Below are 57671 nucleotides of genomic sequence, written 5' to 3'. Positions count from 1 at the left end.
GCCAGGCTCGCCGTGCGGGCCTCGCGGGCCGTCAGCCGGGCCGGCACATGGCCCTGCGCGAGGACGACCCCGTCGAGGTGGTTGAGCCGGGTGCCGTCCTCGAGCCGCACGCCCTGCGGGCCGCCCGGGACCCCGTGCGTGTCGGCCATCGCGACCGCCCGCGACCGGTGCAGGCGCACCGTGACGTGGCCGGGCGCGCGGGCCACCACCCGCTGGAAGGAGTCGTGCAGATAGCGGCCGTAGAAGGCCCGCGAGGGGTACGAGTCCGGGCCGAGCCGGCGCGCCTCCTCCAGGGTCGCCTCGTCGTACCCGTCGGCGCCCCCGCTCTCGGCGCGCCCGCCGTCCTCGGTGAGCACGGCGAGCGCCGCGAGTTCCCGCGCCCACTCGTACAGGCTGGGGCCGGGCTCGACGGGGCCCTCGATCCGTGCGCTGTCGTCGGTGTACACGGTCACCTGCGAGGCGACCGTGTTCATCAGCAGGTGCCGGGACTGCTCGGTCCGCCACACCGCGCCGGCGCCCGGCGCCGCCGGGTCGACGACATGGAGGGTCAGGGTCCGGTGGCTGGGCGCGGTCCGCTCGTTGGCGCAGATCCGCTCCAGTACCGACAGGCCGCGCGGTCCGGCGCCGACGATGCAGTACTCGGCGTGCGTGTCGTTCATGCGCTCTCCCCGGTGGTCGTCGTGGTGCCCGCGGCGAGCAGCCTGGCCAGCTCGAGCCGCTTGATCTTGGTGGTGGCGGTCTGCGGCAGTTCGCCGAGCCGCCACTGGACCGGCTCCGCCATCGGCGGCAGCGTGGCCGCCGCCGCCTTCCAGGCCGCCGGGTCCAGCGGGCGGTCGTCCTTGGTGCACACCACCGGGACGGCCCGGCCGTCGCCGCCGGGGATGATGATGACCTCGGCCAGCTCCGGCAGCTTCCCGAAGAGCGTGTCCTCGGCGGCGAGCGTGGAGCCGAAGCCCTCGATGAGGTCGACCTCACGGTCGAGCAGGTGCACGCAGCCCCACTTGGTGCGGTAGCCGACGTCCCCCATCCGCCACCAGCCGTCCGCGGACACCTGCTGGTCGTACCGCTCCTGCTCGCCGAGGTAGGTGACGATCCGGCCGTCGCTGCGCACCTCGATGTAGCCCGGGTTCTCCGGCGAGGGCTCCTTGCCGTCCCGGCCGACCACCCGCACGTCCGTCATGCCCGGGAAGGGGCGGCCGACGCAGCGTCCGTCGTCGTCGAGCTTGCGGCGCCGGGTGAAGGCGCGGACCACGGCGGGTCCGACCTCGCTCTGGCCGTACAGCTGGCCGAAGAGGGGCGCGCGCCGCTTCGTGGCGCGCAGCAGGGTGTGCACGGTCCGCGGGTGGATCGCGTCGAAGGTGGAGGAGAACAGCTTCACGTTGGACAGCGGTCCGCGCGGGTCGTTCGCCAACTCCTCCCACTCCATGAACGAGTTGGGGTGCGCCTCCAGGATGCCGGGCTTCAGCCGGGCGAACAGGTCGGCGGCCTGCTTGGCGTCCGGATCGGCGAGCACGATGATCGGGAAGCCCCGCAGGAGGGAGATCGCGAGCGCGGTGAAGAGCCGCGAGTGGACGAACGACACGTGCATCGCGATCGTCTCGCGGTCGCGGATCAGCGGCGCGACGGCGGAGAACTGCGGCCGGTAACGGGCCTGCAGGGTACGGCCGGTGTGCACGGCCAGCTTCGGGGTGCCCGTCGTGCCCGAGGTGTGCGTGATCAGTGTCGGGTGCTCGGGCGGCATCGTCACGGCGGGCACCCGCGCCACGCCGGCGAGAGCGGCGAGCTCCGTGGCGCCCTCATGGCTGCCGGAGGCCAGCAGCACCTTGCCGGCGAGGTCGAAGACCTCGGGCGGCAGCTCCTTCTCCAGCTTCGCCGCGTCGGTCAGCAGGAACGGCCGGTCGGTGCGCCGCACCAGCTCCGCGGCGGTCGCGCCGTCCAGCTTCGGCGACAGGAGCACCGGGACGGCCCCGACACGGGCGATGGCGCAGGACAGCAGCGTGATGTCGAAGCCGTCGGACTTGTAGACGACGACCCGCTCCCCGGGGCGTACCCGCGCCGCCCAGAGCCGGGACGCGAAGTCGTCGATCAGGTCGGCGATCTCCGCGACCGTCGTCCGCCGCCCGAGCTCGGGCGCGATGTCGAGGTCGTGGTCGAGGATCACCACGTTCGCCGGATGCCGGGACGCCGCTCGCTCGAACAGCGTGCCCAGCCGGATTCCACGGTTTCCAATGCGCTGCAGCAGCATGTCCCCAGGCTTTCGTCAGTAGAAATGCCGAGTCCGGCAGAGATCAGCAGTGATCGGCAGGGGTCGGCAAGGCGAATTCGGGCCGCTCCCGCAGGAATGCGCGGGTGAAGAAGGGCGGACGGAGAATGGACGGAAACATTTCGCTGTTCTCGGAAGGGAATACTGCTGAGCGCCCGGGGAGGCGGTCAACGAAGCCAATCAGGGTACGTCAAGTCCGGTGCCCAACTCCTGTGCGAAGTGCAGGGCCACGATGTTCATCCGCTGTGCGTGGTAGAAGCGTTGTGCGCCGTGGTTGACCGTGCCGGTGTCGAGTTCCATCCGTACGCACCCGGCCCGGCGGCCGCGCGCCCGCAGCTCGTCGAGAAGGCGCGCGCCGACCCCGGCCGAGCGGGCGGAGGGATCGGTGACGAGATCGTCGACGAAGAGCAACCGGCCCCGGCTGGTGGCCAGTACGCGGTGCGAGGCCACGCCCAGGCAGCGCCCGGTGGCGTCATGGGCGGCGGTGAAGACCAGGCCCTGCCGGTGGGCCGCCGTCGCGAACCGCAGGAACCCGTCCTCGTCCAGGCCGGGGCGCAGGGCCCGGATCAGGGGACCCACGCCGGTGTCGAACTCCGGGTCGCCCGGGGCGAGATCGGTCAATGTCAATTCCATGAACGTCAGCGTAGGCCCGTAATGCCGCACGATCCGCCCGAGTTGACACACCATGGGGCGCGCGGGAGAAATCACGGAACGGCCCTGCCAGTATCCGGGTATGCGCGCTGCCTACATCGAAGAGCTCGGACCGCCGGAAGCGATTCATTACGGGGAACTGGCCGAACCACACCCCGGGCCCACGGATGTTCTCGTCGACGTCCTGGCCACCACGGTCAATCCGGTCGACACTTTCGTACGGTCCGGAGTCTTCAGCACGCCGTTGCCCTTTCCCTTCGTGATCGGCCGCGATCTGGTCGGCCGGGTCGTGGAGAGCGGAGCGGGCGCCACCGGGTTCACCACCGGAGACCTGGTGTGGAGCAACAGCCTGGGCCACGAGGGGCGCCAGGGCGCCGCGGCCGAGAGGGCCGTCGTGGCGGCCGACCGCCTCTACCGGCTCCCGGCCGGAGTCGACCCCGAGCTCGCCGTCGCCGTGGTGCACCCGGCGGCCACCGCGTACCTCGGACTCTTCACGCACGGCCGCGTACGGGCCGGGGAGACGGTGGTGGTCGCGGGCGCGGCCGGCAACGTCGGCAGCGCGATGGTCGCCCTCGCCGCGTGGGCCGGAGCGCGGGTGATCGCCACCGCGCGGCAGCGGGACACGGAGTACGTCGCCTCGCTCGGCGCCTCGGAGGTCTTCGACTACACCGACCCGGCCGCGCACGAACTGATCCGCAAGGCGGCCCCGGACGGCGTCGACGCCTACCTCGACGCCTCCGGCACCAACGACCTCGCGCACAGCGTGGACCTGCTGGCCCGCCGGGGCCGGATCGTGCTCCTCGCGGGCGCCCGCAGCCGTCCCGTCCTGCCGGCCGGACAGCTCTACATGAAGGACGGCTCGATCGCGGGATTCGTCATCTCGCACGCCACCACGGCCGAACTGGCCGAGGCCGCCGAGGCGATCAACCACCTCCTCGCCGCCGGACTGCTGTGCCCCCGCGAGGTCGAGGTGCGCCCGCTCAGCGAGGCCGCCGAGGTCCACCGCCGCATCGAGACGCACGGCCCGCACGGCACCCGCCTGGTGCTCCGCACACCGGGGGCGTGAGCAGGGGCCCCTTCCCCCGTGACGGGCCGCTCCGGCCGACCGCCTTCCGCCCATCCCCCCGGGCGGAAGGTGGTCCCACAACACCGCTTCCCCTGCCCGGCGGTGATCTCCCCACCCTGCTCACACGGCGGGAACGAAGTGGCCGAGGTCACCGTTGACCCTCTCCCAGGGCCGAATTAGTTTCGGCCAGCGGTACGGGTTTCCTCCGGGGCTCCCGGTTTCTCTCAACAACGGGGGTTGGGACATGTCCAAGCATGGCGCGGACGGCGGCGGGGGCACCGACGCGCTCGCGGTTCTGGAGCTGCTGGCCCAACAGGCCCCACCCAGCCGCTACGAGACAGTGCTCCACGAGGCCCGCGGCGCCGGCACCCCGCCGGACGAACTGGCCCGGCTCGAACGGGCCGTCCACCTCGCCACCGGCCTCTCCTCCTCCTTCGACCGCAGCGAGCAGCGCGAGGCCGGGCTCGCCGCCCTCGTCGACACCGCCCGCGACCTGACGCTCCCCTACGACCTCGACAGCCTGCTGCGGGTCATCACCCGCCGCGCCAAACGGCTCCTGTCGCTCGACATGGCGTACGTCAGCCTCCGCGACACCAACGGGTCCTCGTGCGTCCACACCACCGAGGGATCCCACACCGGGCTCGTCAACGGCCTGCGCGTCCTCGACGGCCACGGCCTCGGCGGCGAGGCCCACGGCCACGGCGAACCGGCCTGGACCTCCGACTACCTGGAGGACGACCGCTTCCCGCACGCGCGGGCGGTCGACGAGGTCGTCCGGGCCGAGGGACTGCACGCCGTCATGGCGATTCCGATGCGCAGCGGGGACACCACCGTCGGCGCCCTGTACGGGGCGGATCGCAGGGTCCGCCACTACACCCCCGACGAGATCGGGCTGCTGTCCTCACTGGCCGACCTCGCCGCCGTCGCCATCGAGAAGGCCCGTCTCCTCGACCAGACCCGCGCCGAGGTCACCGAACTGGAGCTGGACAGCTCCCGCGCCAGGTCCAGCCTGACCCGGATGCGGCACGTCAGTGAGGCGCACAGCCGGATCATGAACCTCGTCCTGGCGGGCGGGGACCTGTGCAACGTGGCCAAGGCGGCCGGCGACGCGCTCGACGGCACCGTCATGATCCGCGATCCGGGCGGCCGCAGGCTCGTCTCCGGCGGTGAGATCCCGGGCCTCGACGAGGAGTCCGTGGCGAAGGCGTCGTTGGACGCCCATGCCGGCCGCCGGCCCGTCGTGACCGGCGACAACACCTGGGTCGCGCCCGTCATCGCGGGCTCCGAGGACCTCGGCGTCCTGGTGATGCGGGCGGACACGGGACTGACCGGGGAGGACGAGCGGCTCCTCGAACTGGCCGCGCAGTCCGTCGCGTTCCTGCTCCTGATGCAGCGCTCCACCGCGGTCGCCGAGGGGCCCGTCCGCGACGAGCTGCTCGACGACCTGCTCGCCGACCCGCAGCACGCTCCTCCGCAACAGCTAGTGCAGCGCGCCGGCCGACTCGGCATCGACCTGCGCAAGCCGCATGTGCTGGTGGTGGCCCGGCCGGAGGGCGGGGAGCAGGGGCGGGCCGTGGTGTGGGCGTCCTCGTACGCGTACCGGATGGCCGGTCTGAAGACGGTGCAGGGCGGCTGCCTCGTGCTGCTGCTGCCGGGGCTCGACGCCTCGGCCGCCGCCCGCGCGGTCTCCGGCGAACTGGCCCCGCTGCTCGGCCACCCGGTCTCGGTCGCCGCCGCGGGCCCGGGCTGGAGCCCGGACGGGGTGGGCCGGATGTATCTGGAGGCCATGCGCTGCCTGGACGCGATGAGCGCGCTGGGGGGTTCGGGGTCCGCGGCGTCCGTGCAGGACCTCGGCTTCCTGGGGCTGCTGCTCTCCGACGACCACGACGTGGACGGGTTCATCGAGTCGGCGATCGGTCCCGTACTGGAGTACGACGCCGAACGGTTCACCGATCTGACGCGCACGCTGGAGGCGTACTTCGCGTCGGGCGGCAGCCCGACGAACGCGGCGGAGGCGCTGCACGTCCATCCGAACACGGTCTCGCGCCGACTGGAGCGCATCGGCGAACTCCTCGGCACGGAGTGGCAGAAGCCCGGCCAGGTCCTGGAGGTCCAGCTGGCCCTCCGCCTTCAGCGCACCCGAGACGTCCTGGCGCAGCAGCGCGGCGCGGACCCGGCCCGCCCGGCCCCGGACGCGCCCCGCCCGCCGTCGTGACGTGGCGACGGCGGACGGGGCACCGGGGCCGCGGCGCGGGGGTCGCCGCGGCGCGGTGACGCGCGGGGTGCGGGGAGGCACCGGCGTCCGACGCCGCGGCGGGCGGGTTCCTGACCGGTCGGGGCGGGTTCCGGCCCCGTGGCCTGCCTGGGCGGGTTCCGTCTCATGACCGGCCGGGGCGGGGGCGCGGTGGCCGCCCCGCCCCGGCCGGTGTCAGCCGGCGGAGTCGTACGCGGCGTCCCAGTCCGTCGCCAGGACCGTCGCCGCGTGGGCCGCCGAGGCCAGGGTGATGTGACGGTGCCAGCCGCGGAACGAGCGGCCCACGAAGTCCCGCAGCCCCGCGCCCTCGCCGACCCGGGTGAAGTCGCGCTCCACCCGCCCGGCCAGCTTCGTCAGCCGCAGCAGCGAGCCGACCGTCGAGCCGTTCAGGTCGGTGATCCACAGCCGGGCAGGGGGCCGCCGAGGGTCGTCCCACTCGCCGAGCAGCAGCAGCGGACGCATCCGTTCCCCCGCGGGCGCGGGCAGCGCCACCCGTACCACCGTCGCCAGCGACGTACGCGAGGTCCGCCCGCCGCTCGCCGTGTCCAGCCAGCTCACCGGGCGGCGCAGGCCCTTGAGCGACTCCAGGATCTGCTGGGCCGGCAGCGGTCCGGCGCCGAAACCGGGCAGCGCCCGGTCCGCGACCGCCAGCCGGCACGTCGCGCCGATCCGGGCGACGACCGGCACACCCGCGCCGGCCAGCCGGTTCAGCGCCGCACGCCCCGCGCCGCCCCGGATGTCGAGCAGCACCGGCTTGCGGGTGACGTCCTGCCAGCGGGCGGTGTCGAGCGCCGCCGCGACCGCGCACTCCTCCAGCGTCTCCTCGCCCGCGCCCTCCGGAACCTCCGCCCGGTCGCGCCGGGTCCGGTCCTTCACCCACGGATCGGGCAGGAAGAGACGCCAGTTGACCGGGACGCTCAGCTCCTCGGCGGCGAACCACACGCCGAACGCCTGCTGGCCCCGGAAAACCTGCCCGCGCTCGGGGTCGAACCTGCGGTCCACGCCCACCGAGTGCTCGCCGGCCTTCGGTATCGGCATCGACCGCACCACCCATGCCTGCGGGCAGCTGTTCTGCTCCAGGAACCCGGCGAGCGCGGCCCGCATCGGCCGCCAGTCCCAGGTGGAGCTGGAGATGAAGTGGTGCAGGCTCTGCTCGGCGGCCGGCCCGCCGATCTGCGCCGCGATGTTACGGATCGACTTGCGGCCCTGCGCGGTCAGCAGCCCCCGGAGGTACTGCTCCGCCTTCAGCCGCTGGTCCCGTCGCGGGAACCCCGAGAAGAGCGTGGCACAGAGCTCGTCGTAGACATCGTCGGCCACCGCGTTCCGGTACGCCGCGGAGTGCGCCACGTTCCCGGTGCGGTGCGGGATTCCCAGTGGATCGAGAAGAGTCCTGCTCTTGGTTGCGACGGATGTACTCACGACACTCCTGCCTACGGTTTTGCAGCTCCCTCCAGCTGCACCTCCACGGTCTCGCCTGGGCGTCCGTCGGCACGAGGTGTACCCGGCACCCCACTGGGCCGCCGGATGGTGGTCGGACCACCGTCGCCCGCTCGGGGAGCGCCGCAGCGGGTGTCCGGCCCTGGTCGGACGGGGGGTGGGGTGTGGCCGGACCACCGTGGGCCGCGCGACGGGGCGCGAGGGCGGGTGGCGGTGCGGCATACCGGGAGGGGGGATCTGACAGACTCTGCGGCCCGGCTTTGACCGCCCTGTCGGCCGGGCCGACCATCGCAGAACGAGGCGGCACGGGCCGGCCCCTGGTTAATGCCCCAGGCCAGGGTCCGCGCCTGTCCGCCTCGCTCACGTCGCGGGTCTCCGGCCCGCTCCGGCTCCCGGGGGCCGGCGCCCGGGCCGACGGTCCGCCGGCCCCGGTGCCGCTACGCGCGGGTCTTCGCGCCGCTCCCGGCGTCGCGCGCCGCCACCCGGGCCGCATGGGTCGGCCCCTCGGGCACACCGGCCGGGCGCAGGCTCTCCATCTCCTTGCGGAGCACCGGGACGACCTCCTCGCCGAGCAGGTCGAGCTGTTCCAGGACCGTCTTCAGCGGCAGACCGCCGCTGTCCACCAGGAACAACTGCCGCTGGTAGTCGCCCACGTACTCGCGGAACGACATCGTGCGGTCGATGACCTCCTGCGGAGACCCGACGGTCAGCGGCGTCTCGCGCGTGTACTCCTCCAGGGACGGACCGTGGCCGTAGACGGGGGCGTTGTCGAAGTAGGGCCGGAACTCCCGTACGGCCGCCTGGGAGTTCTTGCGCATGAAGACATGGCCGCCGAGGCCGACGACGGCCTGCTCGGGAGTGCCGTGCCCGTAGTGGGCGAACCTCTTCCGGTAGAGGCGGACCATCCTGGCCGTGTGCTCCTTGGGCCAGAAGATGTGGTTGGCGAAGAAGCCGTCGCCGTAGTACGCGGCCTGTTCGGCGATCTCGGGGGAGCGGATGGAGCCGTGCCAGACGAAGGGCGGTACGCCGTCGAGCGGACGGGGCGTCGAGGTGAAGCCCTGGAGGGCCGTGCGGAAGCGGCCCTCCCAGTTCACCACGTCCTCGCGCCACAGCCGGTGCAGCAGCGCGTAGTTCTCGACGGCCAGCGGGATGCCCTGGCGGATGTCCTGGCCGAACCACGGGTAGACCGGACCGGTGTTGCCGCGTCCCATCATCAGGTCGACGCGGCCGTCGGCGAGGTGCTGGAGCATCGCGAAGTCCTCGGCGATCTTCACCGGGTCGTTGGTGGTGATCAGCGTCGTGGACGTGGAGAGGATCAGCCTCTCCGTACGGGCCGCGATGTGCCCGAGGAGGGTCGTCGGGGAGGACGGCACGAACGGCGGGTTGTGGTGCTCGCCGGTCGCGAAGACGTCCAGCCCGACCTCCTCCGCCTTGCGGGCGATGGCGACCATGGCCTTGATCCGCTCGTACTCGCCCGGCGTGGTGCCGTCGGTGGGATCGGTGGTCCTGTCCCCGACGGTGAAGATTCCGAACTGCATGACACAACACTCCAAGCCGCCCCAGGAAGGTTCGTCCCCTCCATAGTGCACGACCCCGAGAAGAAACGGAAACTTATCCGGAAAGCTGGGGGCATGGTGACGAAGTCGGTCGCGGCCACTGGACGAGCCGCCCGGGGACACCCACGCTCACAGCCATGACTCCCGTACGAGACGCGCACCCGCCCGTCGTCACCGCCTGGTCGGACATCGGCTGTCCCTGGGCCTCGCTCGCCCTGCACACCCTGCGGGCCACCGCCGCCGAGCGCGGGCAGGACCTGCTGATCGACCACCGCGCCTTCCCGCTGGAGCTGTTCAACCGCCAGCCCACGCCCAAGCACATCGTCGACGCCGAGGTCGTCATGCTCGGCGCGCACCGCCCCGAGCTGGGCTGGCGACTGTGGGACGCGCCCGCGTGGGAGTACCCGTCGAGCGTCCTGCCCGCCCTCGAAGCCGTCCAGGCGGCGAAGGCGCCGGAGGCGGGCGGGCTGCGCGGCTCCGACCAGCTCGACGCCGGGCTGCGGACGGCCTTCTACACCGAGCACCGCTGCATAGCGATCCACTCCGTGATCCTCGACATCGCCGAGTCCTGCCCGGACGTCGACGCCCGGGCCCTGGAGGCCGCCCTCGCGCGAGGCGCGGGCCGGCGCGAGGTGTACGAGCAGTGGCACGAGGCCCGGGGCCCGGAGATCCAGGGCAGCCCGCACTTCTTCGCGGACGGTGGATACGCGGCCCACAACCCGGGCGCCACGTACGTCTTCACCGGCGATCTGTACAACGGCGGCTTCCCGCGCCTCGACCACTACGACGCGGGCTGGGCGGCGACGCTCCTGGACACCCTGGCCGCCGGGAGGGCGTCCGACGGCGCGGCGGCGGAGACCGCCTAACCTGACCGCATGGACGTGCGCGGGCAGCTACCGGTGGTCGCCGCCGTGGCGGCCGGCGGCGCCCTCGGCGCGGCGGCCCGCTACGGCGCGTCGCTCGTCCGGCCCACCCCGGCCGACGCGTTCCCCTGGACCACGTTCCTCGTGAACGTGTCCGGCTGCGCGCTGATCGGCGTGCTGACGGTGCTGGTCACCGAGGTCGCCACCCCGCCCCACCGGCTCGTACGCCCCTTTCTCGGTACGGGCGTCCTCGGCGGCTTCACCACCTTCTCCACGTACTCCCTCGACACACAGCGGCTGCTGAGCGCGGGGGAGACGGCCCGCGGCGTGGCATACATGGGAGCGACGGTGGTCGCCGCGCTGGCCGCCGTGTGGGCCGCGACCCTCGCGACCCGTCGCGCTCTGGCGAGGAGGACACGATGACGAGACTGGCGGGCAGGGCCCTGCGCGTGACGATCCTCCTCGGCGAGAGCGACACCTGGCACCACCGGCCGCTGTACGCCGAGATCGTGCACCGCGCCCACGAGGCGGGCCTCGCCGGTGCCTCCGTCTTCCGGGGCATCGAGGGCTTCGGCGCCTCCTCGCTCGTGCACACCACCCGCCTGCTCTCGCTGAGCGAGGACCTGCCGGTCGCCGTCGTGATCGTGGACACCGAGGACCGGGTCCGGGACTTCCTGCCCCAGCTCGACGCGTTGGTGACGGAGGGACTGGTGATCCTCGACGACTGCGAGGTGATCCGGTACGTGGGCCGGGAGGACCGGACATGAACGGGGCGCCTCCCTCACCCACCGCCCGGGGCCGCGCGAACCGACCGCTCACGCCGGCGGGCGACCACGGGTGAACTGGCTTCTCGTCCTCGCGGGCGCCGCGGTCGGCGCGCCCCTGCGCTACCTCGCCGACCGCGCCGTCCAGTCGCGCCACGACTCGGTCTTCCCCTGGGGCACGTTCACCGTCAATGTCGTCGGCTCGTTCGTGCTCGGCCTGCTCACCGGCGTCTCCTCCGCCCACGCGCAGCTGCTGCTCGGCACCGGACTCTGCGGCGCCCTGACGACGTACTCCACCTTCTCCTACGAGACGGCGAGGCTGTACGAGACCGGGGCGAAGGGGTACGCGGCGGCGAACGCGGCCGGGAGCCTGGCCGCCGGACTCGGGGCCGTCTGGCTGGGAGTGGAGGCGGCACGGGCCTGGTGAGGCGCCCGACCGCGGTGGCAAGGTGCTCCCACGGCGATCCTCCGAAGGGCGGTACCTGCGCATGAGCTGGGCGGACTTCCAGTACGAGATCTACCTCAACGGGCTGACCGGAGCCGTACCGAGACTCCCCACCGATCTGACCCGGCTGGAGGAACTCACCGCCCAGCGGCTCGGCCCGGGGCCCGTCGGCTACGTCGCCGGCAGCGCGGGCGACGGATCCACGGCCCGGGCCAACAGGGCGGCTCTCGAACGGCGCCGGCTGGTCCCGCGGATGCTCCGTGACGTGCGCGAACGCGATCTCTCCGTCGAGCTGTTGGGCCGCGCGCTGCCCGCTCCGGTGGCCCTCGCGCCGGTCGGCGTGCTGTCGATCCTGCACCCCGGCGCCGAGCCGGCGGCCGCGCGCGCGGCGGCGGCGCGCGGCATCCCGTACATCCTCTCCTCCGCGTCCAGTACGCCGATGGAGCAGGTGGCGGAGGCGATTGGGGAGGGGGAGCGCTGGTTCCAGCTGTACTGGCCGAAGGACGTCGAGGTCGCGCGTTCCTTCCTGGGCCGGGCGAAGGCGGCCGGTTACACGGCGCTCGTCGTCACGCTCGACACACCGATGCTCTCCTGGCGTCCGCGCGATCTCGACCAGGCGTACCTGCCGTTCCTGCACGGGGTCGGGACGGCGAACTACTTCTCCGACCCGGCCTTCCGCGCGGGTCTGGCGAAGCCGGTGGAGGAGGACCCGAACGCGGCCGTGATGCACTTCGTGTCGATGTTCTCCGACCCGGGCAAGACCTGGCCGGACCTGGCGTTCCTGCGCGAGAACTGGGACGGCCCGATCGTCCTCAAGGGCATCCTCCACCCCGACGACGCCCGCGCCGCCGTCGACGCGGGGATGGACGGCGTGGTGGTCTCCAACCACGGAGGCCGCCAGGTGGCCGGCTCGATCGCCGCGGCCGACGCCCTCCCGGCCGTGGCGGACGCGGTCGGCGACCGTCTGACGGTCCTCTTCGACAGCGGCGTCCGCACGGGCGACGACATCGCCAAGGCCCTGGCGCTCGGCGCGGACGGCGTCCTCGTGGGCCGCCCGTACGCCTACGGCCTGGCGCTCGACGGCCAGGCGGGCGTGGATCACGTCATCCGCTGCCTGCTCGCCGAACTCGACCTCACCCTGGCCCTGTCGGGCCACTCGACCCCGGCGACCCTGACCCGCGACGACCTGGCGGACGCTCCGACGGAGTGACCGCGCGAGGTCCGCGAACGCGTCGCCGCACAGCGGAAAGACCCTCCCGAAGGAGGGTCTGTGAAGGGACCACCACCATCCCGGGTGGTGGTGGCCCCTTTCCGGTCGGTCGCCCGGCACACGGGGATTCAGGTGTGCCGGGCGGCCCTGCCTTCCGCGACGGAGGCTTCGGCAGGGCCGGCTGTCGTCCTAGCGGCGGTGGTGGTGGTTGCCCCAGGACTTGGTGTCGACGACCCGGCCGCGGTCGTCGCGGAGGGTGGCCTTGTCGCGGTTGTTGTCCCAGACGTAGTTGCGGCGGTCCTGGAACAGGTCGGTGCGGGTGTCGCGGCCCTCGCCGGTGTGGATGCGGACGGTGGCGCGCCCGTTGAGACGGTAGTCGCCGAAGCGGTAGCGGTTGCCGTCGTTGTCCTTGAGGGTCCAGCCCCTGAGGTTGATCGCGTGGCGGGTGTTGTTGGTGATCTCGACCCATTCGGCGTTCAGCGACCGGTTGGAGCGGTTGTCGCGTCCGGGGCTGTCCGCCTGGACCCGGCTGATCTCCACCTTCGGCTGGCGGTGGCGGTCGCCGTCGTGGGCGGCGGCCGGAAGGGCGACGGCGGAGACGACGGCGCCGGCCGCGAGGGCGGTGGCGGCGATGCGGCGGGCGGTCGAAGAAGCAGACAAGTGATGTCTCCTCAAGAACGGTGCCCCACCAGCCGATACAGCTGGTGAGAGCGGTGCGGGTCTCGGTCCGGTGTGGGCCGAGGACCCAAACTCTGCAGCCGTGTCGGCCGGGCCGGGAGGCCTGCGGAGCGGCGTTACCGGAAGCGGACATTTCCGTAACTGTCGGGTTCATCAGGCACGCATATGCGACAGACGTGGCCCTGACATTCACTGACAGCTACACCCACCCGTTCAAGGATCAACAGCAAGCCCTTTCGAGCTCCGGCGCACCACCGGCCGCACCGCCCGGCGCATTACGCCGAGCGCCTGACCCGGCCGGGTAACAGCTGTTCCGCACGTTTCTTCGCGCGGGTGGACGTGGCTCGCACGCCAGGTCGACGAAGTCGGGCGCACGAGAGCCGGCGCCCCACATATGCCGATGGCTTTTTGCGTGCACGACTCTGTCGCGCCCGGGGCGGCGGTGGCAGGGTGTGGCCACGCGGTCCTCGCAGACCACCCCCGGCGAGGGCTCGCGCACCCGGCCCCGCCTGCCGCCCGGCGGAGGGGACCGCGCCGCCCCTTCCCGGCTCCCCACGGGAAGGGTCCAGGCGCGCGCCCGGCGGGACCGGGACGCGTGGAGCGAACCGAACCCGTCGTGGGCCGGCACATCCCGTGCCCGGCGGACCCCGGGCGGGTCGGTGCCCACCGTCCGGTCTGCGTCGACCGGGCAGGAGGGGCGCAGGGGAGAGCGTGAGGCTCTGGCGGGGGACGGGTTCGCGGCGGACTGCCGGGCCCGGGTCGCCTTCGAGGTCCCGGCGAACGGTGTGCCGGGCACGGTGCCGCTCGGATCCGGCTGTCCGACGGCTTCCCGAACCGGTCAGTGACCAGCAAAAAGACCCTCCCGAAGGAGGGTCTGTGCTAGTGCGCCCCCGGCAGGACTCGAACCTGCGGCCAAGCGCTTAGAAGGCGCCTGCTCTATCCACTGAGCTACGGGGGCCGGGTGGTGGCCGTGCGGCCGGGAGCCCCTGGTGGGTGGGGCTCGGCCTGCCGGGTCAAGGATAGGGCTCCGATCCCCTTGGCCCGGTTGCTTCACCTGCGTGGCACGATGTGGAGGTTCGGTGAAGCGGAACGATAATCGCAGGCAGGCGCGATTCCCGCAGCGCTTTTCGCGCCACTTGGCCCGGGTGTTGTGCACTCGTTATGCCTGAGGCTCCTGTCATCAGCTGTTCGGTCGGCGCGTAGGACCGTTATACGCTTCAAAAAGGCTCCAAAATTGGGCATTCTTCGCATGTGGTGACCTTGGACGAACGGCCTCATCTGATCGACGCACTCTCCGCCCTGCGCGACTGTGTCGCGGCCGTGCGTCTCCCACTCCCCCTCCCCGGCGCCCCACGCGCCCGGCAGAACCGGGTCGAGCTGCTCGCACAGCTCGACGACTATCTGGTGCCCCGCCTGAAAGATCCGGACGCGCCCCTCCTCGCCGTCGTCGGTGGTTCCACCGGGGCCGGCAAGTCCACCCTCGTCAACTCCCTTGTCGGGCGGCGGGTCAGCGAGGCCGGCGTGCTCCGTCCCACCACGCGTACCCCCGTCCTCGTCTGCCACCCCGACGACCACCACTGGTTCGCCGGGCTGCGCATCCTCTCCCAGCTCACCCGCGTCTGGCTGCCCCACCAGGACGACGACAGCGTGGCCGAGGAGCCGCCGGAGGACAACGCGCTGCGGGTCGAGACGTCCTCCTCCCTCGTCCGCGGACTGGCGCTGCTCGACGCGCCCGACATCGACTCGCTCGTCGTCGAGAACCGGCTGCTCGCCTCCGAGTTGATCTGCGCCGCCGACATCTGGGTGATGGTCACGACCGCCTCCCGGTACGCGGACGCCATCCCCTGGCATCTGCTCCGTACCGCCAAGGAGTACGACGCCACGCTCATCACCGTCCTGGACCGCGTCCCGCACCAGATCATCGGCGAGGTCTCCCGGCAGTACGAGGCCCTCCTCGACAAGGCCGGACTCGGCGACGTACCCCGGTTCACCATCCCCGAGCTGCCGGAGTCCACGGGCGGCGGACACGGGCTGCTGCCCGACACCGCCGTCGCCCCGCTGCGCGCCTGGCTCGCCCACAGCGCCCAGGACCCCGCCGCCCGCCAGCAGGCGGTCGGCCGCACCGCCTCCGGTGTCGTCGCCTCCCTCGACTCCCGCATCCCCGAGCTCGCCGCGGCGGTCGCCGCCCAGTACGCCGCCGCCGGCCGCCTGGGCGGCGCGGTCGAGGCGGCCTACCAGGAGCAGACCGAGCGCCTCCGCAAGCAGTTGGGCCGCGGCACCGTCCTGGCCGGCGACGCCCGTACCCGCTGGCGCGCCTACCCCCGCGACAGCTCCGCCGACGAGCTCCTCGACGCCCTCGTCGAATCCCTCGCCGCCCTGTTCCAGTGCGCGGTCGCCGCCGCGGACGAACGCGTACGGGACACCTGGCGCCGCGAACCCGCGGCGGCGGGCCTCGGCGGCGGCGCCGCGGCCCCCGACCGGGAGGCCGGCGAACGCATCGAGATGACCGTACGGCGCTGGCGGCGCGAGCTCGAAGAGCTGGCCGAGGACGAGCTCCGCACCACGGAGCGGCCCTCCACGGCCCGCACCGCCGCCCCCGACGCCGACACGGTCGCCGCCCTGCTCGCCGCCGCCCTCCTCGGCGGACGCCGCACCCGGAGCGCCGGGGAGCGCCTCGCCGAACTCCTCGGCGCCCAGGCCGCGCTGCGCCTGCGCGACAAGGGAGGCGACCTCGTCATGACGTACCTCGAACGAGCCCTCCACACCGAGCGCGACCGGCGCCTCGCGCCCCTCGACGCCCTCGGTGTGACCCCCGAGCCGCAGGCGGAGCTGATCGCCGCGCTCTCCGTACTGCAGAAGGAGAAGTGACGACCGGTGAGCAGCAGCACGGACAGCACGGGTGGAAAGGGCGGCACGGGCGGTACCCGCGGCACGACGGGCCTCACCGTGGACGACCGCTGGGACGACGGCCTGATCGCGCGCCGGGTCTGGGAGACGAAGGCGGGTGAGGAGGCCGGGCCCGAGACCGGGCCGGCCGACGAGGACCTGCCGCCCCTGATCGGGAGCTACGGCGGCACCCTGCGCACCCGCCTCGACGCCCTCAACGAACTCGTCGGCCTCTCCCGCACCCGCCTGGAGACCGACACCCTCGCCGAGGCCGGGCTCGCCGAGGCCGGACGCGTCCTCGACGAGGCCGCCGCCCGCCAGCGGCTCTCCGCCCGCCACACCGTGGTGGCCATCGCCGGCCCCACCGGAAGCGGCAAGTCCACCCTCTTCAACGCCCTCGCGGGCGTCCCCGTCTCCGAGACCGGACTGCGCCGTCCCACCACCTCCGCGCCCATCGCGCTCAGCTGGTCCGAGGGGTCGGCCGGGCTGCTGGACCGGCTCGCCGTGCCCGGCCGGCTGCGCCGCCGCCCCCTCGCGGGCGGCGCCGCCGACGAGGAGCTGCAGGGGCTCGTCCTGATCGACCTGCCCGACCACGACTCGGCCGTCACCGCCCACCGCGACCAGGTCGACCGGGTCCTCGGCCTGGTCGACGCCGTGATCTGGGTCGTGGACCCGGAGAAGTACGCCGACGCCGTCCTCCACGAGCGCTATCTCCGCCCGCTCGCGGGCCACGCGGAGGTCACCTTCGTCGTCCTCAACCAGATCGACCGGCTGGGCGGCGAAGCGGCCGACATCGTCCTGGACGACCTGCGCCGTCTCCTCGACGAGGACGGCATGGCCCTCGGCGAGCACGGCGAGCCCGGCGCCACCGTCCTCGCGCTCTCCGCCCTCACCGGGGACGGGGTGGGCGAACTGCGCGACATGCTCGGCCGGTTCGTCCAGGAACGCACCGCGCCCGCGCGGCGGCTCTCGGCCGACGTCGACGCGGCGGCCGCCCGACTCCGGCCGGTGTACGTCTCCGACGGGCAGACCGGTCTGGGGGAGCGGGCGCGGGAGGCGTTCGCGGACCGTCTCGCGGTCGCCGTCGGCGCCACCGCCGCGGGCGAGGCCGCCGAACGCGTCTGGCGCCGGGGTGCCATCCGCGCCTGCGGCACCCCCTGGCTGCGGCTCTACCGCTGGTACGAGCGGGTCCGCTGGCACGGCTCCACCGATCCCCGCCTCCGGACGCCGGCGGAGGACGAACTGACCGCCCGCCAGCGGGTGGAGCAGGCGGTGCGGACCGTGGCCGACGAGGCGTCGCGCGGGCTGCCGGCGCCCTGGGCGCAGGCCGTGCGCGAGGCGGCGTCCCGCGGGGCCGAGGGGCTGCCGGAGGCGCTCGACGAACTGACGGTCAGCATCGGGGACCCGGCGGCCCGGCCACCGCGGCCCGCCTGGTGGCCGGCCGCGGTCCTCGCCCAGGTGCTCATGACGCTCCTGCAGGTCTTCGGCGCGTTGTGGCTGGTCGGTCAGATCGTGGGCGTGGTCGAGCCGGGGCTGCTGCCGCCGGTCCTCATCATGCTCGGCGGCATCGTCGGCGGGCCGTTGGTGGAGTGGGCATGCGCCGCGGCCGTGAAGGGGCCGGCCAGACGGTACGGGCAGGAGGCCGAGCGGAAGCTGCGGGAGGCGGCGGCCGCGTGCGGCCGGGCCAGGGTGCTGGACCCGATCGCGGCGGAGTTGCTGCGCTACCGGGAGGTGCGCGACCAGTACGTGACGGTGTCGGCGACCCGGTCGGGCGCGCGGGTGACACGGCTGGGCGGTGGCGGGGCGCGATGGGGCGGCACGAGGGTCGGGGCGCGGTTGAGGTGAGTGCTCTGCTCCACCTTCACGGGTGACGGTGGAGCCCCACCCTCACGGGTGACGGTGGAGCCCCACCCTCACGGGTGACGGTGTTTTCCCCAGTGGACGACCTCTCCACAGGCCCGGGCAGGGGTCCTCGGCCCGGGCCCACCCTGGAGTCGGCTTCGGATGCGGAGCCGGCCGGGAGCGGGTTCGGAAAGGGGAGGCGCATGAACGACGCGATGGTGACGCTGGTCGGGAACGTGGCGACGGCGGTGGAGTACCGGGACACGGCGACGGGCGGGGTGGCCCGCTTCCGCTTCGCGGTGACCGCGCGCCGCTGGGACCGGGAGCGGGGCAGCTGGACGGACGGACACACCAGCTTCTACACGGTGTTCGCCTGGCGGGCGCTGGGCGCGAACCTGGCGGCCTCGGTCTCGGTGGGCGAACCGCTGGTGGTGCACGGCCGATTGCGGGTGCGCGAGGAGGACCTGGAGGAGGGGCGTCCGGACGGCCGCCGGAGGACCTTCGTGGACATCGACGCGCTGTCCGCGGGCCATGATCTGACGCGTGGTACGGCGGCGTTCCGCCGTGTGATGAAAGGTGAACCACGTCTGACGGAACGCCAGGCGAACGGGGGTGCCGAGAGGGACCCGTGGGAGACGGCGGACACGGTGGCGGCGACGGAGGCCCAGGTGAGAACACAAGTGGAGGGACGCGTTCCGATCGTTCCGGAGCCCGTACTCTGACCGCGAGTTGTGGGGATTTGTCGATACCACGACCAACGCCTCCTCCCGTATCGGGCCCCGGTGATAACGATTCCGAGTCGGAATGGTTATCAGACCGTATGAACGGGCACCGGGCTCTTCCCTCTCCCTAGGATTCGCGGGTACTCATACGGGACTTGAGTTGGCACATGCGTCATGTGAGCCGCTTGGGTCCTTTGAGTCAATTGGGTCAGTGAGTCTGCTGGCGAAGCGCTCCCCCCACGTGTCGCGACCGACGATGCGGAGCAGCTCGCCCGGAGGGGAAATTCATGTTTTCTGTTCGGAGGCGCGGCGTTGCCCGCCTTGCCGCCGCGACCGTGGTCTCCGGCCTCGTCGCCGCGGGTGCCATAGCCATCGCGGGACCTGCCGCCGCTGACGAGGGCACCGGCGGCGCGACCGCCACGCTCGGCGAGCTCACCGTCTTCGACGCCGTGAAGATCAAGGGCAAGGGCCAGTACAACGCCGGCCTGTTCACCATGCAGGTCACGCCCGGCGGTTCGCTGCAGACCTACTGCATCGACCTGTACACCGGCGCCAAGACGGGTCAGGAGTACAAGGAGGTCGGCTGGGACCAGTCCTCCCTCCACAACAACGAGAACGCCGGAAAGATCCGCTGGATCCTCCAGAACTCGTACCCGCAGGTGAACGACCTCGACGCCCTGGCCAAGAAGGTCGGCGCGAAGAAGCTGACCGAGAAGACCGCCGCCGCCGCGACGCAGGCCGCGATCTGGCACTTCTCGGACAACGCCGACGCCACGCCGGTCAACAAGAACGCCCAGAAGCTGACCGAGTACCTGGAGAAGAACGCCGAGAACCTGGCGGAGCCCAAGCCCTCCCTCAGCGTCTCCCCGACCTCCGTCGCCGGTAAGTCGGGCGAGCGCCTCGGCCCGGTCACGGTCGACACCAACGCCGCCTCCGCCGAGGTCTCCCTCGTCCCGGGCGCCCCCGCGGGCGTCAAGCTGGTCGACAAGGACGGCAAGCCCGTCACCACCGTCGCCAACGGCGGCCAGGTCTTCTTCGACGTCCCGGCCGGCACGCCGGACGGCGCCGCCGAGCTGGCGGTCAAGGCCGACACGACGGTCCCGATCGGCCGCGCGTTCGTCTCCACCAAGGTCAAGAGCCAGACCCTGATCCTGGCCGGCACCAGCACCTCCAGCGTCACGGCGAAGGCCGGCGCCTCCTGGGCGAAGAAGGGCGCGATCCCGGCCGTCACGGCCGAGAAGAACTGCGCCAAGGGCGGCCTGGACGTCACGGCCTCCAACGAGGGCGACGAGGACTTCACCTTCGAGCTCAAGGGCAAGAAGGTCACCATCGGCGCCGGCAAGTCCGAGACGGTGACGGTCCCGCTGGCCGAGGACGAGGCCTACGACTTCACGATCACCGGCCCGAACGGCTTCGAGAAGAACTTCAAGGGCGTCCTCGACTGCAAGACGGCCACCCCGGGCCCGCTGCCGACGGAGACCCCGTCGACCGAGCCGTCCCCGTCCACGCCGGCCACCACCACGGGCGGCTCCACCACCGGCTCCACGACCGGCGGTGGCGACCTCGCCGAGACCGGTAGCTCCAACGCCACCCCGATGATCGCCGGCATCGCCGCGCTCCTCGTGGTCCTCGGCGGCGGCGCGGTCTTCTTCCTCCGCAAGAAGAAGACGGCCGGCCAGTAACACAGCCGAACCCCGGACGGCCCCGGAGCGCCCCGCGCTCCGGGGCCGTCCCGCGTCCACCACACGGTCCGCACCCGCCCGCAGGCGCGCGACGACGACCGTCGGTGACGGATCCGCTACGACCCCGATCCAGGAACGCCCAGGTCAGGGGCTGCGCCCGGTACTGGTTGGCTCCCAGGGGTGGCGGTCAGGCAAGATGGGGTGTATCTGCCCACTCACTCTTTGCCGGACGGTTTCTCTTGGCTGAGTACATCTACACGATGCGCAAGACGCGCAAGGCGCACGGCGACAAGGTCATCCTCGATGACGTGACGCTGAGCTTCCTGCCCGGTGCGAAGATCGGTGTGGTCGGCCCGAACGGTGCCGGTAAGTCCACCGTCCTCAAGATCATGGCCGGTCTTGAGCAGCCGTCCAACGGTGACGCCTTCCTCTCGCCCGGCTACACCGTCGGCATGCTCCTCCAGGAGCCCCCGCTCGACGAGACCAAGACCGTCCTGCAGAACGTCCAGGACGGCGCCGCCGAGATCATGGGGAAGCTGCACCGCTTCAACGAGGTCGCCGAGCTGATGGCGACCGACTACTCGGACGCGCTCATGGAGGAGATGGGCAAGCTCCAGGAGGACCTGGACCACGCCAACGCCTGGGACCTCGACGCGCAGCTCGAGCAGGCCATGGACGCCCTGGGCTGCCCGCCCGGCGACTGGCCCGTCACCAACCTCTCCGGTGGCGAGAAGCGCCGCGTCGCGCTCTGCAAGCTCCTCCTCGAGGCGCCCGACCTGCTCCTCCTCGACGAGCCCACCAACCACCTGGACGCGGAGTCCGTGCTGTGGCTGGAGCAGCACCTCGCCAAGTACCCCGGCACCGTCGTCGCCGTCACCCACGACCGGTACTTCCTCGACAACGTCGCCGAGTGGATCCTCGAGCTCGACCGCGGTCGCGCCCACCCCTACGAGGGCAACTACTCCACCTACCTCGACACCAAGGCCACCCGCCTCAAGGTCGAGGGCCAGAAGGACGCCAAGCGTGCGAAGCGTCTGAAGGAGGAGCTCGAGTGGGTGCGGTCCAACGCCAAGGGGCGTCAGGCCAAGTCCAAGGCCCGTCTCGCTCGCTACGAGGAGATGGCCGCCGAGGCCGACAAGATGCGGAAGCTGGACTTCGAGGAGATCCAGATCCCGCCGGGCCCGCGCCTGGGCTCCATCGTCGTCGAGGTCGAGAACCTCTCGAAGGCCTTCGGCGACAAGGTCCTCATCGACGACCTGAGCTTCACCCTGCCCCGTAACGGCATCGTCGGCGTGATCGGCCCGAACGGCGCCGGCAAGACCACGCTCTTCAAGATGCTCCAGGGTCTGGAGACCCCGGACTCCGGCACCGTCAAGGTCGGCGAGACCGTCAAGATCAGCTACGTCGACCAGAGCCGCGCCAACATCGACCCCAAGAAGACGCTGTGGGCCGTCGTCTCCGACGAGCTGGACTACATCAACGTCGGCCAGGTCGAGATGCCGTCCCGCGCCTACGTGTCCGCCTTCGGTTTCAAGGGCCCGGACCAGCAGAAGCCGGCCGGTGTCCTCTCCGGTGGTGAGCGCAACCGTCTGAACCTCGCGCTCACCCTGAAGCAGGGCGGCAACCTGCTGCTCCTCGACGAGCCGACCAACGACCTCGACGTCGAGACCCTGTCCTCGCTCGAGAACGCGCTCCTGGAGTTCCCGGGTGCGGCCGTGGTCATCTCCCACGACCGCTGGTTCCTCGACCGAGTCGCGACGCACATCCTCGCGTACGAGGGCGAGTCGAAGTGGTTCTGGTTCGAGGGCAACTTCGAGTCCTACGAGAAGAACAAGATCGAGCGGCTCGGCCCGGACGCGGCGCGCCCGCACCGCGCCACGTACAAGAAGCTGACCCGAGGCTGAGCGTGCGTCATATCTACAGCTGTCCCCTGCGCTGGTCGGACATGGATGCCTTCGGGCACGTCAACAACGTCGTCTTCCTGCGGTACCTGGAAGAGGCGCGGATCGACTTCATGTTCCGGCTGGCGCCGGGCGACGGTTCGCCGTCGTTCTCCGGCGGGTCCGTCGTGGCCCGGCACGAGATCGACTACGTACGGCCGTTGGTGCACCGGCACAAGCCGGTCACCATCGAGTCGTGGGTCACGAAGATAGGCGCGGCGTCGCTGACGATCGCGTACGAGATCAAGGACCCGGACGTGACCTACGTACGGGCCTCCACGATCGTCGTCCCCTTCGACCTGGAGGCCCAGCGGCCGCGCCGCATCTCCGCCGAGGAGCGCATGTTCCTGGAGGAGTACATGGACGACGGGATGACTGCCGCCGCATGATCGCGCCGCTCCACTTCGCCGACGCCAGGGAGGCGGCGGACCTCGCCGCCTTCCTGGCCCGGCTGATCCACTACGACCGCGCCGCCGCCGTCCGCCTCCAGGCGGGGGGCGGGGCGCTGGCCGTGTTCGGTCGGCCCCCCTCGTTCGAGGTGCTCGCCATCCGTACGGCGCGGCTGGTCGACGCGGTGGAGCTGGACGTCACGGTGTCGGCCGGTGAACTCCTCGAAGGCATCGAGGAGTCGGCCGGCAAGGCCGTCGTCCCCGACACCGTCACGGGACCGCCGTGGACCGGTGTCCTGCCCCCGCGGGGCGGCTGGGAGCCGGTGGCCGGAGTGCCGGGGGTCGTGGCCCTGCGCCGCGCGGTGGCGGCGGCCGTCTCCGAGTTCCGCGCACGGGACGAGGAACTGCCCGAGGAGCGCCGGACACGGGCCGAACGGGACCGGATCGGCCGCGAGATCTGGTCGCGGACGGTCGCGGACACCGGGCTTCCGCTGCGCGCCGTGCACGCGGCGCAGTCGCTCGGCTTCCTGCCCCCGCACGAGGTCCCGGTGGCGCTCCTCGCCTCGGGCCCCTGGCTGCGCCTGCGTACCCCGTACGGCTCGATAGCCCTGCGTACGGTCCCGATGTCGCTCACCGTCGCCCCGACGGCACGACACGGCCACTGACCCGCACCCACCCCCGGAGCTCATCCCGGCCCCGCGGTCGCCGCCGTCCCCCGGCGCCCGTCTCCACCCGGCCCCTTAGTCCCGGCGCCCCCCGGCACCACCTGCGCCCCGTCAGCCGGTCGCGTCCTCCGGGCCCTTGTCGTCCGGCCAGACGCCGATGTGGTCCTGTTCCAGCTCCAGCATCACGCGGTGCTCCATGCCCAGCGTCCGCGTGTACTCCGCCGGCAGCTGCAGTCGTCCCGCGCGGTCGAGCATCGCGTACTCGCGTGCCACCAGGGACTCCTGGCCCTCCGCGTCGACCTCCGTGCGGCGCAGGACCTCGGAGGAGGTGCGGCCGTCGCGGATGGCGACCGTCCGGCGGACCTCGGAGGCGACCGCCTGGTCGTGGGTGACGATCACGATCGTCGTGCCCAGCTCCTCGTTGGCGCGGCGGAAGGCCGCGAAGACCTGTTCCCCCGTCGCCGAGTCCAGCTCACCGGTCGGCTCGTCCGCGAGCAGCACCGAGGGGGAGTTGGCCAGCGCGACCGCGATCGCCACCCGCTGCTGCTGACCGCCGGACATCTGGTGCGGCCGCCGGTCCCGGCAGTCCGCCACGTCCAGCATCGCGAGCAGCTCCTCCGCCCGTTCGCCCTTCCGCCTCGCCCTGCCCCGGCCGCCCCGCAACTGCATCGGCAGAGCCACGTTCTGCGCCGCCGTCAGATACGGGAGCAGGTTGCGCGCCGTCTGCTGCCAGACGAAGCCCACCACGTCCCGCCGGTACCGCAGCCGTGCCTTCGCGTCCATCGCCAGCAGATCGCGGCCGGCGACCTTCGCCGCTCCGGCCGTCGGCACGTCGAGGCCCGCGAGGATGTTCATCAGGGTGGACTTGCCGCTGCCCGAAGCTCCGACCAGGGCCATCAACTCGCCCTCCTTCACCAGGAGATCGAGTCCCTGGAGCGCCTGCACCTCCACACCGTCCGTGGTGAAGATCCGTACGAGCCGGTCGCAGGCGATCAGGGCGTCGTGCCCGTACGAGGGCCGGTCGCGGTGCGCGGTCGCCCGCTGCTCCAGCTCCGCGAGGCTGATGTCGGTCATCGTGCGTCTCCTGCCCTGAGTTCCTTGATCGCGCCTGTGCGCGCCGACCACCACGCCTGAAGGACGGCCGCCACCCCCGTCAGGACCACCACGCCCAGCGCGGGCAGCCCCAGCGACCACGGGTCCGCCCGCAGGGAGGCGCCGTCGAGGACGGCGAACCCCGGCGCCGCCGCCAGCGAGAGCCGGACCAGATCCACGCCCGGCCCGAGCAGCAGGATCGTCGCCCAGCCGACCAGTGTGCCGCCGACCGCGGCGAGCAGCGCCTGCGGCAGCGCCTCGAACGCGAGGAGCCGCCGGCCCTGCCGCCGGGTCAGGCCCATCGTCCGCAGCCGGGCCAGGAGCGTGGCCCGTTCCGGTGCGGACTGCGTCAGCGACAGCAGGACGGCGAGCACCGCGTAACCGGCGCCCGCCCCGATCGCCGCCAGATAGATCCGCTCGGCACCCGACTGCATCGGCGAGTCCACATAGGTGGCCCGCCGTTCGGTCCGCAGCACCACCGAGAGGTTCGGGGACGCCGCCGCGACCGTGGCCCGCAGGGCCTTCCCGTCGACCGAAGGGCCCGAGGCCAGCAGGTCGGTGTCCGCCCGGTTGGTCAGGTCGGCGGCGTTGACCAGCAGGAAGTCCCCGCCGGGCAGGGCGGGGGTGGAGGGCCGTACCGCCACGATCCGCACCTTGAACTCGCCCGCGGCCGCGGTCACGCTGCGCGGCTCCCCGCCGAGCCGCCGAGCGACCGCGGGGGAGGCGATCGCCGGCAGGACCCGGTCGTGGTCGATCCGGCCGCCGGTGCCGGTGGACGTCAGCAGACCGGCGGAGAAGGGACCGAAGCCGGTCTGCCGGGCGAGACGGGTGTACGACTCCGGTTCCACCCCCACCAGTGGCACGGACGACGCCTCCCGGGTACGGCCGGTCCCTTCGGGAAGCGCCAGGCCGTACTCGATCTGGACCGCGGTCACGTCCCGCACCCCCGCCGACCCGCGCACCGCCGTCGTCAGACCGGCCGGCAGCGGCATCCCGTCGGTGTTCCCCGCGATCCGCGCGTCCGCGCCCGTCTCCAGGAGCGCGGCGCGGTCGCGGGCGTCGGCGACCCCGGCGAGCACCGAGCCGCCGAACGCGGCCGTCGACAGCGCCACCAGCAGCGCGAGCAGCGGCAGCGCGCCGGTCGCCGAGGAACGCCCGGCACGCGCGAGCGACAGATGTCCCACGGCGCCGCGCAGCCGGCGCGCCGGGCGGGCCGCCCAGCGCAGCGGCAGCGGGTACAGCCGTACGAGCACCAGCGCGGCGATCAGCGCGACCAGCACCGGGGCCGCGCTCACGAGGTAGTCCCCGGAATCGTCCGTACCGCGTCGGCGCAGCGCCACGACCGCGCCGACGGCCAGGACGAGCACGGTCAGTTCGGCGACCGTACGGCCCCGGGAGGGCCGGGCGTCGACCAGGTCCTGGCGTCCGCCGTGCGCGAGCGGCCTGCGGTGCAGGAACAGCGCGCGCAGCGGCAGTGCCAGCGTGGCGAGGAGCGCGACGGCGGAGGCCGAGGCCAGGGCGGGCAGGAAGCGGGCCTCGGGGAGGAGGACCGTGGCGAGCAGCAGACCGAGCCCGGCGGCGGGCAGGGCCAGGACGGCCGTCTCGCCGAGCAGCCGGACGCCGATGCCCGCGAGCGAGCCGCCGCGCGAGCGCAGCAGCGCCAGTTCGGCGGAGCGCCGGGCCGCGAACAGTCCGCCGGTCATGGCGAGGACGACCGCGGCGACCGCGCCGATGCCGAACGCGGCGACGGCCACGACCGGGGCGATCGCCGCACGCATCCCGCGATAGGCGCCGACGACCTCGTCGAGGTCGGTGTCGACGGCGCCGTTGCGGCCGATCGCCTCCCGGACCCGCACCAGGCCGGGCCCGCCGGACAGGGAGGCGACCGCCTCCCCGAGCTCGGGGGTGTCCTGCGCGGTGAGATGGCCGGTCGCCGGCGTGAGGCGCCAGTAGAGCTCCGGCTCGCCGTTGCCCGTCAGGAGCACGGGCCCCGCGGCGGGCGGGAGCAGCAGTCCGGCCTGCCAGTAGAACTGTGAGCCGTCGCCGCGCGGCACCACGGCGTACACGGGGTCCCGCAGCAGGGGTTCGACGGACCAGTAGGCGCCCGCGGGCCGTACCGGGTCCACGATGCCGGTGATGGTGACGGCGAGCGGGGCCGCGGAGAACTTGTCCGGCACGTGCACCACCGAACCGACCTTCAGCTTCAGGGACGTGGCCGTCGCCGTGGTGACGGCCGCCTCGCTGGTGCCCTTCACCGCGTCGGCCCGGGCGGGCAGCCGGCCCTCCCGCACCGTCGTGTGCTCGTCGAGCCCGGACGGTGTGGCCATGGTGAACTCGGGCGCTATCCCGAACGGCCGGGGAAGCCAGGGGTCGAGTCCGGTGACCCGCTTCGTGGTCCGCACGCCGTGCACCGACTCCCGGGGGTCGGCACGCAGCGGGGGCGGCAGCAGCTCCTCCAGCGCGGCGCGGTCCTCTGCCAGCCGCTGCGGCTCGATGCCTCCCTCAGCGGCCACCCGCGGAAGGAGGGTCGTGACGCCGAGGACCGCCTTGGCGGGTGCGGCGGTGGCGAGATGGTGCCGCAGGCCCTCGGTCTCGTACCCGTCGACGGTCCGGGGCAGGGCGGCGGCGAGGAAGGCGGTGACCAGGACGAGGAGGGCGAAGGCCCATGCCGTCCCCGGGGCGGTCCGCAGCCGGGTCCGCACCCAGGGCGCCACGGCGGGGGCGGGCTTGCGGGGCATGGCGGTCGCCTTCCTGCCGGCTGCGGTACGCATCACTGGTCCCCCTGGTGGCGCAGGGTCACGGCGGGGTCGGTGCGGCGCAGCGCGATCGTGGCGACGATCAGCAGCGGCAGAGCGGCGACCCCGGCGAGCAGCAGGGCGACGTGTCCGGGCGGGAGTTCGACCAGGACGCGGGGGACGGGCCGGGTCGCCTGCCCGGTCAGGACGACCAGCGGGACGACGGCCCGGGTCAGCACGGCGCCGAGGGCGACGCCCACCAGCAGGCCGATGCCGACCAGCAGGCCCTGTTCGGCGGCGATCAGCCGGGCCAGCTGGCGGCGCGGGGCGCCGAGCGCCCGCAACACCCCGAACTCGGCCGACCGTTCACGGGTCGAACCGGCCGCGCTGACCGCGAACCCGACCGCCGCGAGCGCCGCGGCGGCCGCCGCCACCGCCATCAGCGCGGCGTTGGGTCCGGCGCCGAGCGGGTCGCCGAGCAGCTCGGCGGCGGCCTCGTCGCGTACGAGGACCTGACCCGGGTCGGTGTCCGGTCGGGCCCGCAGCGCGCGGGCGACCTCGTCGGTCCGGCCGGGCGCGGCGGTCAGCCACCATTCGGTGGGCGACAGGGTCGCGGTGCGGTCGTGGGCGAGGTACTGGTTGGCGGCGTGCAGGTCGAGCAGGAGCGCGCCCCCGTCGTCGGAGGTGGCGGTCGGGGCGGCCGCGGACACGGCGCGGGCGCCGCTGCCGGTGGTGGGCAGCTCCCGGACGGTGTCGACGATGGTCACCCGCAGGCGCAGACCGGCGAGCGACACCTCCACCTCGTCGCCCTTCCTCGCCCCCGCCGCCGCGAGGAAGGCGTCGCTCGCGACCCCGCGCAGCTTCTTCGGAGGGGCGGGCCGCGGGGCGGCGATCCGTACGCCGAAGTCCTTCGGACCGTCTGAGAGGTCCGTACGGGAGACGCCGGCGACGTCGTAGGCGACCGAGAACGGCGCGGTGCCGGCCGGGCTCGTGGTGAGCGGGACCGGATCCTGCCACTCGCCGTCCGACGTGGTCCGGTACCCGGCGGTCCAGGCGGCCAGGGCGCGGGTGACATCGAGCGGTCGCTCGGCGCCCGGACCGTGCAGGGAGACGAGCCGCTCGACGGCGAGGGTCTGCCGACCGCCCGGGCCGTCGGCGATCCGTCCGTCCAGCTCCACACCGGTCAGGTGCAGCACCCCGCCGGCCGCCGGGCCGGTCCCGTCGGGGCCGAGGTCGAGGGAGAGCCGGTGCGGCTTCCCGTCGGCGGGCAGCGGCCCGAGGAGCTGACGGTACGGAACGCCGTGCCGGTCCTCCAGGACGACCGTCACCTGGACCGTCGCCGTGCCGGGCGGCGCGGTGCGCCGCAGGTCGAGGGCGAGGCCGCGGCTGCCGACAGGCAGGGCGAGCCCGGGGGGCGGGGCGTCCTCGGGTGCCAGGGACGTCAGCAGGGCGGAGGCGGGGCGGTCGGAGAGGTCGTCGCGGAGCAGGAACCCGTCGGCGGCGCGCCGGGTGTCCAGGGCGAGGACGGTCGCGGTCCTGTTCTCCGCCAGGTCCGTGGTGGCGCGGTGCGCGGGGGCCGCCGAGCCCAGTCCGGGCAGCGCGGCGTACCGCCCCGCCTCGGTCGGGTCGGGGGCGCCGCCGGTGAGGGACCGCAGGGCCGTGCCCGTACGGAAGTCGGCCCGGTCCTTCTGCGAGCGGTCCCAGGAGGCGCTCTGCCCGATGGCGAGCATCCCCATCGCGACGGCGAGGACCAGCAGCAGCACCGGGCCCGCGCCGCGCAGCGGCCGGCGGCTGAACTGCCAGCCGGCGAGCGCGGCCGGCAGCCCGCGGCCGCCCGCGGCGCGCCGCTCGGCGAGCCTGGCCGCCGGCGGCAGCAGCCGCAGGGTCAGGACGGTGCCGGCGAGCAGCGCGAGCGCGGGGGCGGCCACGAGCAGGGGGTCGATGCCGAGGGAGCCCCCGCGGTCGCCGTTGAGCGCCCCCGCGCCTCCGGACGCCCCGGTCTGCCGGTCGAGCTGCCAGTAGGCGACGGCGGCGACGAGGAGGAGACCGATGTCGGCCCCCGCCCGCACGGGTCCGGGCAGCGCGGCCGTACGGCCCTTGCGGAGCTTCACCACCGCGCCGTCCCCGGTGCTCAGCGCGGGCGCCACCACGGCTGCCGCGCAGCAGACGGCGACGAGCGCCGCGACCAGGGACACCTGGCCGAGAGGGGCGTCGTCGAGCCGCAGGCCCAGCGCGTCGAGGGAGGAGCGGTCGGCGAGCAGCCGGGTCAGCGGTCCGGCGAGGAGCGGGGCGATCACGGTGGCGGGCAGGGCGAGCAGCAGCGCCTCGACGGCGGCGAGGGCGGCGATCCGGCGCCGCGAACCGCCGCGGGCCCGCAGCAGGGCGGTCTCGCCCGACCGCTCGGAGCTGAGCAGCCGGGCGACGAGCAGCAGGGCGTACGCGGCGAGCAGCACCAGCTGCACGGCGACGATCATCAGGGTGGACCGGGAGACGAGGAGGGCCCGGTCGGTCTCGTCGAGGACGGTGGGCAGCGAGGTGTGCGCGGTGACGGTGGAACCGTACGGGGAGGGGTCGGCGGCGAGCGCCTTCGGCTCCGCCGTGGCGGAGGCGCGCAGGGCGTCCATCCGGCCGGTGGTGACCCCGGTGAAGTCGGCGGTGGCCAGCCAGGACGTCTCGCCCGTGGTGACCCGGCCGGAGCCGAGGACGGCGGGATCGGCGACCAGCGGGCCGTACGTCGTGAACACGACGGTCTGGATCCCGCGCCCGCCCGCCGGATCCAGCTGCCAGTAGAGGTCGGTGAGGTCGGCGGGGCGGTAGAGGCCCGTGACGCGGACCTTCACGGGCTTGCCGCCGAGCCGGTCGGTGAGGTCGAGGACGGTCCCCGGCCCGATCCGCAGCCGTGTGCCGGCCTCCTCGGGCACCGCGACGTCGACCGTTCCCCCGGACGCGCCGTCGCGGGGCCAGGCACCCTTCACGAGCGTGAGGCGCGACCGGTCGAGGGCGGCGATGTGGGTGAGGTCCGGTTCGCCGAGCCGCGCACCCGGGTCCTGAAGGCCCCGGGGCAGGGCGTACGGCCCCGAGCGCTCCAGCTTCCGGACGGTCACCGGCAGCCCGTCGAACGTCCGGGCGGCCGCCTCACGCGTCGCCGTGTCCGCGCCGGCCCGCTCGGCCGCGGGCACCTGCGCGGAGACGACGAGCGCGGCGGCGGGCGCGGCCCTGCCCTTCAGGGTGCCCTGGAGGGCGGCGTCGCCGACGGAGCCGGAGAAGGCCGCGAGCGCGGCGAGCACGGAGGTGGTCAGCAGCACGGCGAGGAGTGCCGCGGCGAGCAGCAGCCGGTGCGCTCTGACACGCAGCAGTACGAAGCCGGTCACCCATCCCCCTGAACCCCACCGAACGTTCATCCGATGCTTTCAGAGGGCACGCGCCCCTGGAAACCGCTTGCACGGGGACCTTGACTCGATCGTGACCGTTATCCGGGGCCACGACACCGGAATGCGTCAGTCCGCGGTGTTCACCATCGAGGCCGCCGCGTACGTCAGGTACTTCCACAGCTGGCTCTCGTGCTCGGGCGCCAGACCGAGCTCGTCCACCGCGTCCCGCATGTGCCTCAGCCAGGCGTCGTGCGCCGCCCTGTCCACCGTGAACGGGGCGTGCCGCATCCGCAGCCGGGGGTGGCCGCGGTTGTCGCTGTAGGTGCGGGGGCCGCCCCAGTACTGGATCAGGAAGAGCACGAGGCGCTCCTCCGCGGGCCCGAGGTCCTCCTCGGGGTACATCGGGCGCAGCAGGGGGTCCTCCGCGACGCCCTGGTAGAAGCGGCGGACGAGACGCCGGAAGGTCTCCTCGCCACCCACCTGCTCGTAGAAGGTCTGCTCCTGAAGTGTGCCGCGCGGAATCTCCATCACCGTTCCATCGTCTCAGATGCCCCGACCGAGGACCGGAGGTCTAGGACCACCGGCCCGCGGCCGGGACCGCTCGCCTCCCCACCGCCCGCGCAGGACAGTGGAGGCATGGGCGCTCAGCCGGAGGACGGCTTCGCCGAGGACGCCGCGCGGGCGCGACGGGTTCTCGTACGGGAGATCGAGGCGCACGGCGCTCTGCGCGACCCCGCCTGGCACACGGCCTTCTCCGAGGTGCCCCGCCATCTCTTCGTCCCCTCCTACTACGTCTCCGGGACCGGCGGCTACGAGCGGCTCTGGTGCGCAGACCCCGACCCCGGTCGGCGGGCACGCTGGCTGCGGGGCGCCTACCAGGACGAACCGCTGGCCACCCGGGTACGGGACGGGGAGCTGCTCACCTCCTCCAGCCAGCCCTCGCTGATGGCGCGGATGCTGGACGCCCTGGCGGTGCGGGACCGGCAGGACGTCCTGGAGATCGGCGCCGGCACCGGCTACAACGCCGCTCTGCTCAGCCACCGGCTCGGCGACGGGCACGTCAGCACCGTCGACCTGGACGAGGAGATCACCGAGTCCGCCCGCGTCCATCTCGCCGCCGCCGGATACCGGCCCGCCGTGCTCACCGGCGACGGCGCGCGGGGCTGCCCCGGACGCGCGCCCTTCGACCGGATCGTCGCGACCTGCACGGTGCCGTCGATCCCGTACGCCTGGCTCGTCCAGTGCCGCCCCGACGCGCTCGTCCTGGCACCGCTCTCCACCGGACTGATCCTGCTGCGGGTGCGTGACGCGTCCCACGCGGAGGGGCGGTTCCTGCCCACCTCCGCGTACTTCGTCGCGCTGCGCGGCGGCAACGCCCGCTTCCCCCGGCGGCGGCCGATGGGCCTCCCGCGCCAGGTGTACGACGACGAGCGCTTCCGCTTCCTGCGCACCCTCGCGGAGGGCACCCTCGACGCGCGCGAAGCGCTCTCGCTCTGGCAGCGCGAGCGGCGGCCGGAACGGGAGCGCTTCGGGGTGACGGTGCTCGGGGGCCGGCAGTGGGCCTGGCTCGACGACCCCGAGGGGCCGTACGCCTGGCCACTGCCGAGCGGCTGATCCCGTGGACCCGGCCGACTATCCCCGGCGCACCGTGATCGTCGTCCAGGCGCCGACGTGCACCCGGTCGCCGTCCTGGAGGGGGACGGGGACGTACGGCTGGATCGGTTCTTCACCACCGTTGATGGTGGTGCCGTTGGTGGAGTTCTGGTCCACCACCGCCCACGAGCCGTCCGGCTGCTGCACCAGCACGGCGTGCTGGTGCGAGACGCCCGGGTCCTCCGGCGGCACGGAGAGGTCGATGTCAGGGGACTCGCCGGTGGAGTGCCGGCGCCGGCCGATGCTCACCTGGTTCCCCTGGAGCGGCAGATGCTGCTCGGGGGAGTAGGCGGGCAGGTTGAGACCCGTGGCCTCCGGACCGCTGCGCTGCATCATCGCCATGAAGTAGTCGCGGTCCGGCCCGATGTACGCCGACCAGCCCGCGGCGGGCCGCTGCGGCGGGAACTGCTGCTGCGGGGGCTGGGGGGCGTGCTGTTGCGGGGCGTGCTGCTGGTGAGGCGGCTGCGGTGCGTGCTGTTGCGGCGCATGCTGCTGCATCGGGGGCGCCTGCGGCGGAGCCTGGGGCTGCGAGGGCGGCGGCAGCATCCAGTCGTCACCGCCGACGCCGTGCTGCGGCGGGGCCTGCGGCGCGGGCTGCTGAGGCGCATGCTGCCCGGGCGGCGGGCTCTGGAAGAACGACGGCGGGGGCTGCGGCGGTCCCTGCTGGAACCCCTGCGGCGGCTGCGGCGGTCCCTGCTGGAACCCCTGCGGCGGCTGCGGTGCCTGCGGTGCCTGCGGTGCCTGCGGGGGAGCCTGCCCCTGGGGCGGCTGCTGCACCGGCGGACGCTGCGGCGGCGCCTGGTGGTGGGTGGGGTCGGCGGACAGCGGCTCCGCGGGCCGGTTCATCTGCGAGGGCCGGGAGCTCTGGTAGTCGAACGGGTCCTGCTGCTGCGGAGCCTGCGGCTGCGGCGGACGCGGCGGCGACTGGAAGCCCGGCGGCAGGTTGAGGCCCGGCGGCGGGCTCTGCTGCGAGGAGGGCGGTGCCACCGGCGTGTACGAGGTCGCCGTGTTGGTCAGGAAGTTCCAGCGGCACTCCTCGCAGAACGGGGCCATCGCCTCGCGCGGGGTGCGGCACTGGGGGCAGAGCTCCGCCTGGGCGGTCGCGTTCGGGTCGTAACCCCCGGGGCCGGCGCCGGGCCCCTGTCCGGGTCCGGCCGGGCCCGGGTATCCGTACGCGGGCGGCGGCGGGGGAGGCGGCGGTACGGCACCCGCCGGCGCACCCGCCCCGGCCATGCGGTGGCCGCAGACCTCGCACCAGTCGTCGGAGACCGACTGGTGTCCGTTCGGGCAGGTCGGCATGTCGGTGCTTCCCCCTCTCGTCGTCCGGCCCCCTGGCCGGGCTACTTCTTGACGCGAACCGTCTTGGTGGAGCGGGTCTCGAGAGTCATCTCGTCCGCTTCCGCGACCTTCGCCTTCAAACGCACAGTACCTGTCGCCGCGTCGACGACGTCCACCACCTTCGAAAGCAGTTTCGCGGTGTCCTGGTTGCCCGAGGCGGCCGCGAGCTGCACCGCGCGCCCCAGCTTGGCCGTCGCCCCGTCGTGGTCACCGGACTTGCGGGCGTCCAGGCCCTGCTGGATGACCTGTGCCAATTCGGCCTGACCCGTGTAGTGCGCGACCTGTGGATTGATCGACGTGGACATCGCCATGTCGTCCGTCCACACCGCCCTGACCAGGCCCTGTCCCAGCGTCCGGGGAGTGCCGCCCGCCGGGTCGGGGACGATCAGCGAGACCCGGGCCGCGAGCATCTCCTGGCCGATTTGGGCCTGTGGAACACGGACGCAGACGTGGTAGTCCCGGGACTCGTCGCCCCAGGATCCGGTCGGGTAGTCACCGGCCCGCGGGGGCACCTCGGTCCGGCGCGGGGTCAGATCCGCGACGGTGGGCGCGACCTGCTTCACGAAGGAGATCTCCACCCCGACCGGGGTCCACAGGCGCAGCGCGACGTCCGCGACCTCCTTGCCCATGGTGTTCTCCATCATGCTGGTGAAGTCCGTGGCGAGGCCCGTCGGGTCGGCCACGATGTCCGCCGTGCCGAGCAGGGCGGAGGCGATGCCGGTGACCTCCTTGACCTCCCAGTCCGTACCGACACCGCGCGCGTCACAGGTGAACCGGCCCGCGCAGGCGTCCAGAGCGCTCCGCAGGTCCTCCGGCGACTCGTGCTCGTTCCGGCCGTCGGTGAGCAGGACACCGTGCCGGATCGACACCTCGGCGGAGGCGAGGAGGCGGTCCGCGAGGGAGAGCCAGGTGCCGATCGCCGTACCGCCGCCCGCGCTCAGCCGGCGCAGCGCGTCCTTGGCCTGGCCACGGGTGGCCGGTCCCGCGACGGCGAGGCCGCCGTTGCCGGGGTAGACCTCGTTCGCCACGTGCGTGCCGGCGATCACGGCGAAGAAGGTGCCGTCGCGCAGGGCGTCGATGGCGGCGGCCGTCGCGTCCCGCGCGCCGCGCATCTTCGTCGGCGGGTAGTCCATCGAACCGGAGCAGTCGACCATGATCACCACGGCGGCGTCGGCTCCGGTGCCGGCCGGCGCCCTTCCGCCGCTGGTGCCCCCGCCGGTCGAGGTGACCGTGACGATCGCGTTGACCTCGCGCCCGCCCTCGGGCAGGAACTCGTTCTGGAACACGTCCACCGCGAACTGAGGCACGTTCGACTTGGAGAAGTTCGCCATGGGTTGAGGCTCCTCGACAGACAAGCGTGAAAGGTGAAAGGGGCAGGGCGCAGGCGACGGCTCAGGCCGATCCTGCCCCTTGCGGGGAGAGGACGAACGGCAGCAGGGCCACCGTTACGTTGTCGTGGCCCCCGCCGTCCAGGGCGTGACCGACCAGCACCTGGGCGCCGTGCAACAGCCGTCCGGCGGCGTCCTGCGGCACGACCCGGGCCATGTCCTCGGCGGCCTCCGCGTAGTTCCAGAGCCCGTCGGTGCAGACCACGACCACACCGGACCGGTCCGGCTTGAACGCGGCCGTGTGCGGCTCCAGTTCGTACGCGTCGGCGCCCAGCCAGCCGGTGATGGCGTGGGCGCGCTCGTCCGCGTACGCCTCCGCCTCGTTCATCAGACCCGCGGCGACCATCTGGGCCGCCCACGAGTCGTCCTGGGTCAGCCGGGCGGGCGGCGAGGTGCGGTCGTCCGGCACCCAGTAGGCCCGGCTGTCGCCGACCCAGCCGACGATCAGCAGCCCGTCGGCGACGACCGCGCCGACGATGGTGCACGCCGGGGCGTTCTGGTGGCGGTGCTGATCGTGCTCCATGCCGCCCTGGGCGGGCTCCTCGGCCAGGGAGTTGACCGCCTCCGCGGCGGCGACGATCGCCTCGTGCATGGCCTGCTGCGGGTGGGTGCCGCGGGGCAGGGCGGCGAGCAGCGACTGGCCGGCGGCGCTCGCGGCGGCGGCGGACGCCTCGTCGGGACGGGTCGCCGAGGAGACGCCGTCGCAGACGATCGCCAGGGTGGCGGGGGAGCCGTCGGGGAGCGCGGTGGCGGAGACCGTGAACGCGTCCTCGTTGCGGTGGTGGCGCAGGCCGCGGTCGCTGACGGCGGCGACCGCGGAGAGCTCCTGCTCCATGTGGTCGCGCTCGCGGGGCTGGGCGTGCCCGCAGTTCTCGCAGTAGCCGTCGGGGTCCACGTGGCCGGCGCGGCAGGCGACGCACAGCTTCGTCCCTGCGGGCGGTGCGGGCGTCGGCGGGACCGTACGCGGGTCGGGCGCGGCGAGCGCGAAGTCGCCGCCCGGGCCGGCGGAGCCGGGCGCCTCCGGGGCGCCCTGGGGGACCGCGGGGCCTTGGGGGGCTACGGCGCCCTGGGGGGCGACGGCAGCTTGGGGGGCGACGGGGCCCTGGGGGTCCACGGCGCCCGCCGTCTCGGCGGCGAGCGCCGCGAGGCCGCCGCCGGACGTCGCGGCGGCATGCGGTCCGTCCGTACGGACCGGGACGGTCGGCAGGTCCCGTGCCGGCCGCGCCGCGGCCTCCTCCGTGCTCGGGAGGTCGTGACCGCCCGAGTCCGTACCCGGCAGGTCGCCCGGGTGCTGGGTCACCGTCGAGAGCGAGCCGGGCTCGCGGGCCGGCGCGTCGGGCCAGTCGACCCGCGTGCCGATGGCCACGGTCGGACGGTCCTGCGCGGACGCCGGTACGGCCGACAGGTCGTATCCGCACGCACCGCAGAAGCGGTCACCCGTGTCCAGCGGCTCCGCGCAGCCGGGGCAGGCCGAGAGATCGTGCAGGGGCTTCTGGGACATACTCACACCCACGTCCTGGGGCGGAAACGGTTGGCCCGCTCCACCAGTTCGATCCTCTCCTCGCCCCGCTGAGCGAGCCGGGCGAGCACCCGGTACGAGCGTTCGAGGCCGAAGCGCAGTCCGCGCTCGTCCACTTCGCTGCCGAGCAGCATCGCGCCGCCGGGTCCCGCGCCGGGACTTCCGGAGAGTACCCAGTCGAGCGCCGTGCCGAGGACCTCTGTCGACAACTGCTCCCGGCGCACCGCGTCCAGACCGAAGCCCTGGAGCGCGGAGACCTGTGCCGCCGCCGCCGTCAGATCCGCGCCGAGCGGTTCGTTCGGCAGCCGCCGCCGGAGCCTGGCCCGCACGGCGGCGACCCGTGCCGCGGTGTAGTGGATCGACGCCTCCGGTACGGACTCCAGGGTGCGTACGGCCCCGGTGCGGTCACCGGCCGCCAGCTGCACCCGGGCGAGTCCGAACGCGGCGCTGACGAAGCTCGGGTCGGTCGCCCACACCAGGCGGTAGTACTCCGCCGCGTTGTCCAGCTGGCCCAGGACCTCGGCGCAGATGCCGAGGGCCAGCTTGGGCGCGGGCTCCCCGGGGAACGCGTCGTAGACCGCGTCGAAGGACAGCGCCGCGTTCTCGTGGTCGCCGGTCACCAGGGAGGTCAGACCGCGGTACCAGACCACCCGCCAGTCGTCGGGGACCTGTTCCTCGAGCGTGGCGAGCGCGCGACCGGCGGACCCCAGGTCGCCCATCTCCAGGCGGGCCCGGAGCTCGCGCAGCCGCAGCTCCGGGGAGGGCGCCGGAGCGTGGTGCAGGGCGCTGATCAGCTCCGCGGGCGCGGAGGCCATCAGGCCGGCGAGGAATCCGGCGTTCGGGTCCCCCGGGTCCACCCGGGGGACGGGCAGCGCGAGCGAGGTGGCCCGCCCGTCCAGGGGCGTGAGGAGCGGACCGGCGCCGACCGTCCCGGCGGCCGTGCCCGGCGGCAGGGCCTTGCGGCCGCGCCGTGTCTCCCGGGCGCCCAGGGCGGAGACGTCCTCCGTCGGCTCGGCGAACAACTGGGTGTCCGTGACCCGCAGTTCCGTGCCGAACAGCGTCGAGAGAGCCGGACGCGGACGGCCCGACTGGAGGGCGACGACCTCCCGCAGCACCCCGGTCAGCTGCTCCGCCATCTCCTGCGCGGAGGAGAACCGGCGGGCCGGGTCGGGGTCCGTCGCGCGCACCAGGAGCCGGTAGAACGACTCGTACATCCGGAAGACCTCGATGTGGTCCGGCTCCGGCAGCGAGTCGACGAAGACGTTCGTGTAGCCCTGGAAATCGAAGGTCAGCACCGCCAGCGTGCGCGCCACCGTGTAGAGATCGCTCGCCACCGACGGGCCGACCTCGGCCACCTCGGGCGCCTGGTAGCCGACCGTCCCGTAGATCGCGGACTCGTCGTCGTCCATCCGGCGGACCGCGCCCATGTCGATCAGCTTGAGCTGGTCCTCGGACTGGATCGCGTTGTCGACCTTGAAGTCGCAGTACAGCAGGTTCCGGCTGTGCAGGTGCCCCAGCGCCTCCAGGGCCTCGATCCCGTACGCACACGCCTGCTCCACCGGCAGCGGATCGCGCCGGCCGTCCGCGGCCCTGCGGTCGTTGGCGATCTCCTTGAGCGACTTGCCGCCGACGTACTCCATGACGATGTAGCCGTCCATGGAGCCGGTGCGCTGGTCGAGGTGCTCGACGAAGTTGTAGATCCGGACGATGTTGGAGTGCTCGATCTCGGCGAGGAAGCGGCGCTCGGAGATCGCCGCGGCCATCGCGTCCTGGTCGCCGGTGTCGAGCAGACCCTTGAGCACCACCCAGCGGTCGGAGACCGCCCGGTCGACGGCGAGGTAGATCCAGCCGAGCCCGCCGTGCGCGAGACAGCCCGCGACCTCGTACTGCCCGTGCACGATGTCGCCGCCGCGCAGCTTCGGCACGAAGGAGTACGGGTGGCCGCACTTGGTGCAGAAGCCCTCGGTGCGGCCCGGCCGGTCACCGCGCGCACGGCCCACCGGAGCTCCGCAGTCGGAACGCGAGCAGAATCGCTTCCGCTCGGGAACCTCGGGATTCTCCATGACCGCGGCGCGGGGGTCCGGACGCGGCACCTCGGGGATCGAGACCAGGCCCGCGCCCAGCCGGTTCCGCCCGGACTGGCCCGCCGACGCGCCCGAGCTGCGCACCGAGACCGAACGGCTGCTGTTCCCGCCCGACAGCGAGCGCGACAGCCGCCCGGAGACCGAACGGCGCGACGTGGACGAGCGGGAGGAACGCGAGGAACTCGTGGTGGACGCCGCCGAGCTCGCCCGCGACGAGGTCGACCCCTTGCCGGGCACGGCCATCCCGGTCGGGTTGGCCTGCAGCATTCCGCCCGGCGCCACGACCGGCGCGAGCCCGCAGGTGTCGCAGTACAGCTCGCCGTCGCCCATGTCCTCGTACGATCCCTCGCACGAGGGACGCTGACAGGTGCTCACCACTGACTCCCTCTCGCATCTCGGGGCCCGGACAGGACCTCCGCGGCCGCCTGCTGGTAGCGCAGCACCGCCTGCTCGGCGACCCGCAGGTCGCAGGGCGCGCTCCACAGCATCCGGCGGGCCGCGTCGTACCGCTCGATCAGCAGCGGATCCTCGGCCGCTCCCAGACGGGCGACCTTCGCCTTGTACGCGTCGAGCCGGCCGCGCAGCTCGGCGCGGACCGCCAGCGGCGCGGTGACGGCGGTCAAGGACTCGCGGGCACGCATCAGTTCGTCCTCCGCCTCCCGCTCCAGGGACTCCAGGAGCGGGGAGAGCCGGTGCCACTGGGCGTGCCTGCGGTACTCGGCGGCCGTCGAGAGCCGTTCCTGGAGGACCGTCGGCGGGCCGCTGACCGCCGGCACCTCGGAGGCCGCGATCTTGGCGAGGACCTCGCCGCGCGCCGACCGGGCCTCGGCCAGCGTCCGGTCGGCCCGCGAGAGCACGTCCCGCAGCCGCAGCAGCCGCTCCTCGGAGTCCTGCCGCACCGCGAGGACCGCCTCGATCTCCCGCCGGATGTCCTCCAGCGCCCGCGCCGCCCGGTCGTACCGCTCCGTGTCGGGCCGTCCGCCACCGGGGGCCGAACTGCCCGCCGCGGGGCGCCAGAAGGAGAGCGGGTCGGTGACCACCTCGCCGCGCAGCGCGGTCAGCTCGGCCGTGATCGACTCCAGCTCGTCGCCCGCCGGGTGCTCCCCCGGCCGCACGCCGACCGAGTGCGCCAGCGAGCGCGTACGCCCCAGCTCGGCGGCGAGGAGATCTATCCGGGCGGGCAGCGCGGACCAGACGGCGTCGGCGGTCACCACCACGTCGAGCGAGGACGCGTACAGCTCGTTCATCCGCCGTACGAGCCCCTCCAGCGTGAACCGCTCGGAGAGCAGGGCCTGCTGCCGCGCCCCGCCCGAGACGACGACGCTCTCGCCGCGCAGCCGCTCGGTCAGCTCCTCCAGGTCCTCGCGGCTGGACCAGCGCCGCCGCGCCCGCAGCTCACGGGCCTCGCCCAGCGCCCCGGTGTAGGCGTCGAAGTACGTCCAGAGCAGCGTGATCGTCCGCTCGGCGGACTGCCAGCGGTCCCGGGTCCTGCCGGTCAGCTCGGCGCCCTCCAGCAGCCTGCGGCCCGCGTGGTCCTGGAGCGCGAGGAGCGAGTCCTCGACCGCCTTGTGTTCCGCGCCGAGCCGCGCCAGCGCACGGTCCACCTCGTCCCGGTCCATCACCGGCCCGGGGGTGCCCGCGACGCCCATCGATCACCTCTCGCTCTACTTGTACTTCGGTGCGGGCGGCCCGGATATCCCGGGCAGGTCCGCCTTCAGCCACTTGTCGTACGCGGTCTTCCAAGGGCCCTGGCGGTACTGCACGAGGACCTGGTTGACCCGGCGGACCAGGTCGTCGTTGCCGAGCTTGGCGGCGACGCCGTAGTACTCGGTGGTGAACGGCCTGCCCTTGAGCTCGACCGCCGGGTCCTGCGCGGCCTGTCCGGCCCCCAGCGCGTTGTCCGTGAGGACGGCGTCGACCTCGCCCAGCTGGAGCCGCGCCAGACAGTCCAGCTGGTTCGGAACGGTCAGCAGGTCCTTGTCGGCCCCGGTGCCGTCCGCCTCGTCCTTGAACGTGGCGCCGAAGGAGTTCTTCTCCAGGGCCTCGTAGGCGGTGGAGCCCTCGGCCGTGCAGACCCGCTTGCCGCTGAGCGAGGAGTCGTACCCGGTGATCGTCGAGCCCTTGGGCGCGAGGATCTGCTGGCCGACCTGGAAGTAGGCGGTGGAGAAGGCGACCTGCTCGACCCGCTTGCAGTTGATCGTCATCGTCCGCACGACGAGGTCGACCTTGTCGCTCTCCAGCGCCGCGATCCGCTGGTTGGTGGGGACCGCCCGGAAGATGATGTCGTTCTCGCTGCCGAGGAGGTCCTTCGCGATGGCCTTCGCCAGATCGATGTCGAAGCCTTCGAGGGTGCGCTCCTCCGCGTTGCGGTAGCCCCAGCGGTAGCTGTTCTGGTCGACGCCGACGACGAGCTTCCCCCGGGCCTTGATCGCCGCGATCGAGGGTCCGTCGGCGCGCGAAGGGGTGAGCGACGCCTCCGGGTTCTCGCAGGTGTCCGCCTTCACGGGGATGCCGATGCCGACGCCCGGCCCGGTCGCCTCGGTGTGGCGCGAGTCGCCGCGGGCGCTGTGGGTGAGGGGCAGCAGGGTCAGCGACGCGGTCAGACCGCAGGCCACGGCCATGGCCGCCACACCGCCCCAGCCGCGCAGCCGGCCCAGCGGTCGCCGTCCGAGGAGCCGTCCGCGGAGCCCGGCCGGGTCGCGCGTCCTCGCGCCGTCGACGCCGTTCCGCATCCCGCCCCCTCTCACCGGTACTCCGACAGTCTGCGGTTGATGCCCACGATCGCGCCGGCCGCGCCGAACAGGCCGAGCACGGCGGCACCCAGCGGCAGGCCGGTCAGTGCTCCCCGGCCGCCCTCGGCGGCACTGGTGAACTCGGCCTGCTCGTGGACCAACGCCTTCTTCAGGGCGGCGTCGACCTGGTCGAACGACTGCCCGGTCGTCTCGTCGGGGCCGACGACCCGCAGCCGTGCCCCCTCGAAGTCGCCCGCGTCGTCCTTCGCGCGGGCGTCCTTGTGCCGGTCCTTCCACTCGGCGGTGCGTTCCGCCACGGTGGCCAGCGGGTCACGCCCGGCGTCGTCGTCGGCCAGCTCCCGGGCCTGGGCGAGCGCGTCGGTCAGCGCGGTCATGCTGTTCGTGTAGTCCGTCTCGTACTTGTCGTTCTTGCCGTCCTCGGTGAGGACGGCGCCGCGCGCCACCAGGGTCAGGTTCTCGTTGGCCCGCGCCTTCAGGGAGCTGATCCGGGCGGCGTTGAGGACCTGGAGCGAGCTCTGCCCGTGCTCGCGGGCCTCGTCGAGTCCGGCACGGGCCACGGTGTGCGCCGCCGCGGTCCACAGCAGCACGACCACGCAGGCGGCGGTGGCCGCGAGCAGACCATGGTTGAACACCCGGTTCGTCAGGGCGTAGTTGCGCCGCTGGACCAGGACCAGGGCGGCGAGCGCGAGCAGGCCGAGCACGAGGGAGAGGTACGGCCAGTCGCGGGCCTCCTCGTCGTCCTGCTGGAGGCGCGCGGTCTCCGCCGCGTACAGGCGCTCGGCGGCGGGCAGCAGTTCGCTGGTCATCTGCTTGTTGGCGTACCGCAGATAGGCGCCGCCGAGCGGCAGGCCCTGACGGTTGGCGGCGCGGGCCCGCTCGATCAGTCCGGTGTAGCGGGGGAGCTGCTCGTTGAGGGTGGCGATCTCGCGGGCCGACTCGGTCGAACCCTCGGTGCTCGCCGCGGCCTTGACCAGGAGGCGGGAGGCGGTCCTGATGTCGTCGGCGTACCGCTTCTGGACGTCCGCGGGCTCCTGCGCGCCGGCCAGGAAGGCGCTGGCCGCGGCGGTGTCGGCGTCGGCGAGCGAGCGGTAGATGTCGGCGGCGTCGGCGCTCAGCGGCTGGCTGCGGCTCACCACGTCGTCGGCGGAGGAGGCCCGGTCGGCGACCTCGAAGGCGCCGACCGCCCCGAACGCGACGACCAGCAGGGCCAGTACGGCTCCCAGGATCTGCAGCCGCCCCGGCTCGGTCGTGGCGGCGCGGCGCAGCCGGTCCTTGACCTCGCCCCAGGCGCCAGGACCGGCGGGGGGCGGGGGGACGGGCGGCACGGAGGGCTGCGCGGGCACGACCGTGCCCGGCTGCGCCGGCGCGGTGCCCGGTACCGAGGCGGCGGGCGCATTCGGCGGGTATGTCAACGTGGCCTCCCCCTCGGTCGATGACGACTCCCCGGAGGGAAGTATGGCCTCAGGGGCCCCACCCGCACACCAGGAATGACGCGATCTTGTTCCTATCGTGCCTCAGGTCCGCGCCACCCCATCAGGCGAACCCCCTGCCATGAATACGCCTCCCGGCCGGAATCGGTTCCCTCACGCGGGGGTGAACACGACCGGCGGGGGCGCCCCGAAGGACGCCCCCGCCGGTCGCGCGACCTCATGCGCCGTAGTGCTCCCGCAGCCGCTCCGCCGCCCCGGGGCCGGCACCCCGCTCGTCGAGCGCGAACAGCCCCGCGCCCAGCACCGGCGGCGCGGTCACCACCCCGATCACGGCCTTCGGCGCCCGTACGGGGAGCAGTTCGGCGATCAGCGCGTCCAGCTCCGGGTGCCGTGCGGCCAGCACGCTGCCTCCCAGCAGCACCGGCACCTCCTCGTCGAGCAGTCCGAGGCGGCCGAGCGCGACCGTCGACAGGGCGACGACCTCCTCCGCGAGCCGGCGCACCAGCGACCGGGCGATCGCGTCGCCCGCCGCGCTGGTACGGAACAGCACGGGCGTCAGCTCGTGCCGGCGCTCGAAGGGGACGCGGCCCAGGTGCAGCGCCTCGATCAGCGCGCCCATGGACGGCAGATCGAAGTGCGCGGGCAACACCTCGGCCAGGGCGGTCGGTTCGCCCCGTCCGTCCTCGGCGCGGGCGGCGAACCAGAGCGCCTCCTCGGCGAGTCCGCCGCCGCCGCCCCAGTCGCCGGAGATCTTTCCGATGGCGGGGAAGCGGGCGGTACGGCCGTCCGGCACCATGCCGACGCAGTTGATGCCCGCGCCGCACACGACGGCGACCCCTCGCGGTTCGTCGACCCCGGCGCGCAGGATCGCGAAGGTGTCGTTGCGGACCCGGACCGATCGGCTCCGGAGCCGCGCGGACAGGGCCTGCTCCAGCTGCCGTTCCTCCACCGCCAGATCGGCGTTGGCCAGGCAGGCGGAGACGTGGGCGAACACGGGCGGACCGTCGCCCCCGGCCGCCGCCCAGGCCCGGGCGACCGCCTCGGCGAGGACGTCCACGGCGGCCCCGACCCCGACGACGGGGGGCTGGAAGCCGCCGCCGCGCGCCGAGCCGAGCACCTCCCCGCCCGGACCGACCACCGCGACGTCCGTCTTGCTGTTCCCGGCGTCGATCGCGAGGAGCGAGCCGTTCGGGTTCACGCCCACGCGAGGTGCTCCCGGTTGTGTGCGACCAGCCGGTCGGTGAGCCCGTCGGCGTACGCGTACTGCCCCACCAGGGGGTGGGCGAGCAGCGCCCGGAACACCCGCTCCCGGCCGCCACGCAGCGCCGCCTCCAGGGCCAGGTCCTCGTACGCGGTCACGTTCGCGATCAGCCCGGCGTACAGCGGGTCCAGCGGGGCCACCGGCAGCGGCACCGCGCCCGTCGGGCCCACCGCCGCCTGGACCTCGATCACGGCGTCGTCCGCGAGGAACGGCAGCGTGCCGTCGTTGCGGGTGTTCACCACCTGGTACGGAGAGCCTCCCCCGCCCAGCAGGGACGCGGCGAGGTCCACGGCGGCCTCCGAGTAGAACGCGCCGCCGCGCTTGCCGAGCAGCGCCGGCTTCTCGTCGAGCGCCGGGTCCCCGTACATCTCCAGGAGTTCCTTCTCCATCGCGGCGACCTCCGCGGCCCGCGAGGGCTTGGTGCCGAGCTCCCGCACGACCTCGTCGTGCGCGTAGAAGTACCGCAGGTAGTAGGAGGGGACGACACCGAGCCGGTCCACGATCGAGTGCGGCAGCCGGAGGTCGTCGGCGATGGCCTCGCCGTGCTCGGCGAGCAGCCGGGGCAGGACGTTCTCGCCCTCCGGCCCGCCGAGGCGGACGGCCGTCTCCCAGGTCAGATGGTTGAGCCCGACGTGGTCGAGATGGACGTCGGCGGGTGTCACGCCGAGCATCCGGGCGAACTTCCGCTGGAAGCCGATGGCCACGTTGCACAGCCCGACGGCCTTGTGGCCGGCCTGGAGCAGCGCGCGCGTGACGATGCCGACGGGGTTGGTGAAGTCGATGATCCAGGCGTCCGGGCTGGTCCGCCGGACCCGCTCGGCGATGTCCAGGACCACCGGCACGGTCCGCAGCGCCTTGGCGAGGCCGCCGGCTCCGGTGGTCTCCTGCCCGACGCAGCCGCACTCCAGCGGCCAGGTCTCGTCCTGGTTCCGGGCGGCCTGCCCGCCGACCCGCAGCTGCAGCAGGACGGCGTCCGCCCCTTCCACCCCGGCGTCGACGTCCGAGGTGGTGACGATCTTCCCGCCGTGGCCCTGCCTGGCGAAGATCCGCCGGGCGAGACCGCCGACCAGCTCCAGCCGGTCGGCCGCCGGGTCGACGAGGACGAGTTCGGTGATGGGCAGGGTGTCGCGCAACCGCGCGAATCCGTCGATCAGTTCGGGGGTGTAGGTGGAGCCGCCCCCCACGACAGCGAGCTTCATATGGCGCATCAGCCCTTCACTCCGGTCAGTGTGACTCCCTCGACGAACGCCTTCTGGGCGAAGAAGAAGACGAGGATCACAGGGGCCATGACCAGTACGGTCGCGGCCATGGTCAGGTTCCAGTCGGTGTGGTGCGCCCCCTTGAAGGACTCCAGGCCGTAACTGAGCGTCCAGGCGCCGGGGTTCTCGGAGGCGTAGATCTGCGGCCCGAAGTAGTCGTTCCAGCAGTAGAAGAACTGGAAGAGCGCGACGGCGGCGATGCCGGGCCTGGCCATCGGGAGCACGATCCGCAGGAGCGTACGGAACTCGCCGCAGCCGTCGATCCTCGCGGCCTCGATGTACTCGCTCGGGATCGTCAGCAGGAACTGGCGCAGCAGGAAGATCGCGAACGCGTCGCCGAACGCCATCGGGACGATCAGCGGCCACAGCGTGCCGGACAGGTCCATCTGCTTGGCCCAGAAGAGGTACATCGGGATGATGACCACCTGCGGCGGCAGCATCATCATCGAGATGACGAGCAGCAGCGACAGATGCCGGCCGCGGAAGCGGAACCTGGCCAGCGCGTACGCCACCGGCACGGAGGACACCACCACGAGCACGGTGCCGAGCCCCGCGTACAGCAGGGAGTTGCGCCACCAGGTGAGGAAGCCGGGGGTGTCGAGGACCCGGAGGTAGTTGTCCCAGTGCCAGGTGTTCGGCGTGAGGTCCCGGGTCAGCGCCTGCTGGTCGCTCATCAGGGACGTCAGGACGACGAAGACGAAGGGCAGCACGAAGAACAGGGCCGCCGCGATCCCGAGGGAGTGCACGGCGATCCAGTGCAGCGCCGCCGTGCGGCGGGCGCGCCTCTCCGCGGGGCTCACCGCGGGACGGTCGGACACGGATGCGGTGGTCATGGATCAGTCCCCCGAGCCGATCAGGCCCCCGCGCCTGCGCATCAGCAGCGCGGTGCAGGCCATGGAGAGGGCGAACAGGACGAGTGCCACGACGCAGGCCGCGCCGTAGTCGAAGCGGCCGAAGCCGAGGTTGTAGACCAGCTGGGGCAGGGTCAGCGTGGAGTCGTCCGGATAGCCCGGCTCGAAGGTCTCGCCCGAGCCCCCCATCTTCCCGGAGGCGACCTTCGCCGCCACGATCGGCTGGGTGTAGTACTGCATCGCGCCGATGATCCCGGTGACGACCGCGAAGAGCACGATCGGCGAGATGTTCGGCAGCGTCACGTACCGGAACCGCTGCCAGGCCGACGCCCCGTCCAGCTTCGCCGCCTCGTACTGCTCCTTCGGCACGTCGAGGAGCGCGGCCATGAAGATGACCATGAGGTCGCCGACGCCCCAGACCGCGAGGACGGTCAGCGCGGGCTTGGCCCAGGCCGCGTCGTTGAACCAGGAGGGCGCCGGGACGCCGACCGCTTCGAGCAGCGAGTTGACGGGTCCGGTGCCGGGGTTGAGCAGGAAGACGAAGGCCAGCGTCGCCGCCACCGGCGGAGCCAGGTACGGCAGGTAGAACAGGGTGCGGAAGACGCCCGCGCCCGTCTTGATCCGGGTGATCAGCAGGCCGACGCCGAGGCCGAAGACCACCCGGCAGGCGACCATGACGACGGCCAGCCACAGGGTGTTCCCCATCGCCGGCCAGAACTTCGGCAGGTCCGCGAAGACGTACGTCCAGTTGTCCATGCCCCGCCAGGTCGGCGGGTTGAGCCCGTCGTACCTCATGAACGAGAAGTACAGGGTCGAGACCAGGGGATAGGCGAAGAAGACGCCGAATCCGACCAGCAGGGGCGACATGAACGCCGCGGTGCGAAGCGCGTCTCGCACGCGCTTCGACCGCAGCGTGTGACGCCCGTCCTGGGACGCGGCGGCCGGTCCGGCGGGCCGTTCCGTGGGCAGGGTGTCGGTGCTCATGCGGAGTGCTCCCCGGCCGTCACTTCGCCTGGGCGATGTCGCGGTCGATCTGGGCCGCGGTCTCCTCGAGGCCCTTCTTCAGGTCCGGGACCTCGCCCTTCTCGTACTTCTGGGCGAAGTCCTGGAAGGTGTCCTGGTACGTGGAGCCGTTCACCGCGCCGTCGGAGGTGGAGGACTCGGGGTGCCGGGCGATCTCCAGGAAGACCTTGAAGCGCTCGTCGACCTTGAGGTTCGGGGACTTCAGGGCCTCCAGGGTGGAGGGGACGTTGCCGATGCCGTTGGCGAAGTTCACCACGGCCTCGGTGTCCATGGTCATGTACTTGACCAGCTCCCAGGCCGCGTTCTGCTTCCTGCTCTGCGGCGCGATGCCGATGATCGTGCCGGAGAGGTAGCCCTTGCCGTACTCGGCCACCTCGTCGTCCGCGACCGGCAGCGGGGCGACGCCGACCTCGAAGCCGACCTTGGCCTCCTTGATGAAGTTCAGCCGCCACTCGCCGTCGAGCTGCATGGCGACCTGACCGGTGTGGAAGGGGTGCTTGGCGCCCCACTCGTCACCGAAGGTGGTGCGGTACCGGTCCAGCTTCGCGAATCCGCCCAGGCCGTCGACCAGCGACTTCTGGTAGGTCATCATCTCGGCGAAGGCCGGGTCCTTGGCCAGGTTCGACCTGCCGTCCGCGTCGAAGTACGCGTGGTCCCACTGCGACATGTAGTGGCTGGGGACGGTCTCGTAGCCGAGGTAGTTCGGCATGAAGCCGAGCTGCTCGTAGCCGTCGCCCTTCTCCTTGGTCAGCTTCTCGGCGACCTCCCGGAACTCCGACCAGGTCTTCGGCGGGGCGGTGATGCCCGCCGCCTCGAAGGCGTCCTTGTTGTAGTAGAGCCCGTACGCGTCGGAGAGCAGCGGCAGCGAGCAGCGCCTGCCCTCGAACTGGGTGTAGTCCTGGAGGACCTTGGAGAAGGTCTTGTCCAGGTCCACCTTGTCCTTCTCCAGGAAGGGCTTCAGGTCCGCCAGCGCGCCCGAGGCGCAGAACTTGCCGACGTTGGACGTGGTGAAGGAGGCGGCCACGTCCGGGCCGTTCGAACCGCCCGCGCGCAGCGCCTGGTTGAGCTTGTCGTCGTTGATGTTGCCGACGACCTTCACCGTGATGTTCGGGTGGGCCTTCTCGAAGCGGGCGACGTTGTCCTGGATCGCCTTGACCTCGGAGGGGGCGGTCCAGCCGTGCCAGAAGGTGATCGTGGTCGGCGCGTTCGGATCGTCGCTCGCCCTGTTGTCGGCCGAGCCGGTACAGGCGGAGGCGAGGAGGGCGAACGAGGCGGTGGCGGCGAGCGCGACGGCGACTCTGCGCGGGGTTGCGGGCATGGCGAAGCTCCCTGTGGCCGGAGGGGTTACGGGGGAAGGGGGTACGGCGAAGTGACGGCTGGACCCGGCCGGGTCGTGAGCCGGTGGTGCGTGCGGTGGCCGGGCCGGGTCGGCCGCGAGGTCCGCGGTCCTAGCGGGACGTGTCGAAGACCTCGTCGCGGGTGGTGGCGAGGGCGCTCTCCAGGGCGCCGCGCAGGACGGGGTGGCGTTCCACGTCCCCGAGGACGAGCCGGGGCCGGGAGGCGGCGAGGTCGGCCAGCTCGGACTGGACGCGCTCGCGCAGCGGTTCCCCGCCGGCGACGGTCACCTCACCGGCCAGGACGAGGAGTTCGGGGTCGAGTACGGCGACGAGCGAGGCGAGACCGGTGGCGAGGCGCTCCGCGTACCGGTCGAGGAGCGCCGCGTACCGGGGGTCGTGGTCGTGGTGGGCGGCGGCGTGGGCGAGCAGTCGGGTCGCGACGGGCACGAAGGGTTGTTCGGGGGTGTCGATGCCGAGCTCCCGGGCGATCCGGGGCACGGACTGGACGCCGGCGAGTTCCTGGTAGCCGCCGGAGTTGGCCTTGGTGACCTGCCGTACGAGCGGGGTGCCGGGCACGGGCAGGAAGCCGACCTCGCCGGCGCCGCCGGTGAAGCCGCGGTGGAGCCGGCCGCCGAGGACGAGGGCCGCGCCGAGGCCCTCCTGGTTCCAGAGGAGCACGAAGTCCTCGTGGCCCCGGGCGGCGCCCAGGCGCTGCTCGGCGACGGCGGCCAGGTTGACGTCGTTCTCGTACTCGAAGGGCATCGGGAGCACCGCCGCGAGCTCCTCCAGGAGTGTGGGGGAGTGCCAGCCGGGCAGATGGGAGGCGTACCGCAGCCGCCCGGTGGCCGGGTCGAAGGCGCCGGGGGTGCCGATGACGAGGCGGTGCACCTCGGCGCGGGTGATCCCGGCGTCCTTGGCCGCCCCGTCGAGGGCGGTGGTGACCTGCCGTACGACGCCCTCGGAGGCGCGCCCCGGGGTCCCGAGCTCGTACTCGCCGACGACCCGGCCGGTGATGTCGGCGACGGCGGCGCGGATCCGGTACGGGTTCACGTCGAGTCCCGCGGCGAAGGCGGCCCGCGGGTCGAGCTCGTACAGCTGCGCGCTCGGTCCCGGGCGGCCCGCCGTGGTGCCGGTGGCGAGGACGAGCCCGGCGGCCTCCAGCCGGGCGAGGAGCTGCGAGGCGGTCGGCTTGGAGAGGCCGGTGAGCTTGCCGATCCGGGTACGGGACAGGGTTCCGTGCTCCAGGAGCAGGTCGAGGGCGGCGCGGTCGTTCATGGCCCGCAGGACGCGCGGGGTGCCGGGAGTCCCCGGGGTCGTACCGGCCATGACGATGCACCTGCCCTTCGGCTCTGGAGGGGCCATTCTGCTGCCCCGCGGTCCCCTCTCCCAACTGCACTGTTAGGAAAGTTTCCTATTCGGTGGGAGGACCGTAGGACGGCCGTCGCCGGGCGTCAAGACCCCCGCACGCACGACGCCCCCGACGGCAACCGAAGCGTTACCGGCGGGGGCGTCGAGCGGAGCGGTGTGCTCCGTGTCGTCGGGGGTGCTACTTGTTCAGCTCCGGCCTGGGCAGCGGGCTCGCCGCCGCGCCCTGCGGAGAGGTCGGCGAGGCGAAGGCCGAGGGGGCCGCCATGCCCGCCGTCGGGTCCGCCGCCGACTCCTCCGCCTGCGCCGGGACGCCGCCGACGATACGGATGCCGGCCGCGTCCAGCGCCCGCTTGATCCGCCACCGCAGCTCGCGCTCGACGCCCAGCGCCTTGCCCGGCATCGTCTTCGCGGAGACCCGGACCGTCATGGACTCCAGGAGCACCTCGTTGAGGCCGAGGATCTCCACCGGACCCCACAGCCGCTCGTTCCAGGGCTCTTCCTTCGCCATGGACGCCGTGGCCTCGTTGATCACCGACTGCACCCGGTCCAGGTCCTCCGTCGGGCGCACCGTGACGTCCACCGCGGCCGTAGCCCAGCCCTGGCTGAGGTTGCCGATCCGCTTGATCTCGCCGTTGCGGACGTACCAGATCTCGCCGTTGTCGCCGCGCAGCTTCGTCACCCGCAGGCCGACCTCTATGACCTCGCCGGAGGCCACTCCGGCGTCCACCGAGTCACCGACCCCGTACTGGTCCTCCAGGATCATGAAGACACCGGACAGGAAGTCCGTGACCAGGTTCCGGGCGCCGAAACCGATCGCCACGCCGGCGACACCCGCGGAGGCCAGCAGCGGCGCGAGGTCGATCTGGAACGCGCCGAGGATCATCAGCCCCGCCGTGCCCAGGATCACGAACGACGCCACCGAGCGCAGCACCGAACCGATCGCCTCGGAGCGCTGTCTGCGCCGTTCGGCGTTGACCAGGAGACCCCCGAGCGCCGTGCCCTCCACCGCCTGGGCGGAGCGGTTCATCCGCTCTATGAGCTTGGTCAGGGCGCGACGGATCGCCATCCGCAGTAGCAGGGCGACGACGAGGATGAGGAGGATGCGAAGACCGGTGTTCAGCCAGGTGGACCAGTTCTCCTCCACCCAGCCCGCGGCGTTCGTCGCCCTCTCCGCGGCCTCGTCGAGGGTGACGGGGACCTTTTGCGGATCGTCGGCGGTCAGCAGGGCGGACCAGGACACGGAGAACCTCCAGGCGTGGCGTACGCGGAACATCCACACTAACGGGGCATCGGATGTGCTCCCGGCGCCCCGTTCGAGGGAGAGACGGACCTCACGCGGGGAGGATCGGGGTGACGATGCCGATGTGGTCGAGAACACCCCGAGCCCGTTACCGGTACGTGGTGGCGCTTTGACCAGGCATGAGGAGAGACTGAGAGCAGTTCGTCCCGGCGCGAGCCACGCGCCGCCGGCGTATTAGGAGGCATCCGTGCCGCATGTCCTGGTCCTCAACGCGTCGTACGAGCCCCTCGGCGTCGTACCGCTCCGCCGCGCGCTCGTCCTCGTCCTCGAGAACAAGGCACTCTGCCTCGAGGAGTCCGGCGCCTTCCTGCACAGCGAGACCCGCGTCATCCCCGCACCCAGTGTGGTCAGGCTGAAGCGGTTCGTGCGGGTCCCCTACCGGGGGCCCGTTCCTCTGACCCGCAGAGCGCTCTTCGCCCGTGACGGCGGACGCTGCATGTACTGCGGTGGCGTCGCAACCAGCGTCGACCACGTCATTCCGCGCAGCCGCGGGGGTACGCACGCCTGGGAGAACGTCGTGGCGGCCTGCCGCCGCTGCAATCACGTCAAGGCCGACCGGCATCTGCGCGAGCTGGGCTGGCGGCTGCGGCACCAACCCGCCCCGCCCACCGGCCTTGCCTGGCGGATCATCGGGACCGGTCACCGGGACCCCCGCTGGCTGCCCTATCTGCAGCCGTACGGCGCGGACGACGTGATGGCCCGGATCGACGCCGTCTCCACCACCCCGGTAGGGGCCGTGAAGACGGGTTGAGCCGGGCCTTCGACGTACGGGGCGCCTCCCGGGAGGCGCCCCTACTGCGGCTGCCCGGCCTCGGCCGGCGTGGCCACCGCGTACGTCTCCACCGACCACAGCGAGTAGCCGTACTCCGTCGCCCGAGCGTCGCCCTGGACCCGCAGGAAGCGGGTGTCCGCCGCGTCCATGCGGACGCTCTCCCGGCCGCCGCGCCCGTCGGCGACCGTCGCGGCCGTGCGCCAGGTGCGGCCGTCCTGGGACACCTGGATGCGGTACCGGGAGGGGTGCGCGTCCTGCCAGTGCAGCACCACCTGCCCTATCCGGGCCGGCCGCGAGAGCTCCAGCTGCCACCAGGCGCCGTCGTCGACCGGTGAGGACCAGCGGGTGGCGGGATCACCGTCGAGCGCCGCCGCGGCCGGGAAGTCGGGAGTCTCGTCACCCGAGGAGGAGGCCCGCGCGGCGCGCGCCAGATCGGGACCGGCCGTACGGGGGAAGGCCCGCACCGTCAGCACCCGCTCCTCACCGGCGAACGACACCGGCACCCGGTAGGAGCCCGCCGGCGCGTCGGGCGCCACCGACACCTCCAGCGGGACGGTCGCCCGCGTGCCGCGCGGGACCGTGGTCTCCTTCGGCAGCCGCACCGTGATCCCCTTCGGGGCCCGCGCCGTCAGCTCCCCGCGCACCTCCTCGGCGCGCCGGCCCGCCACCCGGACGTCCACCCGCCGCACGGGCCCGCCGATCTCGGCGTCCGTCTCCTGCCGGGCCAGCTCCAGCTCGGCGCGCGGCTCGTCGGCGAACCACGGCACCAGCGAACGCACCTGGGGATCCGCGCCGGTCCACACCACGCGGACCGCGTCCGCGCGCACCCCCTTCACCTCCGCCTGCGTCCAGCCGGAGGGGGAAACCGGGCCCAGCGACCGCCAGCCCTCGCCGGGAACGTACGCCTCCACGCGCGCCGATCCGGCCGCGCCGGGTTCCGTCATCACCGTCACCGTCTCCACGGGCCGCGAACGCTCCAGCCGCACGGTGTACGCCGCCGGCTCGCGGTCCGCCCGCCGTCCGGTGCCCCGCTCGCGGTCCGCGCCGGTCCAGGCCGCCGACTCCGCCGCCGCCCGTGCGAGGAAGGGATCGAGGACTCCGCTGCCGACGGTCACCTCGCTCGCCTTCAGCCCCTCCCGCAGCGGCTCCAGACGCAACTGGGCCTGCCAGGCCGCCGCGCCGTCGCCACGGGCCTGCGCGAGCAGCATGTCGACGGCCGTCTCCCCGGCGTGGCCGTGCCGGGACAACTGCTCCAGCCAGGGCCGTACCTCGTCGTCCAGCGTCCCGCCGGCGGTCGCCGTCAGGTGCTCCGGCGCCTCGCGCATCACGGTGAACGCGGCACGCAGTTCGCGCGCCGCCCTCTCCCGCGCCGCCGGGTCCGGGCCCGTACGGCTCCGCCAGAACTCGGCCATCAACGGCTTCAGATACGCCGACTCGCCCTGCGGGTCGAGGAGCGAGGAGGCGTCGTTTCCGGCCAGGGCCCGCAGCGCCTCGCGGGCCGCCGGGTCCGGCCCGGCAAGCTCGTCGACGGCGGCCCGCCAGGACTCCTGCGGGGTGTAGCCCCTCGGGTTCCAGGCGTAGTCCGCTGCGGTGAAGAGCGGGATGCGGGAGACCGCCGCCTGTTCCATGGCGTTGGCGAGGAAGGCGGCCGAACCGGCCGCCACGGCCGGCTCCCGGCCCATCGAGGGCCCGAGGAAGAGCCGGTCCCGCGCGTAGTCGTTGACCGGGTAGTTGTCCATGGTGACCAGCGGGTGGCGCAGCGCGTCACGGGCGCCGGCCATCTCCCGTCCGGTGATCGTGCGGGGGACCGCCCCGACACCCGTCCAGGCGACCCGCACCCGGTCGTCGAGCGCCTCGGCGAGTGCCGTGCGGTACGTCGTCGCGCCGTCCTGGTAGTACTCCGTCGGCATCAGGGTCAGCGGTTCCGCGTCCGGGTACCGGGCCGCCAGATGCCGGGCCACCGCGCTGGTCACGCGCGCGTGGGCGGCGGCGGCCGCCTCCGGTCCCCGGCCGAAGGTCTCCGCGTCCCTGGAGCAGTGCCACTCGCTGTAGCTGACGTCCTGGAACTGGAGCTGGAACGACCGCACCCCCAGCGCCCACATGGCGTCGAGCTTGCGGGTGAGCGCCTTCACGTCGTCGTCCGACGCCAGACACATCGACTGCGCGGGTGCCACGGCCCAGGCGAGGGTCACGTGGTTGGCGCGCGCCCGGGCGGCCAGCTCGCGGAAGTCGGCCCGCTGCTCCGCCGGGTAGGGCTCGCGCCACTGGGTCTGGCGGTAGGGGTCGGCGCCCGGCGCGTAGAGGTAGCGGTTCTGCTTGGTGCGTCCCATGAAGTCGAGCTGGGCGAGACGCTGTTCCTGGCTCCACGGGCGGCCGTAGAAGCCCTCGGTCAGACCGCGTACGGAGGTCCCCGGCCAGTCGCGGACGACGACACCGGGGACGGTCCGCCCGCCGTCCGTGGTGCCGTCGATCAGCTGACGCAGCGTCTGTACGGCGTGGAAGAGGCCGTCCTCGCCGACACCGTCGAGGGCGACCGTGTCCCGGCCCCGCACCCGGCCGGTGGCCAGCCGGTAGCCGCCGCGCGGCAGGTCGGCGCGCTCCGGCACGCGCAGTGCCCGCAGGGCGTCCGCGGAGGCGGCGGAGCCCGCGCGGACCACCGTCCCGCCACCCGGCAGGGACGTGTGGACGGTCCGCACCCCCGCGGCGCGGAGCACCTCGCGCAGCGCGGCGACGGCGTACGGGTCGGCGTCGGTGTCCGTGAGCAGGGTCACCTCGTCGCCGAGCGGCACCGAGGGGCCCGTGGCCCGCTGGGACTGGGGGCGCGGCCAGACCGCCGTGCCGGGCGACAGCCGCGGGTCGGTGTCGGGGGTGGTGACGGGAGGGTCGGGGAGGGCGGGCGCCGCCTGGGCGACGCCCGGCGCGCTGCCGCCGAGCAAGCCGCCGATCACCGCGGCGGCGACGGCCGACGCGGTCCGCCGTCTGTGCCCGAGGCGCATGGGGGACTCCTCTTCTCCCGCGGGGCTCCCGTGGTCACGAGAGGGTTACGAGCCCACCACCCGCCCGGCTGGAGTGTCAATGCGGGAGGCCGATGTGTCGGGTTTGCCGGGCGGTCTTTCGGCGAGGTGGCGTCACCACGACAAGTTCCGCCGGTAAAACGGGATGCGGTGGGTAGGGCTCTCGGAGCCCACCTGTCGAGCCGAACCGGGAGACCCCCGTGACCGTGACCACCCCCCTCACCGTCCCCCTACGCGTACCGAAACAGGGCCCGCTCACGAGCGAACCGCCGCTGGCCCACGCCGCACCCCTGACGAGCGAACCGCCCCTCGCCGACGCCGCACCCCTCACCAGCGAGCCGCCCATGACCGAGGCGGCGCCCCTCACCAGCGAACCCACCGCCCGCGCCACCGCGGGCGGCACGGAGTACCCAGGAGTGTGAAGTGACCCTGGCCCGTCTCGCCGAACTCCACGGCGTCGCCACCGTGTACGAGCCGTCCGAGGGCGTCACCGTCCAGGTGCCCGACGCCACGGTCGTGGCCGTCCTCGGCGCCCTCGACGTGGACGCCACCACACCGGAGGCGATCGACGCCGCGCTCCGGGCGGCACAGCGGGCCGACGAGGACCGGTTGCTTCCGGCCACGCTGGTGCGCTGGCAGGACGACCGGGCGCGCCCGCCGCAGGGCCTTCCGCCGGGCACGCGGCTGCGCGTCACGACCGAGTCGGGCGAGGTGGTGGAGGGCGGGGGCTGGGACGCTCTGCCGCTCGGCGTCCACCGCGTCGAGGCCCTGGCCCCCGAGGGCCGCTCCGGCACCGGCACGCTGATCGTCGCCCCCGCCCGCGTGCCGAGCCCCGGGCGACGGGTGTTCGGTCTGCTCGCCCAGGTGTACTCGGTGCTCTCCCGCCACTCCTGGGGCATGGGAGACCTCGGAGACCTGCGGGAGCTCGCCGCCTGGGCGGGACGGACGCACGGCGCCGGGTTCGTCCAGGTCAACCCGCTGCACGCGGCGGTGCCCGGGGCGCCCACGGACCCCTCGCCGTACCGCCCCTCCTCACGCCTCTTCCCCGACCCGGTCCATCTGCGGATCGAGGACGTTCCCGAATTCGGCCTCCTCGGCCCCGAGCACGCCGCCGAGGTCGACGCGATCCTCGCCGACGCCGCCGAACTGCGTGAAGGGGTTCTGCGCAAGGGCGCCCTGATCGACCGGGACGCGGTGTGGGACGTCAAGCGGCGCGCCCTGGAGCTCGTACGGACGGTCGAACTCGGCCCCGGCAGACGGGCGGAGTACCTCGACTTCCTCGCCGAGCGCGGCGTCGCCCTGGAGAACCACGCCACCTACCAGGCCATCGCCGAGCGCCACGGCCACCACTGGCGCGGCTGGCCCGAGGAGCTGCGCGACCCCCGCTCCGCCGCCGCGGCCGTCCGCGCCGACGACGAGCTGACCGCCCGGATCGACTTCCACTGCCGGCTCGCCTGGCTGACGGACCGGCAGCTGGCCGCCGCGTCGGAGGCGGCCGGGGAGGCGGGCATGGGCGTCGGGATCGTCCACGACCTCGCCGTCGGCGTCCATCCGGACGGCTCGGACGCCTGGGCCATGCAGGACGCCTTCGCCGCGGGCATGTCCGTCGGCGCCCCGCCCGACGCCTTCAACGCCCGAGGGCAGGACTGGGGTCTGCCGCCCTGGCGTCCCGACGCGCTGGCCGCCTCGGGCTACGCCCCGTACCGCGGCCTGCTGAGGGAGCTGCTGCGGCACGCGGGTGCGCTGCGCATCGACCATGTGATGGGTCTCTTCCGGCTCTGGTGGGTCCCCGAGGGGCGCGAACCCACCGAGGGGACCTACGTCCGCTACGACGCCGAGGCGATGCTCGCGGTCCTCGCCCTGGAAGCCCACCGGGCGGGCGCGGTCGTCATCGGCGAGGACCTCGGCACGGTCGAGCCCGGCGTCCGGGAACGGCTCGCGCGTCGCGGGGTGCTCGGCACCTCCGTGCTCTGGTTCGAGCGGGACTGGTCCGGCACGGGACGCCCGCTCGCCCCCGAGGAGTGGCGCACCGACTGCGTGGCCACCGCCACCACGCACGACCTCCCGTCCACCGCCGCCCGGCTCTCCGGCGACCACGTCGCCCTGCGCCACCGCCTCGGGCTGATCACCGGCGATCTCGGGAGCGAGCGCGCCCGTGACGCGGCCGAGGTCGCGGAGTGGCTGACGGACCTGGAGCTGCGCGGGCTGCTCCCGGAGGGCCCGGGCGACGAGGAGGCCGAGGTCCGCGCCGTCCACCGCTTCCTGCTGCGCACCCCCGCGGCGATGGTCGGGGTGTGGCTGCCGGACGCGGTGGGGGACCGGCGACCGCAGAACCTCCCCGGCACCTGGGACCAGTACCCGAACTGGCGGCTTCCGGTGGCGGGCCCGGAGGGCCAGCCGCTGACGCTGGAGCAACTGGCCGCCTCCCCCCGCCTGCACCGTCTCCTCGCGGTGTTCGGTCCCCTCGGCGGTTCCCGTACGGCACCCCCGGACGCGCGGCCCGTTTAGGTGTTCGCTACGTTTGCACCGTGGACAAGAAGAACACCCTGCGCGCCGGTGCTGTCGCGGCCGGTACGACGCTGATGATGCTGCTCATGTCGTCCCCCGCGCTCGCGCTCACCCGCGACGACGGTGACGACCCGGCCCCCAAGCTGAGTGTCGTCGAGACCCTCGGCCTCTTCGTGGCGCTGCCGATCGTGCTGTTCCTGGTGATCGCCGGTCTCGTGATGGTGCTCGACAAGTCCAAGAAGGCCTGACGGGCCCAGCCTCTTCCGAGGGCGCCGCGGGGGGGGGGGGGGGACGCCCCCCGG

Annotated in this window: 44 protein-coding genes and 1 tRNA gene (1 of these 45 running past the window's edge); 19 read left to right on the top strand and 26 right to left on the bottom strand. The window is 73.3% G+C overall.

What is annotated here, in order from left to right:
* From AB0D99_RS29735 to AB0D99_RS29725, 3 genes are all read right to left on the bottom strand, one after another.
* Positions 1-659: the start of an FAD/NAD(P)-binding protein gene (locus tag AB0D99_RS29735; RefSeq protein ID WP_362369000.1), read on the bottom strand. Its footprint begins 1363 nt before the window's first position; only the first 659 of its 2022 coding nucleotides appear in the window; it begins with the start codon at positions 657-659; the stop codon falls past the left edge of the window.
* The gene (locus tag AB0D99_RS29730) at positions 656-2245 is read right to left on the bottom strand and encodes a class I adenylate-forming enzyme family protein (RefSeq protein ID WP_362368997.1); all 1590 of its coding nucleotides are present in this window, start codon (positions 2243-2245) and stop codon (positions 656-658) included. Before AB0D99_RS29730 ends, AB0D99_RS29735 begins: the two co-directional genes overlap by 4 nt.
* A gap of 198 nt (positions 2246-2443) precedes the next feature.
* Entirely contained in the window at positions 2444-2896 is a 453-nt protein-coding gene (locus tag AB0D99_RS29725) for a GNAT family N-acetyltransferase (RefSeq protein ID WP_362368994.1), read from the bottom strand.
* 100 nt (positions 2897-2996) lie between these two features.
* Here AB0D99_RS29725 and AB0D99_RS29720 point away from each other — a divergent pair, with 100 nt between their 5' ends.
* Both AB0D99_RS29720 and AB0D99_RS29715 read left to right on the top strand, forming a co-directional pair.
* On the top strand, positions 2997-3980 hold the full coding sequence (locus AB0D99_RS29720) for an NADPH:quinone reductase (RefSeq protein WP_362368991.1): 984 nt from the start codon (positions 2997-2999) through the stop codon (positions 3978-3980).
* Between the two features lie 244 nt (positions 3981-4224).
* On the top strand, positions 4225-6195 hold the full coding sequence (locus AB0D99_RS29715) for a GAF domain-containing protein (RefSeq protein ID WP_362368988.1): 1971 nt from the start codon (positions 4225-4227) through the stop codon (positions 6193-6195).
* 213 nt (positions 6196-6408) lie between these two features.
* On the opposite strand, the gene AB0D99_RS29710 is transcribed toward AB0D99_RS29715, so the two are convergent.
* Positions 6409-7551, bottom strand: a complete 1143-nt coding sequence (locus AB0D99_RS29710) for a transposase (RefSeq protein WP_362369023.1) — start codon at positions 7549-7551, stop codon at positions 6409-6411.
* A gap of 557 nt (positions 7552-8108) precedes the next feature.
* Positions 8109-9209, bottom strand: a complete 1101-nt coding sequence (locus tag AB0D99_RS29705) for an LLM class flavin-dependent oxidoreductase (RefSeq protein ID WP_362368985.1) — start codon at positions 9207-9209, stop codon at positions 8109-8111.
* Positions 9210-9364: 155 nt separating this feature from the next.
* Here AB0D99_RS29705 and AB0D99_RS29700 point away from each other — a divergent pair, with 155 nt between their 5' ends.
* From AB0D99_RS29700 to AB0D99_RS29680, 5 genes are all read left to right on the top strand, one after another.
* The gene (locus AB0D99_RS29700; protein WP_362368982.1) at positions 9365-10093 is read left to right on the top strand and encodes a dithiol-disulfide isomerase; all 729 of its coding nucleotides are present in this window, start codon (positions 9365-9367) and stop codon (positions 10091-10093) included.
* A gap of 9 nt (positions 10094-10102) precedes the next feature.
* A complete protein-coding gene (gene crcB, locus AB0D99_RS29695; protein ID WP_362368979.1) occupies positions 10103-10513 on the top strand; it encodes a fluoride efflux transporter CrcB in 411 nt (136 codons plus the stop codon).
* A complete protein-coding gene (locus AB0D99_RS29690) occupies positions 10510-10857 on the top strand; it encodes a DUF190 domain-containing protein (protein ID WP_362368977.1) in 348 nt (115 codons plus the stop codon). Before crcB (AB0D99_RS29695) ends, AB0D99_RS29690 begins: the two co-directional genes overlap by 4 nt.
* A 70-nt stretch (positions 10858-10927) precedes the next feature.
* Entirely contained in the window at positions 10928-11281 is a 354-nt protein-coding gene (gene crcB / locus AB0D99_RS29685; protein ID WP_362368974.1) for a fluoride efflux transporter CrcB, read from the top strand.
* Positions 11282-11336: 55 nt separating this feature from the next.
* On the top strand, positions 11337-12509 hold the full coding sequence (locus AB0D99_RS29680) for a lactate 2-monooxygenase (protein ID WP_362369020.1): 1173 nt from the start codon (positions 11337-11339) through the stop codon (positions 12507-12509).
* Between the two features lie 189 nt (positions 12510-12698).
* On the opposite strand, the gene AB0D99_RS29675 is transcribed toward AB0D99_RS29680, so the two are convergent.
* Both AB0D99_RS29675 and AB0D99_RS29670 read right to left on the bottom strand, forming a co-directional pair.
* A complete protein-coding gene (locus AB0D99_RS29675; protein WP_362368971.1) occupies positions 12699-13169 on the bottom strand; it encodes a lamin tail domain-containing protein in 471 nt (156 codons plus the stop codon).
* A 903-nt stretch (positions 13170-14072) separates the two neighbouring features.
* A tRNA-Arg gene (locus tag AB0D99_RS29670) sits at positions 14073-14145 on the bottom strand.
* A 302-nt stretch (positions 14146-14447) separates the two neighbouring features.
* Between AB0D99_RS29670 and AB0D99_RS29665 the strand changes: the two genes are divergently transcribed.
* The 7 genes from AB0D99_RS29665 (at position 14448) to AB0D99_RS29635 (ending at position 23313) form a co-directional block, all read left to right on the top strand.
* Positions 14448-16055, top strand: a complete 1608-nt coding sequence (locus AB0D99_RS29665; protein WP_362369017.1) for a dynamin family protein — start codon at positions 14448-14450, stop codon at positions 16053-16055.
* Between the two features lie 6 nt (positions 16056-16061).
* Positions 16062-17918, top strand: a complete 1857-nt coding sequence (locus AB0D99_RS29660) for a GTPase (RefSeq protein ID WP_362368968.1) — start codon at positions 16062-16064, stop codon at positions 17916-17918.
* A gap of 200 nt (positions 17919-18118) precedes the next feature.
* Complete coding sequence (locus AB0D99_RS29655) at positions 18119-18637, top strand: single-stranded DNA-binding protein (RefSeq protein ID WP_362368965.1); 519 nt, start codon at positions 18119-18121, stop codon at positions 18635-18637.
* Between the two features lie 287 nt (positions 18638-18924).
* Positions 18925-20319: a Cys-Gln thioester bond-forming surface protein gene (locus AB0D99_RS29650; RefSeq protein WP_362368962.1), complete on the top strand. Its 1395-nt coding sequence runs from the start codon at positions 18925-18927 to the stop codon at positions 20317-20319.
* Positions 20320-20558: 239 nt separating this feature from the next.
* Complete coding sequence (gene ettA / locus AB0D99_RS29645) at positions 20559-22223, top strand: energy-dependent translational throttle protein EttA (RefSeq protein ID WP_362368959.1); 1665 nt, start codon at positions 20559-20561, stop codon at positions 22221-22223.
* A gap of 2 nt (positions 22224-22225) precedes the next feature.
* Positions 22226-22648, top strand: coding sequence for a thioesterase family protein (locus tag AB0D99_RS29640; protein WP_362368956.1), 423 nt, complete (start codon positions 22226-22228; stop codon positions 22646-22648).
* The gene (locus AB0D99_RS29635; protein ID WP_362368953.1) at positions 22645-23313 is read left to right on the top strand and encodes a hypothetical protein; all 669 of its coding nucleotides are present in this window, start codon (positions 22645-22647) and stop codon (positions 23311-23313) included. Before AB0D99_RS29640 ends, AB0D99_RS29635 begins: the two co-directional genes overlap by 4 nt.
* 111 nt (positions 23314-23424) lie before the next feature.
* Here AB0D99_RS29635 and AB0D99_RS29630 read toward each other — a convergent pair whose 3' ends face one another.
* The 4 genes from AB0D99_RS29630 to AB0D99_RS29615 form a co-directional block, all read right to left on the bottom strand.
* Positions 23425-24387, bottom strand: a complete 963-nt coding sequence (locus tag AB0D99_RS29630) for an ABC transporter ATP-binding protein (RefSeq protein WP_362368950.1) — start codon at positions 24385-24387, stop codon at positions 23425-23427.
* Positions 24384-27176 (bottom strand): FtsX-like permease family protein, encoded by a 2793-nt coding sequence (locus tag AB0D99_RS29625; protein WP_362368947.1) that lies wholly within the window; start codon positions 27174-27176, stop codon positions 24384-24386. The genes AB0D99_RS29630 and AB0D99_RS29625 overlap by 4 nt, the downstream gene beginning before the upstream one ends.
* Positions 27176-30511, bottom strand: coding sequence for an ABC transporter permease (locus AB0D99_RS29620; RefSeq protein ID WP_362368944.1), 3336 nt, complete (start codon positions 30509-30511; stop codon positions 27176-27178). Before AB0D99_RS29620 ends, AB0D99_RS29625 begins: the two co-directional genes overlap by 1 nt.
* Positions 30512-30637: 126 nt before the next feature.
* Complete coding sequence (locus AB0D99_RS29615; RefSeq protein ID WP_362368941.1) at positions 30638-31042, bottom strand: globin; 405 nt, start codon at positions 31040-31042, stop codon at positions 30638-30640.
* A gap of 105 nt (positions 31043-31147) precedes the next feature.
* Between AB0D99_RS29615 and AB0D99_RS29610 the strand changes: the two genes are divergently transcribed.
* A complete protein-coding gene (locus tag AB0D99_RS29610) occupies positions 31148-32125 on the top strand; it encodes a methyltransferase domain-containing protein (protein ID WP_362368938.1) in 978 nt (325 codons plus the stop codon).
* An 18-nt stretch (positions 32126-32143) separates the two neighbouring features.
* Here AB0D99_RS29610 and AB0D99_RS29605 read toward each other — a convergent pair whose 3' ends face one another.
* The 14 genes from AB0D99_RS29605 to AB0D99_RS29540 all read right to left on the bottom strand — a co-directional run bounded on the left by AB0D99_RS29605 (position 32144) and on the right by AB0D99_RS29540 (position 51015).
* The gene (locus tag AB0D99_RS29605; protein WP_362368934.1) at positions 32144-33463 is read right to left on the bottom strand and encodes an FHA domain-containing protein; all 1320 of its coding nucleotides are present in this window, start codon (positions 33461-33463) and stop codon (positions 32144-32146) included.
* Between the two features lie 41 nt (positions 33464-33504).
* Positions 33505-34833, bottom strand: coding sequence for a VWA domain-containing protein (locus AB0D99_RS29600; protein ID WP_362368931.1), 1329 nt, complete (start codon positions 34831-34833; stop codon positions 33505-33507).
* Positions 34834-34894: 61 nt separating this feature from the next.
* Positions 34895-36391, bottom strand: a complete 1497-nt coding sequence (locus tag AB0D99_RS29595; RefSeq protein WP_362368928.1) for a protein phosphatase 2C domain-containing protein — start codon at positions 36389-36391, stop codon at positions 34895-34897.
* Positions 36392-36393: 2 nt separating this feature from the next.
* Positions 36394-38823 (bottom strand): tetratricopeptide repeat protein, encoded by a 2430-nt coding sequence (locus tag AB0D99_RS29590; protein ID WP_362369014.1) that lies wholly within the window; start codon positions 38821-38823, stop codon positions 36394-36396.
* Positions 38824-38864: 41 nt separating this feature from the next.
* Positions 38865-40142, bottom strand: coding sequence for a hypothetical protein (locus AB0D99_RS29585; RefSeq protein ID WP_362368925.1), 1278 nt, complete (start codon positions 40140-40142; stop codon positions 38865-38867).
* A 15-nt stretch (positions 40143-40157) separates the two neighbouring features.
* On the bottom strand, positions 40158-41225 hold the full coding sequence (locus AB0D99_RS29580) for a glutamate ABC transporter substrate-binding protein (protein WP_362368922.1): 1068 nt from the start codon (positions 41223-41225) through the stop codon (positions 40158-40160).
* An 11-nt stretch (positions 41226-41236) separates the two neighbouring features.
* Positions 41237-42571 (bottom strand): hypothetical protein, encoded by a 1335-nt coding sequence (locus AB0D99_RS29575; protein ID WP_362369011.1) that lies wholly within the window; start codon positions 42569-42571, stop codon positions 41237-41239.
* 322 nt (positions 42572-42893) lie between these two features.
* Positions 42894-43874, bottom strand: coding sequence for a BadF/BadG/BcrA/BcrD ATPase family protein (locus tag AB0D99_RS29570; protein WP_362369008.1), 981 nt, complete (start codon positions 43872-43874; stop codon positions 42894-42896).
* Positions 43871-45136 carry a 6-phospho-beta-glucosidase gene (locus AB0D99_RS29565; RefSeq protein WP_362368919.1) on the bottom strand — a complete coding sequence of 422 codons (1266 nt, stop codon included), beginning with the start codon at positions 45134-45136 and terminating at the stop codon, positions 43871-43873. The genes AB0D99_RS29570 and AB0D99_RS29565 overlap by 4 nt, the downstream gene beginning before the upstream one ends.
* Before the next feature lie 8 nt (positions 45137-45144).
* Positions 45145-46029: a carbohydrate ABC transporter permease gene (locus AB0D99_RS29560; RefSeq protein WP_362368916.1), complete on the bottom strand. Its 885-nt coding sequence runs from the start codon at positions 46027-46029 to the stop codon at positions 45145-45147.
* Positions 46030-46032: 3 nt separating this feature from the next.
* Complete coding sequence (locus AB0D99_RS29555) at positions 46033-46914, bottom strand: sugar ABC transporter permease (protein WP_362369005.1); 882 nt, start codon at positions 46912-46914, stop codon at positions 46033-46035.
* A 136-nt stretch (positions 46915-47050) separates the two neighbouring features.
* Entirely contained in the window at positions 47051-48388 is a 1338-nt protein-coding gene (locus AB0D99_RS29550; protein WP_362368913.1) for an ABC transporter substrate-binding protein, read from the bottom strand.
* A 130-nt stretch (positions 48389-48518) separates the two neighbouring features.
* A complete protein-coding gene (locus tag AB0D99_RS29545) occupies positions 48519-49733 on the bottom strand; it encodes an ROK family transcriptional regulator (protein ID WP_362368910.1) in 1215 nt (404 codons plus the stop codon).
* Positions 49734-49953: 220 nt separating this feature from the next.
* The gene (locus tag AB0D99_RS29540) at positions 49954-51015 is read right to left on the bottom strand and encodes a mechanosensitive ion channel family protein (protein ID WP_362368907.1); all 1062 of its coding nucleotides are present in this window, start codon (positions 51013-51015) and stop codon (positions 49954-49956) included.
* 247 nt (positions 51016-51262) lie between these two features.
* Between AB0D99_RS29540 and AB0D99_RS29535 the strand changes: the two genes are divergently transcribed.
* Complete coding sequence (locus tag AB0D99_RS29535) at positions 51263-51826, top strand: HNH endonuclease (RefSeq protein ID WP_329120506.1); 564 nt, start codon at positions 51263-51265, stop codon at positions 51824-51826.
* Between the two features lie 41 nt (positions 51827-51867).
* Here the strand turns inward: AB0D99_RS29535 and AB0D99_RS29530 are convergent, their stop codons facing one another.
* Positions 51868-54843, bottom strand: a complete 2976-nt coding sequence (locus AB0D99_RS29530) for a beta-N-acetylglucosaminidase domain-containing protein (protein ID WP_362368902.1) — start codon at positions 54841-54843, stop codon at positions 51868-51870.
* 218 nt (positions 54844-55061) lie between these two features.
* On the opposite strand from AB0D99_RS29530, the gene AB0D99_RS29525 reads away from it, so the two are divergent.
* Genes AB0D99_RS29525 through AB0D99_RS29515 form a run of 3 tightly spaced genes read left to right on the top strand, consistent with a single transcriptional unit; the run spans position 55062 to position 57617 of the window.
* Positions 55062-55283 (top strand): hypothetical protein, encoded by a 222-nt coding sequence (locus tag AB0D99_RS29525; RefSeq protein WP_362368899.1) that lies wholly within the window; start codon positions 55062-55064, stop codon positions 55281-55283.
* A 1-nt stretch (position 55284) separates the two neighbouring features.
* A complete protein-coding gene (malQ, locus tag AB0D99_RS29520) occupies positions 55285-57369 on the top strand; it encodes a 4-alpha-glucanotransferase (RefSeq protein ID WP_362368896.1) in 2085 nt (694 codons plus the stop codon).
* 20 nt (positions 57370-57389) lie between these two features.
* Positions 57390-57617 carry a hypothetical protein gene (locus AB0D99_RS29515; protein ID WP_362368893.1) on the top strand — a complete coding sequence of 76 codons (228 nt, stop codon included), beginning with the start codon at positions 57390-57392 and terminating at the stop codon, positions 57615-57617.
* Positions 57618-57671: the final 54 nt, after the last annotated feature.

It is taken from the genome of Streptomyces sp. NPDC047971, assembly GCF_040653355.1.
In the GTDB taxonomy this organism is placed as follows: Bacteria; Actinomycetota; Actinomycetes; order Streptomycetales; family Streptomycetaceae; genus Streptomyces.
This window is presented reverse-complemented; position numbering and strand designations above follow the sequence as displayed.

Bases quoted from the DNA above. Each gene is read 5' to 3' on its own strand.
- AB0D99_RS29730 (WP_362368997.1), bottom strand. From the start codon at position 2,245: ATGCTGCTGCAGCGCATTGGAAACCGTGGAATCCGGCTGGGCACGCTG.
- AB0D99_RS29725 (WP_362368994.1), bottom strand. From the start codon at position 2,896: ATGGAATTGACATTGACCGATCTCGCCCCGGGCGACCCGGAGTTCGAC.
- AB0D99_RS29720 (WP_362368991.1), top strand. From the start codon at position 2,997: ATGCGCGCTGCCTACATCGAAGAGCTCGGACCGCCGGAAGCGATTCAT.
- AB0D99_RS29715 (WP_362368988.1), top strand. From the start codon at position 4,225: ATGTCCAAGCATGGCGCGGACGGCGGCGGGGGCACCGACGCGCTCGCG.
- AB0D99_RS29705 (WP_362368985.1), bottom strand. From the start codon at position 9,209: ATGCAGTTCGGAATCTTCACCGTCGGGGACAGGACCACCGATCCCACC.
- AB0D99_RS29700 (WP_362368982.1), top strand. From the start codon at position 9,365: ATGACTCCCGTACGAGACGCGCACCCGCCCGTCGTCACCGCCTGGTCG.
- crcB (WP_362368979.1), top strand. From the start codon at position 10,103: ATGGACGTGCGCGGGCAGCTACCGGTGGTCGCCGCCGTGGCGGCCGGC.
- AB0D99_RS29690 (WP_362368977.1), top strand. From the start codon at position 10,510: ATGACGAGACTGGCGGGCAGGGCCCTGCGCGTGACGATCCTCCTCGGC.
- AB0D99_RS29655 (WP_362368965.1), top strand. From the start codon at position 18,119: ATGAACGACGCGATGGTGACGCTGGTCGGGAACGTGGCGACGGCGGTG.
- AB0D99_RS29650 (WP_362368962.1), top strand. From the start codon at position 18,925: ATGTTTTCTGTTCGGAGGCGCGGCGTTGCCCGCCTTGCCGCCGCGACC.
- AB0D99_RS29635 (WP_362368953.1), top strand. From the start codon at position 22,645: ATGATCGCGCCGCTCCACTTCGCCGACGCCAGGGAGGCGGCGGACCTC.
- AB0D99_RS29630 (WP_362368950.1), bottom strand. From the start codon at position 24,387: ATGACCGACATCAGCCTCGCGGAGCTGGAGCAGCGGGCGACCGCGCAC.
- AB0D99_RS29625 (WP_362368947.1), bottom strand. From the start codon at position 27,176: ATGCGTACCGCAGCCGGCAGGAAGGCGACCGCCATGCCCCGCAAGCCC.
- AB0D99_RS29610 (WP_362368938.1), top strand. From the start codon at position 31,148: ATGGGCGCTCAGCCGGAGGACGGCTTCGCCGAGGACGCCGCGCGGGCG.
- AB0D99_RS29605 (WP_362368934.1), bottom strand. From the start codon at position 33,463: ATGCCGACCTGCCCGAACGGACACCAGTCGGTCTCCGACGACTGGTGC.
- AB0D99_RS29600 (WP_362368931.1), bottom strand. From the start codon at position 34,833: ATGGCGAACTTCTCCAAGTCGAACGTGCCTCAGTTCGCGGTGGACGTG.
- AB0D99_RS29595 (WP_362368928.1), bottom strand. From the start codon at position 36,391: ATGTCCCAGAAGCCCCTGCACGATCTCTCGGCCTGCCCCGGCTGCGCG.
- AB0D99_RS29590 (WP_362369014.1), bottom strand. From the start codon at position 38,823: ATGGGCGACGGCGAGCTGTACTGCGACACCTGCGGGCTCGCGCCGGTC.
- AB0D99_RS29585 (WP_362368925.1), bottom strand. From the start codon at position 40,142: ATGGGCGTCGCGGGCACCCCCGGGCCGGTGATGGACCGGGACGAGGTG.
- AB0D99_RS29580 (WP_362368922.1), bottom strand. From the start codon at position 41,225: ATGCGGAACGGCGTCGACGGCGCGAGGACGCGCGACCCGGCCGGGCTC.
- AB0D99_RS29565 (WP_362368919.1), bottom strand. From the start codon at position 45,136: ATGAAGCTCGCTGTCGTGGGGGGCGGCTCCACCTACACCCCCGAACTG.
- AB0D99_RS29560 (WP_362368916.1), bottom strand. From the start codon at position 46,029: ATGACCACCGCATCCGTGTCCGACCGTCCCGCGGTGAGCCCCGCGGAG.
- AB0D99_RS29555 (WP_362369005.1), bottom strand. From the start codon at position 46,914: ATGTCGCCCCTGCTGGTCGGATTCGGCGTCTTCTTCGCCTATCCCCTG.
- AB0D99_RS29550 (WP_362368913.1), bottom strand. From the start codon at position 48,388: ATGCCCGCAACCCCGCGCAGAGTCGCCGTCGCGCTCGCCGCCACCGCC.
- AB0D99_RS29545 (WP_362368910.1), bottom strand. From the start codon at position 49,733: ATGGCCGGTACGACCCCGGGGACTCCCGGCACCCCGCGCGTCCTGCGG.
- AB0D99_RS29530 (WP_362368902.1), bottom strand. From the start codon at position 54,843: ATGCGCCTCGGGCACAGACGGCGGACCGCGTCGGCCGTCGCCGCCGCG.